This window comes from Streptomyces sp. NBC_01233, from assembly GCF_035989305.1.
GTDB lineage: Bacteria > Actinomycetota > Actinomycetes > Streptomycetales > Streptomycetaceae > Streptomyces.
The window spans coordinates 3,821,219-3,877,659 of sequence record NZ_CP108514.1 but is presented as its reverse complement, the minus strand read 5'-3'; the positions used below and the strand labels follow the sequence as shown (position 1 = coordinate 3,877,659).

55 protein-coding genes and 2 pseudogenes (2 of these 57 running past the window's edge) are annotated in these 56,441 nt (G+C 72.1%); 32 read left to right on the top strand and 25 right to left on the bottom strand.

What is annotated here, in order from left to right; genetic code table 11:
* Nucleotides 1-16: the 3' end of a hypothetical protein gene (locus OG332_RS18085; protein ID WP_327414448.1), read on the top strand. Its footprint begins 3,578 nt before the window's first position; 16 of the gene's 3,594 nt are visible here — the last part of the coding sequence; its start codon lies beyond the left edge, outside the window; the stop codon is at nt 14-16.
* Nucleotides 7-252 (top strand): hypothetical protein, encoded by a 246-nt coding sequence (locus tag OG332_RS18080; RefSeq protein ID WP_327414447.1) that lies wholly within the window; start codon nt 7-9, stop codon nt 250-252. The genes OG332_RS18085 and OG332_RS18080 overlap by 10 nt, the downstream gene beginning before the upstream one ends.
* Nucleotides 253-319: 67 nt before the next feature.
* Here OG332_RS18080 and OG332_RS18075 read toward each other — a convergent pair.
* Nucleotides 320-583 (bottom strand): annotated as a pseudogene (locus OG332_RS18075) (aldo/keto reductase); the annotation flags it as partial.
* Between the two features lie 4 nt (nt 584-587).
* Here OG332_RS18075 and OG332_RS18070 point away from each other — a divergent pair.
* A pseudogene (locus tag OG332_RS18070) lies at nt 588-773 on the top strand (CoA transferase); the annotation flags it as partial.
* Nucleotides 774-933: 160 nt separating this feature from the next.
* Here OG332_RS18070 and OG332_RS18065 read toward each other — a convergent pair.
* Entirely contained in the window at nt 934-1,425 is a 492-nt protein-coding gene (locus OG332_RS18065) for a GNAT family N-acetyltransferase (RefSeq protein ID WP_327414446.1), read from the bottom strand.
* 117 nt (nt 1,426-1,542) lie between these two features.
* On the opposite strand from OG332_RS18065, the gene OG332_RS18060 reads away from it, so the two are divergent.
* On the top strand, nt 1,543-2,346 hold the full coding sequence (locus OG332_RS18060; protein WP_327414445.1) for an exodeoxyribonuclease III: 804 nt from the start codon (nt 1,543-1,545) through the stop codon (nt 2,344-2,346).
* On the opposite strand, the gene OG332_RS18055 is transcribed toward OG332_RS18060, so the two are convergent.
* Nucleotides 2,328-3,035: a MerR family transcriptional regulator gene (locus tag OG332_RS18055; protein ID WP_327414444.1), complete on the bottom strand. Its 708-nt coding sequence runs from the start codon at nt 3,033-3,035 to the stop codon at nt 2,328-2,330. The two genes, OG332_RS18060 and OG332_RS18055, sit on opposite strands and share 19 nt — an antisense overlap.
* Before the next feature lie 126 nt (nt 3,036-3,161).
* On the opposite strand from OG332_RS18055, the gene OG332_RS18050 reads away from it, so the two are divergent.
* From OG332_RS18050 to OG332_RS18035, 4 genes are all read left to right on the top strand, one after another.
* Nucleotides 3,162-4,835 (top strand): flavin-containing monooxygenase, encoded by a 1,674-nt coding sequence (locus OG332_RS18050; protein WP_327419280.1) that lies wholly within the window; start codon nt 3,162-3,164, stop codon nt 4,833-4,835.
* Entirely contained in the window at nt 4,832-5,758 is a 927-nt protein-coding gene (locus OG332_RS18045) for an alpha/beta fold hydrolase (RefSeq protein ID WP_327414443.1), read from the top strand. The genes OG332_RS18050 and OG332_RS18045 overlap by 4 nt, the downstream gene beginning before the upstream one ends.
* Nucleotides 5,755-6,639, top strand: coding sequence for an SDR family oxidoreductase (locus OG332_RS18040; RefSeq protein ID WP_327414442.1), 885 nt, complete (start codon nt 5,755-5,757; stop codon nt 6,637-6,639). The genes OG332_RS18045 and OG332_RS18040 overlap by 4 nt, the downstream gene beginning before the upstream one ends.
* A gap of 76 nt (nt 6,640-6,715) precedes the next feature.
* Nucleotides 6,716-6,889 (top strand): hypothetical protein, encoded by a 174-nt coding sequence (locus OG332_RS18035; RefSeq protein WP_327414441.1) that lies wholly within the window; start codon nt 6,716-6,718, stop codon nt 6,887-6,889.
* A gap of 115 nt (nt 6,890-7,004) precedes the next feature.
* Here the strand turns inward: OG332_RS18035 and OG332_RS18030 are convergent, their stop codons facing one another.
* The gene (locus OG332_RS18030) at nt 7,005-10,268 is read right to left on the bottom strand and encodes a S41 family peptidase (protein ID WP_327414440.1); all 3,264 of its coding nucleotides are present in this window, start codon (nt 10,266-10,268) and stop codon (nt 7,005-7,007) included.
* A 151-nt stretch (nt 10,269-10,419) separates the two neighbouring features.
* Here OG332_RS18030 and OG332_RS18025 point away from each other — a divergent pair, with 151 nt between their 5' ends.
* The 3 genes from OG332_RS18025 to OG332_RS18015 all read left to right on the top strand — a co-directional run bounded on the left by OG332_RS18025 (nt 10,420) and on the right by OG332_RS18015 (nt 14,818).
* A complete protein-coding gene (locus tag OG332_RS18025; RefSeq protein ID WP_327414439.1) occupies nt 10,420-11,010 on the top strand; it encodes a TetR/AcrR family transcriptional regulator in 591 nt (196 codons plus the stop codon).
* Between the two features lie 128 nt (nt 11,011-11,138).
* Nucleotides 11,139-13,352 (top strand): MMPL family transporter, encoded by a 2,214-nt coding sequence (locus tag OG332_RS18020; protein WP_327414438.1) that lies wholly within the window; start codon nt 11,139-11,141, stop codon nt 13,350-13,352.
* A 239-nt stretch (nt 13,353-13,591) separates the two neighbouring features.
* Entirely contained in the window at nt 13,592-14,818 is a 1,227-nt protein-coding gene (locus OG332_RS18015; protein ID WP_327419279.1) for an IS110 family transposase, read from the top strand.
* A gap of 112 nt (nt 14,819-14,930) precedes the next feature.
* Here the strand turns inward: OG332_RS18015 and OG332_RS18010 are convergent, their stop codons facing one another.
* On the bottom strand, nt 14,931-15,377 hold the full coding sequence (locus OG332_RS18010; RefSeq protein ID WP_327414437.1) for an SsgA family sporulation/cell division regulator: 447 nt from the start codon (nt 15,375-15,377) through the stop codon (nt 14,931-14,933).
* A 177-nt stretch (nt 15,378-15,554) separates the two neighbouring features.
* Here OG332_RS18010 and OG332_RS18005 point away from each other — a divergent pair, with 177 nt between their 5' ends.
* The 4 genes from OG332_RS18005 (at nt 15,555) to OG332_RS17990 (ending at nt 19,482) form a co-directional block, all read left to right on the top strand.
* Nucleotides 15,555-16,601, top strand: coding sequence for an energy-coupling factor ABC transporter permease (locus OG332_RS18005; protein WP_327414436.1), 1,047 nt, complete (start codon nt 15,555-15,557; stop codon nt 16,599-16,601).
* A 1-nt stretch (nt 16,602) separates the two neighbouring features.
* Nucleotides 16,603-17,364, top strand: a complete 762-nt coding sequence (cbiQ, locus tag OG332_RS18000; RefSeq protein WP_327414435.1) for a cobalt ECF transporter T component CbiQ — start codon at nt 16,603-16,605, stop codon at nt 17,362-17,364.
* Nucleotides 17,340-18,125 (top strand): energy-coupling factor ABC transporter ATP-binding protein, encoded by a 786-nt coding sequence (locus OG332_RS17995; protein ID WP_327414434.1) that lies wholly within the window; start codon nt 17,340-17,342, stop codon nt 18,123-18,125. The genes cbiQ and OG332_RS17995 overlap by 25 nt, the downstream gene beginning before the upstream one ends.
* A gap of 199 nt (nt 18,126-18,324) precedes the next feature.
* Nucleotides 18,325-19,482 (top strand): serine hydrolase domain-containing protein, encoded by a 1,158-nt coding sequence (locus tag OG332_RS17990; RefSeq protein ID WP_327419278.1) that lies wholly within the window; start codon nt 18,325-18,327, stop codon nt 19,480-19,482.
* Here the strand turns inward: OG332_RS17990 and OG332_RS17985 are convergent.
* Together OG332_RS17985 and OG332_RS17980 are read right to left on the bottom strand one after the other, a co-directional pair.
* Nucleotides 19,471-19,965, bottom strand: coding sequence for a YbaK/EbsC family protein (locus OG332_RS17985; protein ID WP_327414433.1), 495 nt, complete (start codon nt 19,963-19,965; stop codon nt 19,471-19,473). The two genes, OG332_RS17990 and OG332_RS17985, sit on opposite strands and share 12 nt — an antisense overlap.
* A 129-nt stretch (nt 19,966-20,094) precedes the next feature.
* Nucleotides 20,095-21,720 (bottom strand): penicillin-binding transpeptidase domain-containing protein, encoded by a 1,626-nt coding sequence (locus OG332_RS17980; RefSeq protein ID WP_327414432.1) that lies wholly within the window; start codon nt 21,718-21,720, stop codon nt 20,095-20,097.
* A gap of 141 nt (nt 21,721-21,861) precedes the next feature.
* Here OG332_RS17980 and OG332_RS17975 point away from each other — a divergent pair, with 141 nt between their 5' ends.
* Together OG332_RS17975 and OG332_RS17970 are read left to right on the top strand one after the other, a co-directional pair.
* The gene (locus OG332_RS17975) at nt 21,862-22,557 is read left to right on the top strand and encodes a histone deacetylase (protein WP_327414431.1); all 696 of its coding nucleotides are present in this window, start codon (nt 21,862-21,864) and stop codon (nt 22,555-22,557) included.
* A 198-nt stretch (nt 22,558-22,755) separates the two neighbouring features.
* A complete protein-coding gene (locus tag OG332_RS17970; protein ID WP_327414430.1) occupies nt 22,756-23,025 on the top strand; it encodes a hypothetical protein in 270 nt (89 codons plus the stop codon).
* A gap of 204 nt (nt 23,026-23,229) precedes the next feature.
* Here OG332_RS17970 and OG332_RS17965 read toward each other — a convergent pair whose 3' ends face one another.
* The 14 genes from OG332_RS17965 to OG332_RS17900 form a co-directional block, all read right to left on the bottom strand.
* Nucleotides 23,230-24,489, bottom strand: a complete 1,260-nt coding sequence (locus tag OG332_RS17965; RefSeq protein ID WP_327414429.1) for a tyrosine-type recombinase/integrase — start codon at nt 24,487-24,489, stop codon at nt 23,230-23,232.
* 72 nt (nt 24,490-24,561) lie between these two features.
* Complete coding sequence (locus OG332_RS17960) at nt 24,562-24,798, bottom strand: helix-turn-helix domain-containing protein (RefSeq protein ID WP_327414428.1); 237 nt, start codon at nt 24,796-24,798, stop codon at nt 24,562-24,564.
* Nucleotides 24,799-24,956: 158 nt separating this feature from the next.
* On the bottom strand, nt 24,957-26,216 hold the full coding sequence (locus tag OG332_RS17955; RefSeq protein WP_327414427.1) for a DUF3631 domain-containing protein: 1,260 nt from the start codon (nt 26,214-26,216) through the stop codon (nt 24,957-24,959).
* Nucleotides 26,213-26,575, bottom strand: a complete 363-nt coding sequence (locus OG332_RS17950; protein ID WP_327414426.1) for a hypothetical protein — start codon at nt 26,573-26,575, stop codon at nt 26,213-26,215. Before OG332_RS17950 ends, OG332_RS17955 begins: the two co-directional genes overlap by 4 nt.
* A complete protein-coding gene (locus OG332_RS17945) occupies nt 26,572-27,492 on the bottom strand; it encodes a bifunctional DNA primase/polymerase (RefSeq protein WP_327414425.1) in 921 nt (306 codons plus the stop codon). The genes OG332_RS17950 and OG332_RS17945 overlap by 4 nt, the downstream gene beginning before the upstream one ends.
* Before the next feature lie 81 nt (nt 27,493-27,573).
* Nucleotides 27,574-27,753 (bottom strand): hypothetical protein, encoded by a 180-nt coding sequence (locus OG332_RS17940; RefSeq protein ID WP_327414424.1) that lies wholly within the window; start codon nt 27,751-27,753, stop codon nt 27,574-27,576.
* Nucleotides 27,754-27,764: 11 nt separating this feature from the next.
* On the bottom strand, nt 27,765-28,244 hold the full coding sequence (locus tag OG332_RS17935) for a hypothetical protein (RefSeq protein WP_442816168.1): 480 nt from the start codon (nt 28,242-28,244) through the stop codon (nt 27,765-27,767).
* A 222-nt stretch (nt 28,245-28,466) separates the two neighbouring features.
* Nucleotides 28,467-30,593 carry a hypothetical protein gene (locus OG332_RS17930; protein WP_327414423.1) on the bottom strand — a complete coding sequence of 709 codons (2,127 nt, stop codon included), beginning with the start codon at nt 30,591-30,593 and terminating at the stop codon, nt 28,467-28,469.
* Between the two features lies 1 nt (nt 30,594).
* Nucleotides 30,595-32,238, bottom strand: a complete 1,644-nt coding sequence (locus tag OG332_RS17925) for a hypothetical protein (protein ID WP_327414422.1) — start codon at nt 32,236-32,238, stop codon at nt 30,595-30,597.
* Nucleotides 32,239-32,319: 81 nt separating this feature from the next.
* Nucleotides 32,320-32,562 carry a hypothetical protein gene (locus tag OG332_RS17920; protein WP_327414421.1) on the bottom strand — a complete coding sequence of 81 codons (243 nt, stop codon included), beginning with the start codon at nt 32,560-32,562 and terminating at the stop codon, nt 32,320-32,322.
* Between the two features lie 26 nt (nt 32,563-32,588).
* Nucleotides 32,589-32,927 carry an RRQRL motif-containing zinc-binding protein gene (locus OG332_RS17915; protein ID WP_327414420.1) on the bottom strand — a complete coding sequence of 113 codons (339 nt, stop codon included), beginning with the start codon at nt 32,925-32,927 and terminating at the stop codon, nt 32,589-32,591.
* On the bottom strand, nt 32,927-33,805 hold the full coding sequence (locus tag OG332_RS17910) for a DUF2637 domain-containing protein (protein WP_327414419.1): 879 nt from the start codon (nt 33,803-33,805) through the stop codon (nt 32,927-32,929). Before OG332_RS17910 ends, OG332_RS17915 begins: the two co-directional genes overlap by 1 nt.
* Nucleotides 33,802-34,077: a DUF6303 family protein gene (locus OG332_RS17905; protein WP_327414418.1), complete on the bottom strand. Its 276-nt coding sequence runs from the start codon at nt 34,075-34,077 to the stop codon at nt 33,802-33,804. Before OG332_RS17905 ends, OG332_RS17910 begins: the two co-directional genes overlap by 4 nt.
* Nucleotides 34,074-34,346: a DUF6284 family protein gene (locus tag OG332_RS17900; protein ID WP_327414417.1), complete on the bottom strand. Its 273-nt coding sequence runs from the start codon at nt 34,344-34,346 to the stop codon at nt 34,074-34,076. Before OG332_RS17900 ends, OG332_RS17905 begins: the two co-directional genes overlap by 4 nt.
* Nucleotides 34,347-35,291: 945 nt before the next feature.
* On the opposite strand from OG332_RS17900, the gene OG332_RS17895 reads away from it, so the two are divergent.
* The gene (locus OG332_RS17895) at nt 35,292-36,032 is read left to right on the top strand and encodes an XRE family transcriptional regulator (RefSeq protein WP_327414416.1); all 741 of its coding nucleotides are present in this window, start codon (nt 35,292-35,294) and stop codon (nt 36,030-36,032) included.
* 2 nt (nt 36,033-36,034) lie between these two features.
* A complete protein-coding gene (locus tag OG332_RS17890; protein ID WP_327414415.1) occupies nt 36,035-36,508 on the top strand; it encodes an NUDIX domain-containing protein in 474 nt (157 codons plus the stop codon).
* Here OG332_RS17890 and OG332_RS17885 read toward each other — a convergent pair.
* The 3 genes from OG332_RS17885 to OG332_RS17875 all read right to left on the bottom strand — a co-directional run bounded on the left by OG332_RS17885 (nt 36,501) and on the right by OG332_RS17875 (nt 39,501).
* Nucleotides 36,501-37,064, bottom strand: a complete 564-nt coding sequence (locus OG332_RS17885; RefSeq protein WP_327414414.1) for an HD domain-containing protein — start codon at nt 37,062-37,064, stop codon at nt 36,501-36,503. The two genes, OG332_RS17890 and OG332_RS17885, sit on opposite strands and share 8 nt — an antisense overlap.
* Before the next feature lie 25 nt (nt 37,065-37,089).
* A complete protein-coding gene (locus OG332_RS17880; protein ID WP_327414413.1) occupies nt 37,090-37,527 on the bottom strand; it encodes a GntR family transcriptional regulator in 438 nt (145 codons plus the stop codon).
* A gap of 204 nt (nt 37,528-37,731) precedes the next feature.
* Nucleotides 37,732-39,501, bottom strand: a complete 1,770-nt coding sequence (locus OG332_RS17875; protein ID WP_442816167.1) for a dolichyl-phosphate-mannose--protein mannosyltransferase — start codon at nt 39,499-39,501, stop codon at nt 37,732-37,734.
* Nucleotides 39,502-39,590: 89 nt separating this feature from the next.
* Here OG332_RS17875 and rsmI point away from each other — a divergent pair, with 89 nt between their 5' ends.
* The 13 genes from rsmI to OG332_RS17810 all read left to right on the top strand — a co-directional run bounded on the left by rsmI (nt 39,591) and on the right by OG332_RS17810 (nt 56,064).
* Nucleotides 39,591-40,508 (top strand): 16S rRNA (cytidine(1402)-2'-O)-methyltransferase, encoded by a 918-nt coding sequence (gene rsmI / locus OG332_RS17870; RefSeq protein WP_327414412.1) that lies wholly within the window; start codon nt 39,591-39,593, stop codon nt 40,506-40,508.
* A 161-nt stretch (nt 40,509-40,669) separates the two neighbouring features.
* Nucleotides 40,670-41,170 (top strand): hypothetical protein, encoded by a 501-nt coding sequence (locus OG332_RS17865; protein WP_442816166.1) that lies wholly within the window; start codon nt 40,670-40,672, stop codon nt 41,168-41,170.
* A 10-nt stretch (nt 41,171-41,180) separates the two neighbouring features.
* Nucleotides 41,181-42,062, top strand: a complete 882-nt coding sequence (locus OG332_RS17860; protein WP_327414411.1) for a TatD family hydrolase — start codon at nt 41,181-41,183, stop codon at nt 42,060-42,062.
* A 148-nt stretch (nt 42,063-42,210) separates the two neighbouring features.
* Nucleotides 42,211-43,803 carry a ubiquitin-like domain-containing protein gene (locus OG332_RS17855; RefSeq protein ID WP_327414410.1) on the top strand — a complete coding sequence of 531 codons (1,593 nt, stop codon included), beginning with the start codon at nt 42,211-42,213 and terminating at the stop codon, nt 43,801-43,803.
* Between the two features lie 78 nt (nt 43,804-43,881).
* On the top strand, nt 43,882-44,802 hold the full coding sequence (gene rsmA / locus OG332_RS17850) for a 16S rRNA (adenine(1518)-N(6)/adenine(1519)-N(6))-dimethyltransferase RsmA (RefSeq protein WP_327414409.1): 921 nt from the start codon (nt 43,882-43,884) through the stop codon (nt 44,800-44,802).
* Nucleotides 44,799-45,710 (top strand): 4-(cytidine 5'-diphospho)-2-C-methyl-D-erythritol kinase, encoded by a 912-nt coding sequence (locus tag OG332_RS17845; RefSeq protein WP_327414408.1) that lies wholly within the window; start codon nt 44,799-44,801, stop codon nt 45,708-45,710. Before rsmA ends, OG332_RS17845 begins: the two co-directional genes overlap by 4 nt.
* A 354-nt stretch (nt 45,711-46,064) precedes the next feature.
* Nucleotides 46,065-47,393: an acyltransferase family protein gene (locus OG332_RS17840; RefSeq protein ID WP_327414407.1), complete on the top strand. Its 1,329-nt coding sequence runs from the start codon at nt 46,065-46,067 to the stop codon at nt 47,391-47,393.
* A 53-nt stretch (nt 47,394-47,446) separates the two neighbouring features.
* Nucleotides 47,447-49,255, top strand: coding sequence for an ABC-F family ATP-binding cassette domain-containing protein (locus tag OG332_RS17835; protein ID WP_327414406.1), 1,809 nt, complete (start codon nt 47,447-47,449; stop codon nt 49,253-49,255).
* A gap of 155 nt (nt 49,256-49,410) precedes the next feature.
* Nucleotides 49,411-51,048, top strand: coding sequence for an outer membrane protein assembly factor BamB family protein (locus OG332_RS17830; protein WP_327414405.1), 1,638 nt, complete (start codon nt 49,411-49,413; stop codon nt 51,046-51,048).
* Nucleotides 51,049-51,091: 43 nt separating this feature from the next.
* Nucleotides 51,092-52,840, top strand: a complete 1,749-nt coding sequence (locus OG332_RS17825; protein WP_327414404.1) for an outer membrane protein assembly factor BamB family protein — start codon at nt 51,092-51,094, stop codon at nt 52,838-52,840.
* A 127-nt stretch (nt 52,841-52,967) separates the two neighbouring features.
* Nucleotides 52,968-53,660: a response regulator transcription factor gene (locus OG332_RS17820; protein ID WP_327419274.1), complete on the top strand. Its 693-nt coding sequence runs from the start codon at nt 52,968-52,970 to the stop codon at nt 53,658-53,660.
* Between the two features lie 196 nt (nt 53,661-53,856).
* Nucleotides 53,857-54,816, top strand: a complete 960-nt coding sequence (gene galE, locus OG332_RS17815; protein ID WP_327414403.1) for a UDP-glucose 4-epimerase GalE — start codon at nt 53,857-53,859, stop codon at nt 54,814-54,816.
* Nucleotides 54,817-55,296: 480 nt separating this feature from the next.
* Nucleotides 55,297-56,064, top strand: a complete 768-nt coding sequence (locus tag OG332_RS17810; protein WP_327414402.1) for a response regulator transcription factor — start codon at nt 55,297-55,299, stop codon at nt 56,062-56,064.
* Here the strand turns inward: OG332_RS17810 and OG332_RS17805 are convergent.
* Nucleotides 56,023-56,441: the 3' portion of a MarR family winged helix-turn-helix transcriptional regulator gene (locus tag OG332_RS17805; RefSeq protein WP_327414401.1), read on the bottom strand. It continues 79 nt past the right edge of the window; only the last 419 of its 498 coding nucleotides appear in the window; its start codon lies off the right edge, out of view — the gene reads right to left on this strand; it ends in the stop codon at nt 56,023-56,025. The two genes, OG332_RS17810 and OG332_RS17805, sit on opposite strands and share 42 nt — an antisense overlap.

Genomic DNA, 56,441 nt, shown 5'->3' with positions numbered 1-56,441 from the left:
GAGGGCGTGCCGCTGACCGGGGTCACCGCGGTGGTCCTCAACGTCACCGTCACCGGCCCGACGCAGGACGGCCACCTGATCGTCCAGCCGCACGGGGTGCCGCGTCCCAACGTGTCGAACCTCAACTTCACGGCCGGACAGACGGTCTCCAACCTGGTCGTCGTCCCGGTCGTGGACGGCCGGGTGACCTTCTACAACAACACCGGTTCCGCCGATGTGATCGCCGATCTGAACGGCTACTTCACCTCCTGACGGACCCGCGGAACGACGAGGGGCCCGTCCGATCCCACGATCGGGCGGGCCCCTCTGCGTGTCCGGATCAGTTCACCGAGTCGAGTCGGGCGCGCTGTTCCGGGGTGAGGTCGAGGTCCACCGCGCCCAGGTTCTCCTCCAGTCGGGCCACCGAGGAGGCGCCGATCAGGGGGAGGATCGGGATGTCGCCGCCCATCAGCCAGGACAGCACGACCTGGTTGACGGTAGCGCCCGTCTCGGCGGCCACCTCGCGGACCGCACGGAGGCGGGGGCCGGTGCCCGCGTGGTCGAAGCCGGGGCCCAGCGGCTTGTCGGTGGGGACGTGGGCGCCGGCGGTCTTCGAGGGACTGCCGGCCGAGGCCGACGTGGTGGTGACGGGGTACCGGCCCGGGGCGCTGCGGCGCTTCGGGCTCGACCCGGCGGATCTGCTGGAGCGGCGGCCGGGGCCGGTCGTGGCCGAGCTGTGCGCGTGGGGGTGGCGCGGGCCGTGGGCTGCGCGGCGGGGGACGGACGCTGCCGTCTGGCTCCCGCGGTAGCCCGGCTGCGCGCCGGCTGCCGGGGCCCCGCCCCGGGCCCCGCGCCTCAAACGCCGGCGGGGCTGGAAGATCGGGGCTCCGCCCTGGGCCCCGCGCCTCAAACGCCGGCGGGGCTGGATGTGCTGGGTTGTGCGGTCGGGCCGGGCTACTGCAGCGGCTTCGTCATGCAGCGGCTGGAGTCGTGGAAGCGGTAGTGGCCGAATTTCCGGGACATGGCGTAGCCCGAGGAGAGGTAGAGGGCTATCGCCTCCGGCTGCTGGTCGCCCGTTTCGAGGACCATGCGGAGGCGGCCCGCCGCGCGGGCATCGGCTTCCAGGGTGGCCAGGATGCGGCGGGCCAGGCCCAGGCCGCGGGCCTCCGGGACCACGTACATGCGCTTGAGTTCGGCGTCGCCGTCCGAGTAGCCCTGGTCGTTCTCGTCCTGGATGCGCCAGCCGCCGCTCGCCACCGGGGCGCCCGCGGCGTCGTACGCGAGGAGGTACAGGCCGCGCGGCGGGGCGAACATCGCCGGGTCCAGGAAGGTCGCGTCGCCCTCACCGTCGTACCGCACCCGGTATTCGAGCTGGACCTGGTCGTTGAGTTCGACCGCGTCCGGGTGGTCGTACGGCACGGTGCAGAGCTGTATCCGGTGAGGCATCTGAATATCGTACGGAACCGCCCCGCCGGGCCCGCGTGCCCGCCGTGAGACGGGAACGCCCGGCCGGGGGCCCGGCGGGTAGGCTGCTCCCGTTTTGTGCGATGTGGGGAGCTTGTTTTGATCACTGTGACGTCCGTGAATGTGAATGGGATCCGCGCCGCCGCCAAGAAGGGCTTCGGGGCGTGGCTCGAGGGATCCGATGCCGACGTGGTCTGCCTGCAGGAGGTGCGGGCCGAGGAAGCGCAGATTCCGGACGAGGTCCGGACTCCCGCCGGCTGGCACACCGTGTTCGCGCCGGCCGCCGCCAAGGGGCGGGCCGGTGTCGCTCTCTACACGCGGCGGGCGCCCGAGCGGGTGCAGGTCGGGTTCGGCAGTGAGGAATTCGACACGGCCGGGCGGTACCTGGAGATCGACCTTCCCGGTGTGACCGTGGCCAGCCTCTACCTGCCCTCGGGCGAGGCCGGGACGGAGAAGCAGGACGAGAAGTACCGGTTCATGGGCGAGTTCCTGACCTACCTCGCCGCGCTGAAGGTGCGGGCCGCCGCCGACGGGCGCGAGGTCGTGGTCTGCGGTGACTGGAACATCTGCCACCGGGAAGCCGACCTCAAGAACTGGAAGACGAACCGGAAGAACGCCGGCTTCCTGCCCGAGGAGCGGGAGTGGCTCGGGAAGGTGTACGCCGAGGCCGGGTACGTGGACGTGGTGCGCGAGCTGCACCCGGACACCGAGGGCCCGTACTCCTGGTGGTCGTACCGGGGCCGCGCCTTCGACAACGACGCCGGCTGGCGGATCGACCTCCAGGTGGCGACGCCCGGGCTGGCCGCGAAGGCCGTCAAGGCGTTCGTGGAGCGGGCCGAGACGCACCCCGAGCGCTGGTCCGACCATGCGCCCGTGACCGTGGTCTACGAGCTCGGTTCCTGACCGGCGGCGGAGGCCAGCAGGCGGTCCATCGCCATCGTCAGCTCGGCCTCGACCACGCTCTTCGCCAGCGGACGCAGCCGCGTGAGCGCGTCCGGCGACGGCGAGATGTGGGTCGACATCAGCTCGGTGAACAGGAGCGCCATCGCGTCCGCGTGCTCGCGGACGCGGCGCCCGGTCTCCAGGACCGCCGCCAGCGGGACGCCCTCGCGGACCAGCGCCGAGGAGACGTCCAGCAGCCGCCGGCTGACGTGCACGATCGCGTCGCCGTCCACGGCGAGGTAGCCCAGGTCGAGGGAGGCCGCCAGGTTCTCCGGGGTGACCTCGCCCTCGAAGTAGTCGGCCAGGGCCTCCGGGGTCAGCCGGACCGGGGTCTCCTCCGACCAGCCGATGCCGAGCAGCTCGCCGAGCTGGCTCACGTCGCGGCCGCTCTCGAAGGCGGCCGTCAGCTCGGCGATGCCGCCGAGGGTGTGCCCGCGCTCCAGCAGGGCCGCGATGGTGCGCAGCCGGGCCAGGTGGTGGTCGTCGTACCAGGCGATCCGCCCCTCGCGGCGCGGCGGTGGGAGCAGTTTGCGCTCGCGGTAGAAGCGCAGGGTGCGGACCGGGATGCCGGCCGCTTCGGCCAGCTCCTCCGTGCGGTACTCGCGCACCGTCTTCGCTTCCGTCTTCGCTTCCGTCTCATCCTTCGCCACAGGCGCACCTTATGGCGTACCGACAGTAACTTTCCCGGCGTGACCCCTACCCATGAGTACGGGGCTGCTCTACCCTCCCGATTGTGCCAGTGATTGCTGGCAGTGTTCCGATGGTATCTGCGGATGATGCGGAAGGCGGCGGGCATGGGCGGCAAGGACGGGCGCGGACGTGAGCACGTACGGGTGGCGGTGATCGGGTCGGGCTTCGGCGGACTCGGCGCGGCCGTACGCCTGCGGCGCGAGGGGATCACGGACTTCGTCGTCCTGGAACGGGCCGACTCCGTCGGCGGCACCTGGCGCGACAACAGCTACCCGGGCTGCGCGTGCGACGTCCCCTCGCACCTGTACTCCTTCTCCTTCGCGCCCAACCCGGACTGGCCGCGCACCTTCTCCGGCCAGCCGGCCATCCGCTCCTACCTGGAGCACGTCGCCGACACCTTCGGGCTGCGCCGGCACATCCGGCTGAACTCCGAGGTCCGGATGATGCGCTGGGACCCCGACGAGCTGCGCTGGGAGATCGAGACCTCCGCCGGGCACCTCACCGCCGACGTCGTCGTCTCGGCGACCGGGCCGCTCTCCGACCCGAAGATGCCGGAGATCCCCGGGCTCGCCGAGTTCCCCGGCAAGGTCTTCCACTCCGCCCGCTGGGACCACGACTACGACCTGCGAGGCAAGCGCGTCGCCATGATCGGCACCGGCGCCTCCGCCATCCAGATCGTGCCCGCCATCGCCCCCGAGGTGGAACGCCTCACCCTCTTCCAGCGGACCCCGCCGTGGGTCATGCCCCGCACCGACCGGGCCATCACCGCCGTCGAGCGCTGGCTCCACCGCCAGCTGCCCTTCACCCGGGCGGCCCGCCGCGGGCTGCTGTGGGGGATCCGGGAGCTCCAGGTCAGCGCCTTCACCAAGCGGCCGAACCAGCTCGGGCTGATCGAGTCGCTGGCCAAGGCCAACATGGCCCGCTCGATCAAGGACCCGGCGCTGCGCGCCAAGCTGACGCCGTCCTACCGGATCGGCTGCAAGCGGATCCTGCTCTCCAGCGAGTACTACCCGGCCCTGGCCCGGCCCGATGTGGACCTGGTCGCCTCCGGGCTGAAGGAGATCCGCGGCTCGGTGCTGGTCGCCGCCGACGGGACCGAGACCGAGGTCGACGCGATCATCTTCGGCACCGGCTTCCACGTCACCGACATGCCGATCGCCGACCGGGTGGTCGGCGCGGACGGCCAGACCCTCGCGGACGCCTGGAAGGACGGGATGCAGGCGCTGCGCGGGGCCACCGCGGCAGGCTTCCCCAACTGGATGACGATCATCGGCCCGAACACCGGGCTCGGGAACAGCTCGATGATCCTGATGATCGAGTCGCAGCTCAACTACATGGGCGATTACCTGCGGCAGCTCGGCATGCTGGGCGGGAAGGTCGCGCTCGCGGCGCGGCCGTCGGCGGTGAACACGTGGAACCGGCAGGTGCAGACCCGGATGGAGCGGACGGTGTGGAACACCGGCGGCTGCACCAGCTGGTACCTGGACGCGCAGGGGCGGAACACCACGGTGTGGCCGGGCACGACCGGCGAGTTCCGCCGGGAGACGCGGAGCGTCGACCTGGCCGAGTACGAGGTCGTACGGGTACGGGAGCGCGAGCCGGTCCCGGCCGCCGTTGCGGCTGCCGCCGAGCCGAAGCCGCGTCGCTCCCGCGGGGGCGCCGTGGGGGCCGGTGCCGCGCCGCTGCCGGGGGCTCTGCCCCCGGACCCCCGCGCCTCAAACGCCGGCGGGGCTGGACTTGAGGCGGAGGGGAGCGCGTGAGCAGGTTGACGCACGTCGTCTCCGGGCCCTACTCCCCGCCCACCGCGCGGCGCGAGCTCGTCGCCGACTCCGCCGACGGGGCCCGCCTGCACGTCGAGGTGCACGGGGACGAGGGGGCGCCGGCCGTGGTGCTGGCGCACGGATGGACCTGTTCCACCGCGTTCTGGGCCGCGCAGGTACGGGCCCTGGCCGCCACCCACCGGGTCATCGCCTACGACCAGCGGGGGCACGGCCGCAGCCCCGCCGCCCGGGCGCACAGCACCACCGCGCTCGCCGACGACCTCGTGGCGGTGCTCGGCGCCACCCTCGCCCCCGGGGAGCGGGCGGTCGTCGCCGGGCACTCCATGGGCGGCATGACGATCATGGCGGCGGCCGGCCGGCCCGAGTTCGCCGAGCACGCCGCAGCCGCCCTGCTGTGCAGCACCGGCAGCTCCCGGCTGGTCGCGCAGGCGCAGGTGCTGCCGGTGCGCGCCGGGCGCGCCCGGACCCGTATCACCGGCGCGGTCCTGGGGTCCCGCGCTCCCCTCGGGCCGGTCACGCCCGTCGCCAGGAAGATCCTGAAGTACGCCACGATGGGCCCCGGCTCCGCGCCCGACAAGGTCGAGGCGTGCGCCCGTATCGTCCACGCCTGTCCCACCGGAGTGCGCCACGCCTGGTCCCAGGTGCTGGCCGGGCTGGACCTCGACGCCGAGGTGGCCCGGCTCTCCGTGCCCACCGCCGTCATCGGCGGCACCGCGGACCGGCTCACCCCGATCGTGCACGCCCGCGGGCTCGCCGCCGCGCTGCCGAACTGCGTGGGCCTCACCGAGCTCACCGGCATGGGGCACATGACCCCGGTCGAGGCGCCCGAGGCCGTCACCCGGGCCGTGCGGGAGCTGGCCGAGCTGTATCTCGACACCACCGAGAAGGAGAAGACGCCGTGAGTGCTCGCAGGAGTCTGGAAGGCCAGGTCGCCGTCGTCACCGGCGCCGCCCGCGGGGTCGGCGAGCTGCTCGCCCGCAAGCTCTCCGCCCGCGGTGCGCGGATCGCCCTCGTCGGCCTGGAGCCGGAGGCCCTCAAGGAGGTCTCCGAGCGGCTGCACACCGACAGCGACCACTGGTACGCCGACGTCACCGACCACGAGGCCATGGCCCGTGTCGCCCAGGAGGTCAAGCAGCGCTTCGGCAAGGTCGACATCGTCGTCGCCAACGCGGGCGTGGCCGCCGGCGGGCCGTTCGCCGACTCGGACCCCGACGCCTGGCGGCGGGTGATCGAGGTCAACCTCATCGGAGGGGCCGTCACCGCCCGCGCCTTCCTCCCCGTACTGACGGAGAGCCGCGGCTACTTCCTGCAGATCGCCTCGCTTGCCGCGATCACCCCGGCGCCCATGATGACCGCCTACTGCGCGTCCAAGTCGGGCGTCGAGGCCTTCGCCCACTGCCTGCGCGCCGAGGTCGGCCACAAGGGCGTCAAGGTCGGCGTCGGCTACCTCTCCTGGACCGACACCGACATGGTGCGCGGAGCCGACCAGGACGAGGTCATGCGGGAGCTGCGCCAGCGGCTGCCCTGGCCGTCGAACCGCACGTACCCGCTCGGCCCCGCCGTCGACCGGATCGTCGCGGGCATCGAGCGGCGCTCCCCGCACGTGTACGCCCAGTGGTGGCTGCGCGGGATGCAGGGGATGCGCGGCTACCTGCCCGGGCTCATCGCCACGGTCGGACAGCGCGAGATGAAGCGCTTCGAGCCGCGGTTGTCCGGTGTTTCCAAGGGACTTGTGGGCGCCGGCGGGGCCGCGGACGAGCAGGAGCGCACACAGAGTCACTGATCGAAATGCGAGCTTTGTTCGCCCGTGCAAGTCTGGTCGAGGCCCCACCACCAACACCCCTCATGGAGTGAACAGCATGGGTATCAAGGACCAGTTCCAGGACAAGGCCGACGAGCTCAGGAACAGGGCGCAGACCGGCGCCAAGGGTGCGAAGGACGGGGCGACCGAGCGCACCGCCAAGCTCCAGGAGAAGTCGAAGCGCAGGCCGCAGCAGCAAGCGGACCCGGTGCGCAGCGAGTTCGACGCCTGACCGGACTGCCGTAGGACCTGCGAAGGGGCGCGATCCCCGATGGTGTGGATCGCGCCCCTTCCGCATGCTCCTCTCCCGGGGCTTCCGGGGCTTCCGGGGCTCCCGGGGAGAGGAGCTACTCCCGGGGCGGGAGCTTCGGACGGCGCCGGTCCGGTACGTCCGTGTAACCGGGCGGCACCGCGGCCGGGTCCTGCTCCAGCAGCTCCAGCGCCAGGTGCACGGCATCGTCCAGACCCGGGTACCGCCCCTCCGCCCAGTCGAGCGGGGTGCGCAGGACCGGGAAGTCCGGTTCCACGCCGTGGTTCTCCACCGACCAGCCGTACTCCGGGAACCAGGCGGCGTTCATCGGCACCGTGATCACCGTGCCGTCGCCGAGGGTGTGCCGGCCGGTCATGCCGACCACGCCGCCCCAGGTGCGCTGGCCCACCACCGGGCCCAGCCCCAGCAGTTTGAAGGCCGCGGTGATCATGTCCCCGTCGGAGGAGGTCGCCTCGTCGGCCAGCGCCACGATCGGACCGCGGGGCGCGTTGGAGGCGTACGACACCGGCTGGGCGTCGCGCGTCAGGTCCCAGCCGAGGATGGAGCGGGTCAGCTTCTCCACCACCAGCTCGCTGATGTGGCCGCCCGCGTTGCCGCGTACGTCCACGATCAGCGCGGGGCGGGACATCTCCATCCGCAGGTCGCGGTTGAACTGCGCCCAGCCCGAGCCGCCCATGTCGGGGATGTGGAGGTAGCCGCACCGGCCGCCGCTGATCTCCCGGACCACCTCGCGCCGTTTGGACACCCAGTCCTGGTAGCGCAGCGGCCGCTCGTCGATCAGCGGCACGATGGCGACCCGCCGGGCGCGGCCCTCGCCCTCCGCGGGCTGGAAGGTCAGCTCGACCGTGGTCCCGCCCGCCGCCGACAGCAGCGGATAGGGGCCGGTCACCGGGTCCACGGGCCGTCCGTCCACATGGGTGAGCACGGCGCCCTCCCGGATGCCGGTGCCGGCCAGCGGGGAGCGGGCCTTGGAGTCCGAGGACTCGCCGGGCAGGATCCGGGCGATCACCCAGGTCCCGTCCTTGGGGTAGAGATTGGCGCCGAGCAGGCCGATCGCCCGCTGGTAGTGCGGGGGGCCTTCGTTGCGGCGTGCGGGGGAGACGTAGGCGTGCGAGGTGCCGAGCTCGCCGAGGACCTCGCGCAGCAGGTCGGCGAACTCGTCGGGGGAGGCGACCCGTTCGACCAGGGGGCGGTACTGGCGCAGCACCCCGTCCCAGTCGATGCCGCACATCCTCGGCTCCCAGAAGTAGGCGCGGATGATCCGCCCGGCCTCCTCGAAGGCCTGGCGCCACTCGGCCGCCGGGTCCACCTCGTGCAGGATGCGCCGCAGGTCCAGGTAGACGGTCGAGTCGCTGTCGCCCGACTCGGTCGCCGGGACCGCGCGCAGGTCCCCGTCGTCGTTGATGACCAGCCGGGTGCCGTCGCCGCTGACCGCGAACCAGTCGAGTCCCGAGGCCAGTTCGGTCTTGCGGGCCTTGGTGAGGTCGAAGTGCTCCAGCGTGGGCTTGCCGCTGATGTCGTTGGGGTTGGCGAAGGTCTCGCCGAGCGCGCCCGAGATCGGCCAGCGCAGCCACACCAGCCCGCCGCCGTGCACCGGGTACAGGGCCGAGTACTTGGACGCGGACACCGGGAAGGGGGTGACCCGGCTCTCCAGCCCCTCCACCTCCACGGTCACGGAGCCGTCGCCGTCGGACGAGTCCCCTTCGACGGGGTCCAGTCCCCCCGCCGCGGGCCGGCCCTCGGCGGAGAGCGCGAAGGGGGAGGGGGTCGCGGAGGACAGCGGCACCAGGTACGGGCGGCAGCCCAGCGGGAACGACAGGTCGCCGGTGTGCACGTCGTAGACCGGGTCGAAGCCGCGCCAGGACAGGAAGGCCAGGTAGCGCCCGTCCCGGGTGAAGACCGGATTCTCGTCCTCGAAGCGGCCGTTGGTGACGTCGATGATGACGCGCCCGCCCGATCCCGAGATGTGGGCCATCTTGATCTGCCGCAGCGAACGGCCGATGCCCGGATGCGACCAGGTCAGCCAGCCCCCGTCGGGGGAGAAGGCCAGGTCGGTGACGGGTCCGTTGATGGACCGGATCAGCTCGGTGACCTCTCCGTCGGACTCCTCCGTCGCGTTGACGAGCAGCAGCCGTCCGTCGTTGGAGGCGATGGCGAGTCGCTCCCCGTCCGGGTCCGAGAGCAGTTCGGTGACGCGCCCCAGCTCGCCCGAGGCCAGCCGGCGCGGCTCGCGCTCCCCGGAGGCCCGGGGCAGGTAGGCGATCTCGATCGCGTCCTCGCCCTCGGCGTCGGTGACGTAGGCGACCTGCCCGCCGCTGCCGAGCATCTCCGGCAGCCGCACGCGCACGCCCGGGGTGTCGGCGATGGTCCGGGCGGGCCCGTCGCGGTGGGTCAGCCAGTACAGGCTGCCGCGCACCACGACCGCGCTGGCCCGGCCGGTGGTGTCCACGGAGAGCGAGTCGACGTTGCTGGCGGCCGACGCCTGGTAGGTGCGCCGGCCCGCGCGGGGGCCGCCGAGGCGGACCTGGAGCCTGCGCGGCACGGCGTCGGGGGCGAGGGACTCGACGAGCCAGAGTTCCCCGGCGCACTGGTAGACGATCCGGGAGCCGTCGCTGGAGGCGTGCCGGGCGTAGAACTCGTCGTGGTCGGTGTGGCGGCGCAGGCCGGTGCCGTCGGGCAGGACGGAGTACAGGTTGCCGATGCCCTCGTGGTCGGAGAGGAAGGCGATCCGGCCGCCCACGAACATCGGCGCGTCGAGGTGCCCCTCGACGTCCTCCAGCAGCTGCCGGCCGTGCAGCCACAGCCGGCCGGTGGCGCCGCCGCGGTAGCGCTTCCAGGCGGCGGGCTCGTGCGGGGGCTTGCCGGTGAGCAGCAGGGTGCGGTGCTCGCCGTCGGTGTCGGCGACTTGGATGTCGGACACGGGCCCCCAGGGGAGGCGTCCGCCGGGGCTGCCGTCGGTGGGCAGTTTGTAGGCCCAGGAGTAGTAGGAGAACGGCTGTCCCCGTGAGGAGACCGCCAGGATGTTGCCCTCGGGGTCCCAGCCGCAGACCCGGGTGTCGATGGCGCCCCAGTGGCTCAACTGGCGGGCCGGGCCGCCGTCGACGGGGGCGAGGTGGATCTCGGGGTCGAGGGTGCGCCAGGTGGCGAAGGCGATGTGCTTGCCGTCGGGGGAGAACCGCGGGTGGTTGACCCGGGTCCGGTCGATGGTGATCCGCCAGGCCCGCCCGGGCGTCTGCCCGTCGGGGACCAGCGGCGCGACCCAGAGGTCGTCCTCGCTGACGAAGCACAGGAGGTCGTCGTGCAGGTGCGGGAACCGGAGGTACGCGACGTCGTGACTCACCCCCCAATGCTTTCCGCGGTGGGGGGCCCTGGCAACTCGTACACGTGATCCATGACACTCCGCCAAGCGAAACGGAACGGTTTCGTTTCGCTTGGGGTCGGGGTATCGTCTTAAACGTACGGAAGAGTTTCGTTCGGACGGAGGGGCGGAGATGACCGAGGCGATGGCGGCCCGGCGCAGCCGGATCACCCCCGAACGTCAGGCCGAACTGCACGAGGCGGTCCTCGACCTCCTGCGTGACGTCGGCTACGAGGCGCTGACCATGGACGCGGTCGCCGCCCGTACGAAGTCCAGCAAGGCCACCCTCTACCGCCAGTGGGGGAGCAAGCCGGAACTGGTCGCCAAGGCCCTGCGATGCACGCAGCCCGTTTCGCTGCGGGAGATCGACACGGGCACCCTGCGCGGGGACTTCGCGCTCATGGTGGAGCACTCCGACGACGCGCAGATGGCCAAGGACACCGCGCTGATGCGGGGTCTGGCCCATGCCGTCCACGAGAGCCCGGAGCTCCACAAGGCCCTGCGCGACCTGCTGGTCGACCCGGAGATCAACGGTCTCCAGGCGATGCTCCAGCGCGCGGTGGACCGGGGCGAGATCCGACCGGAGTGTCCGGCCCTGGATTTCGTACCGCACATGCTCATCGGGGCGTTCATCGCGCTCCCGCTGATCGAGGACCGTCCCGTGGACCGGGCCTTCCTCGGTGAGTTCATCGATGCCGTGGTCTTCCCCGCCCTCGGCGTCTGATCCACCCCGTCCCCTTCGGCTCCACCGCTTCCTGCTGCTCCTGACACGCCGCTCTCGTCGTCGGGCCGGCTCTCCACGCCCTGATCCATCCGGATCCATCCCACGACCTGAACGGGAGAACCACCGACGTGGCTACCTTCCTCTACCGGCTCGGCAGGGGCGCCTTCCGGCGCCGCGGCCTGGTCGCCCTCATCTGGGTGGCGCTGCTGTTCGCCGCCGGCTTCGGCGCGGCCTCGGCCGGCGCCCCCACCTCCGGCTCGTTCTCGATACCCGGCACGGAGGCCCAGAAGGCCTTCGACCTGCTGGACAAGAAGTTCCCGGGCATGGCCGCCGACGGCGCCACCGCCCGCATCGTCATCAAGGCCCCCGAGGGCGCCAAGGTCACCGACCCCGGCCCCAAGGCGGAGGTCCAGAAGATCGTCGCCGGCCTGAAGTCGGGACCGGGCGCGGAGCAGATCTCCTCGGTCGCCGACCCGTACGAGGCCCAGGCCGTGAGCCAGGACGGTTCCACCGCCTACGTCAGCGCCAAGTACGACGTCAGCGGCATGGAGCTGAAGGACGAGACCCGCGAGGCGCTGAAGGACTCCGGCACCGCGGCGAAGGCCACCGGCCTGAACGTCCAGATCGGCGGTGACGCGCTGATGGCGGCCCCCGAGACCGGCTCCGGCGAGATCATCGGCATCATGGTCGCCGCGATCGTCCTCGTGATCACCTTCGGCTCGCTGATCGCGGCCGGGCTGCCGCTGCTGACCGCCCTGATCGGCGTCGGCATCGGCGTCTCCTCCATCACCGCGCTCGCCAACGTGCTGGACCTCGGCTCCACCACCTCCACCCTCGCGATGATGATCGGCCTCGCGGTCGGCATCGACTACGCCCTCTTCATCGTCTCCCGCTACCGCGCGGAGCTCGCCGAGGGCCGCGAGCGGGACGAGGCCGCCGGCCGGGCCGCCGGAACCGCCGGCTCCGCCGTCGTGTTCGCCGGTCTGACCGTGGTCATCGCGCTCGTGGGCCTGGCCGTCGTCAACATCCCGATGCTGACCAAGATGGGCGTTGCGGCCGCCGGCACGGTGGTCATCGCGGTCCTGGTCGCCCTGACCCTGGTCCCGGCCATCCTCGGCTTCGCGGGCAAGAAGGTCCTGCCCGCCGGCGAGAAGAGCAGGCTGTTCGGCAAGGGCGCGCGTAGCAATTCCTCTGGGGCCGACGAGAAGAAGGCCAACGGCGGCACCCGCTGGGCCCGCTTCGTCCTGCGCCGCCCGGTCATGGTGCTGCTGGCCGGTGTGATCGGCCTCGGCGTCATCGCCATCCCGGCGAGCAAGCTGGAGATGGGCCTGCCGGACGACGGCGCCCAGCCGGTCTCCACCACCCAGCGCCAGGCGTACGACCTGCTGTCCGAGGGCTTCGGACCGGGCTTCAACGGCCCGCTGATGGTCGTCGTGGACGGGGACAAGGCCCTCGCCGACTCCACCGTCGACCGGATCAAGGGCCTGGAGGGCGTCGTCGCGGTCACCCCGCCGACCTCCAACGAGAGCGGCGACGCCTCGGTCATCACCGTCATCCCGAAGGACCGTCCGTCCTCCGTGCAGACGGAGGACCTGGTCCACGAGATCCGCGACGGCAGCGGCGACGACGTCCTCGTCACCGGCGCCACCGCGATGAACATCGATTTCTCGCAGAAGATGAACGACGCGCTGCTGCCCTACCTGGCGCTCGTCGTCGGCCTCGCCTTCCTGCTGCTGATGCTGGTGTTCCGCTCGATCCTGGTCCCGCTCAAGGCGGCCCTCGGCTTCCTGCTCTCGGTCGTCGCCGCCCTCGGCGCGGTCGTCGCGGTCTTCCAGTGGGGCTGGCTCGGCTCGCTCTTCGGCGTGGAGCAGACCGGCCCGATCATGTCGATGATGCCGATCTTCATGGTGGGCGTCGTCTTCGGTCTGGCCATGGACTACGAGGTCTTCCTCGTCACCCGCATGCGTGAGGCGTACGTCCACGGCGAGCGCCCGGGCCAGGCCGTGGTGACCGGCTTCCAGTACAGCGCGCGGGTCGTCGTGGCCGCCGCCGTCATCATGATCGCGGTGTTCGCGGGCTTCATCGGAGCCAGCGAGCAGATGGTCAAGATGATCGGCTTCGGTCTGGCCGTCGCCGTCTTCTTCGACGCCTTCGTGGTCCGCATGGCCATCGTTCCGGCGGTGCTCGCACTGCTCGGGCACAAGGCCTGGTGGCTGCCGAAGTGGCTGGACCGGCTGCTGCCGAACGTGGACGTGGAGGGCGAGAGCCTGCGCAAGCACCTCGAGCGGTCCCCGCAGTCGCCCGAGGGCCCGGACAAGGACCGCGAGCTGGTCAACGCCTAATGGGAGCTACGGAACCGGGGAATGCTCGGTTCCGTAGCCGCCAGCTGGTGAGCACTTTCGACGCCGGAGCCTTCGAGCTCTGAGGTCAGACCGTGCCCTTGCTGGTCGGCCGGGAGGCCAGACCGCTGATGGGGTGGCGTGCCCGCCCCACGGGGCGTGAGCACTGGATCCATTAGGCCGCGTGCCGTGCCTTCCGCAGGCTGCACCGCTGGGTGAAGTACGTGACCGGGGAGGGTCTGTTGCTGCTGATCGGTGATGACTGGGCCGAGGACCACCATGATGTCGAGGTCCAGGACGAGACCGGCCGGAAACTGGCCGCCGCGAACCTGCCCGAAGGAGTGGCGGGCATCGCGAAACTGCACGAACTCGTCGCCCGCCACGGCGGTGAGGACCTGGACCCGGCCGGCGTCGTGGTCGCAATCGAGACCGACCGCGGCTCTTGGGTGCAGGCCCTGATCGCCTCCGGCTACCAGGTGTTCGCGGTCAACCCCCGGCAGGTCAACCGCTTCAAGGAACGGTATGGCTCCTCCGGAGCCAAGAGCGACAAGGGCGACGCGCACGCGCTCGCCGACATGGTCCGCATCGACCGGGCCCAGCTGCGGCCGGTGGCCGGCGACAGCGAGGCGGCCCAGGCCGTCAAGGTCGTCGCCCGCGCCCACCAGACCCTCATCTGGGAACGCACCCGCACCTTCCAGCGGCTGCGCACCACACTGCGCGAGTACTTCCCCGCCGCCCTGAACGCCTACTCGGACCTGACCCTGACCAGCACCGACGCGCTGGAACTGCTGATCAAGGCACCCACCCCGGCCACGGCGGCGAAGCTGACCCGCACCCAGATCACCGCCGTCCTGACCCGCCACCGCCGCCACAACCGGGACGCGAAAGCGGCCACCGTCCAGAGCGCGCTGCGTGAGCGGCAGCTCGGCCTGCCCGAGCCGGTCACCGCCGCCTACGCGGCCGCCGCCACCGCTCACGCCCGTCTGATCATCGCGTTGAACGAGCAGATCGCCGTGATGGAAGAGCAGGTGAGGGCACATTTTCTGGCGCACCCGGACGCTGAGATCTACCTCTCGATGCCCGGCATCGGTGAGATCGTCGGCGCCCGGGTGCTCGCCGAGTTCGGAGACGACCCCACCCGATACACGTCCGCGAAGGCCCGCAAGAACTACGCCGGCACGAGCCCCATCACCAGGGCCTCCGGCAAGAGCCACACCGTCCAGGCCCGCTACGTCCGCAACAACCGGCTCGCCGACGCGCTTCAGACCCAGGCGTTCTCCGCTCTGCGGTCCTCACCCGGCGCCCGCGGCTACTACGACAAGCAACGCGCCCGTGAGGCCGGCTACAACCCCGCCCTCCGCCAGCTCGGGAACCGGCTCGTCGGCATCCTCCACGGCTGCCTCAAAACCCGCACCCGCTACGACGAAGCGACCGCTTGGTCCCACCACACCCACCCCCATGCCGCTTGACACCAAACGACATGGGGTGTCTGACCTCGCAGCGTCCGGCCGACAGGACGGCCCGGCCCCGCACCGCCTGCTCACCAGGCGGTGCGGGGCCGGGCCGTTTCGCGCCCGGGCCCTACGCCTTACGGGTGGCGGCGCCGGCCGGGGCGTACGTACGGCGCAGGAAGCGGCGCAGCGCGGCGATGTCGAACTGGATCACGGCGACGCCCTCGGGGGAGTGGAACTCGACCACCGCCTGGACCCGGCCGCAGGGCCAGATGCGTACGTCCCCGGTCCCGGTCGGCGCCTGGAGGCCGGCCTCCAGCAGGGCGCGGGGGAAGACCCACTCGTTGTCGGTGCCCTCGGGTGACAGATCGGCCGGGAAGACGATCCGCACGGCCAGCGGCTCGGCGGGCGCGAAGCGCAGGGCGACCGGGATGGTCCGGTAGAGGGGATCGTCCGTGATCACCCGGGCGCGGACCCGCTCCTCGACCGGGGTCGTGGTCGTGGATGTGGCGGCGGTCATGGTGGCGGTCGCGCCGGCGGTCGCGGTGGCTGGTGGATTCTCGGCGTTGGCTGACATCGACCAGTCTCCTCGAAATCGGAACATATGCGTCCGTTTGTCCTCCAGCCTCGCACATTCCGACGAAACCGCACGGGTGTTTTTGTGACGGACCCGCTCTTGCCAACGGTTTGCAACTAGGCACTATTCTTGAGCGGTTAAAGAGTGCGTTAAGGCGTAAGGAAGCGGAGCCACTCCATGCATGTGCCCGACGGTTTCATCAACGCACCCGTCTCGGTGGCCGCCGGAGTGGCGGCCGGCGTCGCGGTGGCCGTCAGCCTCCGCGGCGCCCGACGCGAACTCGACGAGCGCACCGCGCCGCTCGCCGGCCTCGTCGCCGCCTTCATCTTCGCCGTGCAGATGCTGAACTTCCCGGTCGCCGCCGGCACCAGCGGCCACCTGCTGGGCGGGGCCCTCGCCGCGATACTCGTCGGCCCCTACACCGGTGTGCTGTGCGTGTCCGTCGTCCTGCTCATGCAGGGCATCCTCTTCGCCGACGGCGGGCTGACCGCCCTCGGCGTGAACGTCACCGTCATGGGCGTCGTCACCGTCGTCGTCGCCTACGCGATCTTCCGTGGGCTGCTCGGGATCCTGCCGCCCACCCGCCGCTCCGTGACCGTGGCCGCCTTCGCGGGAGCCCTGCTCTCGGTGCCCGCCGCCGCCGCGGCCTTCACCGCCGTCTACGCGATCGGCGGCACCACCGACGTGGCCATCGGCAAGGTGCTCACCGCCATGGTCGGCGTGCACGTGCTCATCGGCATCGGCGAGGCCGCCATCACCGCCGCGACCGTGGGCGCCGTGATCGCCGTACGGCCCGACCTGGTGCACGGCGCCCGCGGGCTGACCGCGCCGCTCAAGCTGCGCGTCGGCGGCGAGCTCGTCGACGCCCCCGCGGCCGCCGCCACTCCGGCGGCCGCCCGCTCCACCCGGAAGGTGTGGGCGACCGGCCTGGTCACCGCGCTCGTCCTCGCCGGGTTCGTCTCCTACTACGCCTCCGCCAGCCCCGACGGCCTGGAGAAGGTCGCCGCCGACAAGGGCATCGACGAGAAGGTCGAGGACCACGCGGCCGCCGACTCCCCGCTCGCCGACTACGGCGTCAAGAACGTCGACGACGCCCGGCTGTCCGGCGGCCTCGCCGGGGTCATCGGCGTCGGCGTGACCGTCGCCGCCGGCACCGGGATCTTCTGGGCCGTGCGCCGGCGCCGCACGGAAGAGCTGACCGCCACCTCCGTCTCGGCGGGCTGACATGGGAGCCGGCCACGCCCACAAGCTCTACCGGCACGGGCACACGCCGGTCCACGGCCTGCCCCCGCACTGCAAGCTCGCCGCGACCTTCGCCTTCGTCGTGGTCGTCGTGTCCACGCCGCGCGAGGCGGTGTGGGCCTTCGGCCTGTACGCCGTCCTGATCGCCGCGGCCGCGGCCGTGGCCCGGATCCCGGCCGGCTTCCTGCTGCGGAGGCTGCTGATCGAGGTCCCGTTCGTCGCCTTCGCCGTGCTCATGCCCTTCGTCGCCGAGGGAGAGCGGGTGGAGGTCCTCGGCATGTCCCTCAGCGTCTCCGGCCTGTGGGGCGCCTGGAACGTCCTCGCCAAGGGCACGCTCGGCGTGGCCGCATCCGTCCTCCTGGCCTCCACGACCGAGCTGCGGGCCCTGCTGCTGGGACTGCAGCGGCTGAAGCTGCCGCCGCTGCTCGTCCAGATCGCCTCCTTCATGATCCGCTACGGCGACGTGATCAGCGACGAGCTGCGCCGGATGTCCATCGCCCGCCGCTCGCGCGGGTTCGAAGCCCGCGGGATCCGGCACTGGGGGGTGCTGGCCAAGACCGCCGGCGCGCTGTTCATCCGCTCCTACGAGCGCGGCGAGCGGGTCTACCTCGCCATGGTCAGCCGCGGCTACGCCGACTCGATGCCGGTGATCGACGAGGTCGTGGCCACGCGCACCCAGTGGGCGTACGCGGCCGTACTCCCGGTGACGGCCCTCGCCGTATGTCTGATGGGATGGACGCTGTGAACCTCACCCCTTCGCTGGAAGTCTCCGGCCTCGCCTACGCCTACCCCGACGGACACCAGGCCCTCTTCGGCGTGGACCTGACCGTCGGGCGCGGCGAGCGGGTCGCCCTGCTCGGTCCCAACGGCGCCGGCAAGACCACGCTGGTGCTGCACCTCAACGGCATCCTGGGCGGCGGGGTCGGCGCGGTGACCGTGGCCGGGCTGCCCGTGGAGAAGCGGAACCTCGCCGAGATCCGGCGCCGGGTCGGGATCGTCTTCCAGGACCCCGACGACCAGCTGTTCATGCCGACCGTGCGGGAGGACGTGGCCTTCGGGCCGGCCGCGGCCGGAATGCGGGGCCCGGAGCTGGAGGAGCGGGTCCGGGCCGCCCTGGACCAGGTCGGCATGGCGGACTTCGCCGGCCGGCCGCCGCACCACCTGTCCTTCGGGCAGCGCCGCCGGGTCGCGGTGGCGACCGTCCTGGCCATGCGGCCCGAGATCCTGGTCCTGGACGAGCCCTCGTCCAATCTGGACCCGGCCTCGCGCCGCGAGCTCGCGGACATCCTGCGCTCGCTCGACGTGACCGTGCTGATGGTGACGCACGACCTGCCGTACGCACTGGAGCTGTGCCCGCGCTCGGTGGTCCTCAGCGAGGGGGTCATCGCGGCGGACGGCCGCACGCAGGACCTGCTGTGCGACGAGAAGCTGATGCGGGCCCACCGGCTGGAGCTCCCGTTCGGCTTCGACCCGCGCACGCCCCTCTTGACGCGCCCCTCGCACTGATCGGCGCCGGGGCGCCTTGCGGCCACGCCCGCGGAGCGGCTCATGTCACGGCGGGCCGCTGCGCCGGACCCCGCCCGCCGGGTACCGGGCCCGGTGGGCCGCTTCGGGGGACCCGGGAAGCAGGGTCGTCCGGCGGGCGTTGCATGGTGACGTAGGCGTGGGCGCCATCGGGGCGTCGCGGCAGGTGCTGGGAGTAGACGTGGATGTCCACGGGACGGTGGCGGAGGGCTTCGAGCCCGTCCGGGACGCGTTCGCGCGCAATTTCGAGGTGCTCGGGGACCGCGGCGCGGCCGTGGCCGTCTACCGCGACGGCCGCAAGGTCGTCGACCTGTGGGGCGGCACCGAGGACGCCGACGGCACGGATCCCTGGACGGAGGACACCGCGCAGATCGTCCGCTCCGCGACCAAGGGCGTGGCCGCCGCCGTGCCCCTGCTGCTGCACCAGCGCGGGCTGCTCGACCTGGACGCACCGGTGGGCTCGTACTGGCCGGAGTTCAAGACGGGCGGCAAGGAGCGGATCCTGGTCCGCGACCTGCTCGCGCACCGGGCCGGCGTCCCGGTGCTGGACCGCGGGCTGACCGCCGCCGAGGCCGCGGACGGGGTCTCCGGAGCGCACGCCGTCGCCGCGCAGCAGCCCTTCTGGGAGCCGGGCGCCGAGCACGGCTACCACGCGCAGACCTACAGCTGGCTGCTGTCCGAGCTGGTGCTGCGGGTGACCGGCCGCACGCTGGGCACCGTACTGGCGGAGGAGATGACCGAGCCGCTGGGCGTCGACTTCTGGATAGGACTGCCGGAGACCGAGGCGCACCGGGTGGGCCGGGTGGCCCCGGTCGACCCGCCGTCGGGCGCGGGCATGCTCAGGACCCGGCCGCGGCGCAACGTCTCCGAGGCCTACGCCGACCCGGACTCCCTCACCCGCCGCGCCTTCACGGCCATCGACCCGCTGCCCGACGAGAACGCCCCCGCCTACCGGGCCGCCGAACTCCCCGCCTCGAACGGCATCGGCACGGCGCGCGGACTGGCCCGCTTCTACGGGGCCACGATCGGCGTGGTCGAGGACGGCGCGCGGATCTTCACCCCGGCCACCACCGCACTCGCCGGCCGCGAACTCTCCTCGGGCCCGGACCGGGTGCTCGTCGTGAACACCCGCTTCGGCCCCGGCTACATGCTGCACGGCCCGGCCTCGCCGCTGCTTTCCCCGACCTCCTTCGGCCACCCCGGCCGCGGTGGATCCCTGGCCTTCGCGGACCCGGAGGCGGGCATCGGCTTCGGCTACGTCACCAACGCCCTGGCCAAGTCGGTCACCGCCGACCCGCGCGCCCAAGCCCTGGTCCGCGCCCTGCGGTCATCCCTCTGACGGCTCGGACGGCTGCTCGCGCACGTCGGCCACGGTGGCCCCGGCATACCTGACGAGCTCGCCGGGAGCCATCGGGAACACCGTGTGCGGGGTCCCGGCCGCCGCCCAGACCGTGTCGTGGACCAGCAGCGACCGGTCGGCGAGCACCCGGGTGCGCGTACGGTGCCCGAAGGGCGGCACCCCGCCGATGGCGTAGCCCGTGGTCTCCCGGACCACGGCCGCGTCCGCCCGGGTCACCCGGGCCGCGCCCAGCTCGCGGCCGACCGCCGCGACGTCCACGCGGGAGGCACCGTCCATCAGGACCAGGACGGGTACGCCGTCCGCCGCGAAGACCAGCGACTTGACGATCCGGCCGAGCTCGCAGCCGATCGTGGCCGCGGCCTCGGCGGCGGTCCGCGTGGCCTCCGGGAAGGCCCGTACCTCGGCGTCGATGCCGAGGGCGGTCAGTGCCTCGGCGAAACGGGGGTGCGCTGTGGTCGTCATGCCCGGACGCCAACGCCTTCCGCGAGGAGGCGTCGTCCCGCTTTCCGCCCGCGGGCGACGATCGGCGGGCCGCTGGGCCGGACTCCGTCCGTCGGCCGGGGGTGCCGGCCGGCGGCGGGGCGGGGGTGGTCAGCCGGCTTTGAGGACCTCGGCGACGATCGGCCCCGCGGTGTCCCCGCCGTGGCCGCCGGCCTCGACCATCGCGGCCGCGGCCACGTCGCCGCTGTAGCCCGTGAACCAGCTGTCCGGGCTGCCGGCGCCGTCGACCTCCGCCGAGCCCGTCTTCGCGCCCTTGTCGCCGCCCACCGACCGCATCACCTTCTCGGCGGTGCCGGAGGTCGCCGTCAGCCGCATCATCGAGATCAGCTGCTGCTGCACCGAGGACTTCATCTTCCGCTGCGCCGTCGCGATCTTCCGGCCGTCGAGCTCCGGCGACACCAGGAGCGGCTGGTGGAAGGTGCCGCTGCGCGCGGTCGCGGTGACGGACGCGATGTTCAGCGGGTTCATGGTGATCTTGCCCTGCCCGATGTACCCGGCGGCCTCCTCCGCGCCCGTCGCCGTCGGGACCTTGCCGTCGACGGACTGGATGCCGGTCTTCCAGTCCAGGCCGATGCCGAAGACCTCCTTGGCCTCCTTGGAGAGCGCGGCGTCGTCGTGCATCACGCCGACCGGCTTGATGAAGGCGGTGTTGCAGGACTTGGCGAAGCTCGCCGCGAAGTTCGCGCCCGGAAGATCGAAGTTGTCCAGGTTGTGGAAGGTGCGCCCGCCCCACTGCACCTCCTTCGTGCACTGCGCCGGCTTGTCGGCCGCGACCAGACCCCGGTCGATCAGCATGGCCGCCGTCACGATCTTCATCGTGGAGCCGGGGGCCCTGGCACCCCTCATGGCCGCGTTGAAGCCGTCGGTGCGGTGGTTGGCGACGGCCAGGATGTGTCCGTTGCTCGGCTGGACGGCGACCACCGAGGCCTCGGGGTACTTGGCGACGGCCTGCTCGGCCGCCGCCTGCACCGTGGCGTCCAGGTACGTCTTGAGCGTGCTCGGCTCGCCCTCGACCAGGGTCAGCAGGGTCCGCTTGGGGGCCTCCTTGAGGGCCGGCTCGATCCACACCTCGGCGCCGGGCCTGCCGCCCGACTTGCTGCCGTAGTTCTGGCGCAGTTCGTCGAGGATCGGCCGCAGCGAGGGGTACTTCTCCGGGGTCAGCTCCTCGCCGTTGCGGTCGACGGCCTTGACCGGCGGGCTCGATGCGGCGCCCGCGCGCAGCTTCTCGTCCTTCTGGAGCTGCGGGTGGATCACCGAGGGCTGCCAGTCGACCAGCGGCTTCCCGCTGGTCACCCCGCGCACGACGGTCAGCCGGGAGTCGTAGGCCAGCGGCTTGGTGGTGCCCTCGTACGTGATCTCGGCCTCGACCTTGAAGGGGACGGCGGTCCCGTTCGGCGGGCCGGGGGTGATCACGGCCTTGGACACGTACGCCCTGGTCCGGAAGTCGCCTACGGCGGCCTGCGCGGCCGCGGCGTTGTTCGTCAGATCGGCGGCCACCCGCTCGTCCCCGGCGGCCCATGCGGCCAGGAAGGCCTTTGCGGTCGCGGCGGCCTCCTTCGCACCGACCGGGCCGCTGCCCTTCTCCGCTTGGACGGAGGTTTCGCCGTCCTTGCTGTCGCCGCTGTCCCCGACCAGGGCGTACACCCCGTATCCGGTGCCGCCGAGCATCGCGAGAAACACCCCGCCGACGATGGCGCCCTTCGCTGCCCCGTTCACTGCGTCCCCTCCCCAGGAGTCAGCGGTTCCCTGAACGCGTTCAAAGAACCCTTGGTGTGGACCTTACGTGACGGAGCGTGTCGTTCCGGCCGTTGTTACCGGACCGGAACATCGCGACTGCGAAGGCCGTTGTAGGAATTGATGACGACGACGAGGCTCTCGGCAGTGGAAGCGCTCGGCAGCGGCGGACCGCTGCCCGAGCGGATCTGGTACACCTCCTACGGCTCGAACATGCACCGGGGCCGGCTCGCCTGCTACCTCGCCGGAGGCACCCCGGCGTACCTGGCCGGAGGCACCCCGGCGGGCGCCGTCCGCGGCTATCCCGGGTGCCGCGACCCCCGCGCGCCGGCCCGCTCGGTGCCCGTCGAACTGCCCGGCCGCCTGTACTTCGCCACGGAGTCCGTCGTGTGGACGGGCGGCCGCGCCTTCTACGACCCGTCGGCGCGGGGCCGCCTGCGCGCGCGGGCCCACCTGGTGACCGTCCAGCAGTTCTCCGACATCGCCGCCCAGGAGATGTGCCGGGAGCCCGGGGCCGACATCGACCTCACCCGGGTCCTGCGCACGGGACGCGACGAGCTGGGGCCGGGCCGGTACGAGACGCTGGTCTGTTCCGGCGCCCTGGACGGCATCCCCGTGCTGACCTTCACCGCGCCCTGGGGCATGCACCAGGTGGAATGGGCCAGCCCGGCCGCCGCCTACGTGACGCACCTGGCGGCCGGGCTGCTGGAGTCCGGGGCCTGGCACGCACGGTCCGTCGCCGACTACCTCGCCCGGTGCCCCGGCGCGGCCGGCCACTGGAACGCGGACCGGATCGCAGCCCTCCTGACCGCCCCCTGACCGTCCCCCGACCCGCCCCTGACCTGCCCTCGACCCTCTCGGCCTGAAGTGCGTGCACCGGGGCCGTGCTCTAGCGTCGAAAGGGCGAGGGTGAACGCAGTGTCGAGCCGGTCGCCCCTCCGAGTGCCCGCTCCGCGCCGCCCCCGCCCGTGGTCCGGCGCACCCGCCGATCGCGTGACCGACCGAGAGAGCAGGTGCATGCGCATGCGTCCGTCGGCCCGTATCCCCGGCATCCTCGCCGGCCTCGCCCTCGCCGTCGGCGGCGCCGTCTTCACCGCCCCGGCCGCCCACGCGGACATGAAGGCCTGCGAGCAGTACGTCGCGCAGCACGACGCGAAGGTCACGAGCGGCGTCGCGGAGGCCTGCTACCAGGGGCAGATCGGCAACCAGACCAGCTGCACCAGCAGCCTCACCACGGCCGGCGCCTCCAAGGACGTCGCGGAACAGGCCTGCGAGGCGTCCCGATAGAGACGACGGGGGCCCGGCGCCGTCCGGCACCGGGGCCCTCGTTTGCGCTGCTAGACCCAGGTGTCCAGCCACATGCGGCCGCGCCAGGAGTCCATCGGGAGGGTCTGGCCCGTGTAGATGGGCCAGAAGTAGATGAAGTCCCGTGGTTTTTCGCGCCAAAGGCCCCGACCAGCCAAAACGCAGCTGGCCGGGGTCGCCATGGGGTTACGGGGCCGTCTCTGGGCCGTGATCATGGTCCGGAGCGGCCTTGAACAGCCCGTCTACCGCCTTCCGGGTCCGTCCCTCGCTGCTAGGCATCAGGTGGGTATACGTGCGCAAGGTGAAGCCTGGGTCGGCATGCCCGAGGTACTGGCTCAGGGCCCGGATGTTCTCTCCGGCGTCCAGAAGGACGGATGCGTAGAAGTGCCGCAGGGCGTGCATCCCGTGCTGAGGCGCGGAGGCGTACCGCTCGCCCTCCTTAAGCGGCGGGATGATCCCCGCGACCGCAAGAGCGGGCTTCCACATGTGGTCGTTGAAGTGGCTGACCCGGACGAAACTTCGACCCAAGCCGGGGAAGACGAGCGACTTCGTCACGAGCGGTCCGTCCGGCGTCCGCCAGGGCAGCGTGACTTTGACCGGCGGGCGCAGCTTCGAGTGCGCGCGAAGAGCTGCTGCAACAGAGTGCGGGAGCGGAACGGAACGTGTCTTCCCGCCCTTGGGGAGAGCGAACACGTACTTCCCGCGGATCCGCTTCAGCTGGTGCTGCACGCGGACCCACTCACCGTCGTAGTCCAGCTCCTCTTCGTCGAGCCCGAACACCTCGCCCTGCCTGAGGCCGCATCCACTTGCGATGTCCACGGCGGTCCGCAGGTGCGCTGGCAGGGCCGCGCGTACCGCGAGTACCTGTGTGGTGGTCCACGGAGTGACGCGCGGCTGTGCGGGCTTGGGAACCTGAACGGACCGGGCCCGGCAGGGATTCTTAGAGATCAGTCCGTCATCAACGGCGGCGGCGAACGCGGCTGAGACCGTCCCGAAGATGATCCGGCGGTGCGAAGAGGCGGGAACGTTCTGCTCCAACTCGCCCAGCCATGTACGGATGTGCCCAGGCTGGAACGACGGCATCGGGCGAGTCCCGATGTACGGGTAGGCGTGCAGCCGCAACCGCCGCTCCGCCGCCTCACGGCTGTTGATCTCGGTGGTGTGGGTGGCCACCCATTTCTCGGAGAACTGCTGGAAGGTGATGCGGCCGGCGCGCGGGTCGATGTACTGCCCGCGCGCCATGTCAGCGGCCGTCTCGTTGAGCCACTGCTCGGCGAGCCTCTTCTGCTTGTCAGGGAAGGACTTGGACTTCTCGGTGCCGTCGGGGCCGACGTACCGGGCGCGGTAACGCATGCCGATGCCGTGCCGGTCGCTCTTGACCCGGACGGCCTTGCCGTCGGCGGTGGACTCGCTCTTGTACCAGCGGTCTTGGATGTGGCCTGCCACGTGAAGGGGCCCTTCTGGGGAAGCGCCGAGGGCGGGCCCTGGCGGGCCCGCCCTCGGTTGATGGGTGGTAGGTCAGGCGGCTTGGCTGATGTCTGCCTGCATCTGTTCGGCGATCCAGCTGTGCACGGCGTCGGGGTCGTAGCGGACGTGCTTGCCGACGCGGAATCCGGGCGGGCCGGTGCGCTTCTTGCGCCACTGGTAGACGGTCTCCAGCGGTACGTGGAAGAGGTCAGCGATGTCGTCGGGTGTGAGGTACCGGTCGGGGAGCCCGCGCCGGAGAGTGGCGCGAGGATCGGAGACGGCGGGCATGTGCTCTCTCTCCTCCTGGTCCAGCCTTCTGGGAGTGCCGCAACATCCGCCACGCCGCAACACCACAGGTCAGCGGCTTGGATTTGTGGCGGATCGCGGTTGTGTTGCGGATAGGTGCCGCCACGCGGTTGGTGGCGGCGCCCTGTGAGTCCGGTCGGCTATCCGGCGACGGGGAAGAGCGGTGTGGCGGTTTCTGCGGGCGTGTGGCGGATGGCTGTGGCGGTATCCGCCACAGATTCACCCCGGCTGACCTGCGGTGTGGCGGACGTTGCGGATGTTGCGGACCTGAGAGGGGGCGGGGGGCAGTAGCGGGTCCAGGCGTCCGTGAGGTCTTCGGCGTAGTAGCCCTTGGGGGTACCAGAGGCGGTGCGGATGCCGCGCGGCTTGATCGGCTTGTTGGCGGGGGTGACGTACTGGCCGAGGAGCTTGGAGAGGGTGCGGGCGTTCAGCGGCTTGTCGTCCAGGTCCGCCCAAGGGGCGTCGTCCATGCGGAGCAGGCATTCGAGGATGACGGCCGTGGACATGCGGTCGGCTCCGCAGAACACGCTGTCGCGGAGGTCGGTAAGCAGCCGGACGCCGAGAGAGGACTCGTCGTTGTCCCGCGCGGCCGCGACGAGTTCGAGGCAGGCGGCGCGGGCGCGGTCGGGCCAGTGCCCGCCGGCCGCGTCGGCAACGGCGAGCAGCGGTTCCCACACGTCTGCGGGCCTGTCGCTGACGCCTTCGGGCATGGCGGGCCAGGCACCCGCGATCCGGTCGCGCACCGTGTCGGCCCAGGCGGCGAGTCGGTCGCGGAGCTTGTGGCCTTCCTGCTCGTTGATGCGCTCGCGGTAGGGCTCGACCGTCTCGTTCGGGGCGCGCTTGCGCATGCGGATGATGACGGACCGGGTCAGGATCGTGTCCGGGAGGGAGCCGAGTCCAGCCATGGCCACGGCGCAGTAGGAGGGAAAGCCCTGGACGGTCTGGTTGGAGCCGTCTCCAACGCACCGGTACATGAGCCGCCCGCGTCGGTGCCCGGCGTTCAGGAAGCCCCGGAGCTGCTCATTTTCTCCGGCCTTCGGGCCGAAGACGGTGTCGATCTCATCGAAGAGGATCGTGGGGCGCTGTCCGTCGATGCCGGAGACAGCACGGAAGAGCGCGGACGGCGAGGCGTCCACAGCGGCCATCCGGTTCGGCACCAGGGTCTCTACGATCTCCAGCGCACGGGACTTGCCGGACCCCGGTTCGGGCGACAAGAAGGCGATGCGCGGGGTGGAGTCGAAGGAGTCGAGAAGGTGCGCGTGGGCGTCCCACAGGACGACCGCCACGTAGGCGGCCTCGCGCGGGAAGATGTTGAACCGGCGGTGGAACGCTTCCACCTCGTCCAACAGCGCCGCCCCGTCGATCGACTGCGGGGTGCTCGTGGTGTCGGGCCCGCTCATGCGGCGGCCCTCCCTTCGTGAGTGGTGGTGAGCCGCGGGCATGCGGTGCGGTGGTCGTCGTGGGCCTGGACGAGCTGAAGGACGGCGGGGCGGCCGATCGCGGTCCGCTCGTACCCGCACGAGCACCACGAGCTGGCCCGCACCGGGGCACTGAACGAGGGCGGGGCCACGATGTGCAACCAGCCCACCGGCCGGCGCCCGTCGTCACCGCGCGGGTCAGGGCGAAGAGATGAAAGGACGCCTTCGGCGACGACTTTCAGCGCGCCACTGCCGTCGGCGGCCGGGGCCGGTTCGGCGGAGCTGGGGCCGGTGGGTGTCTGGGTGGGGCCTTCCAAGCGGGGATGGGGTTGGGTGCTCATGCCGTCTCCCGGGCCCGGGCCGTGCGGGCGGAGCTATCCAGGGCGCTGCGGATCGTTGAGCGGCACTCGGCGGTGGTGAGTCCCCGCTCCTCCCCTGCCGCTTGGAAGGCCTCCTCCACCTCGTCGCGGGGGATGTCGCCCCACGCGACGAAGCGCCCCACCTTGAAGGCGCACCGGTTGAGCGTGTTGTTGCGCCCCTTGTCCGGGGCGTTGCGGACCACGGCGCACTCGGCGTCCAGCGCCGCGCGGGCCGCGCTGCCGCCGCTGACGGCCGGGGCCGCCAGCCTCCGCGTCCGGACCGGGGCGGGTGGCTGGAGCATGGGCAGCAGCCAGCCGGGGAGTTCCGCGACCGGGGCCTGGTGGGTCACCTCGTAGGCCCCGGCGGGGGTGGTGCTGCCGGGGGCGACGACGTATCCGCCGACGGCGCGGGTGTCCACGAGCGGCCCGAGCTTGCCCGCCGTGTTCCCCAACCGGATTCCGGCCGGGGCGGTGAAGTACAGGTGGGACCCGCCGGAGGGGGTCCGGGTGCGGTAGGTGGCGGGTACGGGCTGCCCGGCGCGCTCGCAGAGCGCCGTGAAGGTCTCCGCGCCGTCAGGCGCGTCCTGACTGCTGTTGGGCTTGGGGGTGTCGAGGTCGATGACGACCAGTCCGGCGGGGCCGGTGGCCAGGCCGATGTTGTAGGGCTTGTGGGTCCAGCAGCGGACGATGACCGTCTGGTCGGTGGTCGCGCGCTGCTCCCACTTCAGGTGCCCGTCGATGCAGCTTTCGGTGCGGGGGCAGCGCTCTTCGCTGTGGAGCGCGGGGATCTTCGATCCGGGCCGGAGCGGGAAGACGGGCCAGCCGCGGGCGGCGAGGCTGAGTGCCTCGGCTAGAAGCCGCGGCCGGTGGTCTCGCCGGATGTCGGCGGGTTGGGTCATGCTGGGTGTCTCCAGTTCTCGTGAGGGCTGGTGGACGAGGGCGGCCCCGCTTCATTGGCGTGAGGGGGCCGCCCTCGGCGTTCAGTGGCGGGCGTGGTCGGTGGCCAGGTCGATCAGCTGCTTCGCCTCGTCGGGGGTGACGGCGCGGTAGCGGACGTTGACGCGGCATCCGGGGTGCGGGCAGCGGACGGTCTGCTTGCCGGTGAGGAGGGCGACCGCGTCGGAGAGCAGCTCCGACAGCGGCGGCGGGGTCTGGTTCACGGGTTGGCCTTTCAGCGGTTGTTGAGGGTGCCGGTGGCGCGGCCGAACATGCCGGGCGCGGTGATGTTCTGGGTGATGTGCTGGACCGGCGCGGCGCCCCGTCCGGTCCGGCGTGTAGTCCGCAGGAGGGCGGGGGCGATGACGCCGGCGGCGATGAGGGCGATGGCGGCCCAGAGGGCTTCGGTCATGGCGATCAGTCCCGGGGCGGCGTAGGAGATCCCGAATCCGGCGGCGGCCACGCCACCGCCGACGGTCGGGGCGAGGAGTGCGGTGGTCTTGGCCCAGGCCGGGATCGGCTGCGGCGCGGCCGGTTCGGGGGAGGCGGGCTGGGTGTAGGCGAGGGTGCGGTAGCCGCCGGGGAGGGTGACGAGCTGGATGCCGGGCGGGAGTTCGGTGGGCAGCATGACGGGCTGCTGGATGGCGGTGGGGTAGTGGACCGGGTCGCCGTAGCGGGTCGTGGGGGTGGTGCTCGTGCGGGTGGGCTCATGCACCACGGGGCTCCTTCAACAGCACGGGCAGCACCCCGGGAAGGCCGGGGTGCTGCCCGTGGCGGCTTGTCGTCTCGCTTGTCGCGTTACTTGTCGTCCGCTTGTCGTGTGCCTTGTCGCTTGTCTTGTCTTGTCGCTTGTCGCCTCCCAGGTCACAAGCCGTTTCCAAGCCCGTTGGAGGGTCGGCGAGGGCTTCTGTCAGGGGGGTTGGCGACAAGCGACAACTCAGTCCTCGGAGGGTGTCTCCGGGGCGTGCTGGCGGTGGACGTAGCGGGTCTTGGTGCCGGTCCCGATCCGTACGGCTTCGCCTTCCTCGGTCCAGGTCTTGAGCCATCCGGCGACGGTCTGGCGGGTGGTGCCGTAGCGGTCGAGCTGGCGGGCGATGGCGGAGGCGCCGGTGCCTTCGGGACCGGCGGCCAGGAGGAGGGTGAGGGCGGTTTGCTGGGCGGCGTTGTCCTCGGCGCGGTGCGCGGACAGGTTCAGCCCCGGCTGGGTCGGCCGTTCGGCCGGGGGCTGGCCGGGGTCGGTGGTGGTGGCGAACTGGGCGTCGATCTGCCGCATGAACTCCGCCGCCAGTGCGTCCTCGTCCGCGACGGCCGGCGCGGATGGTGCGGTGGCGGTGTTGCGGTGGGCGGAGAGGTTCAGGCCCCCGGCGAGGTTCCCGGCGGCCGGGGCCGGGGTGGTGCTGGCGGCCGGTTCGGTGTCGGGGTCGGTGTGCTGGTGTTCGGTGATCCATGCGGTGCGGGCGTGGTCCCAGCGGCGGGCGTAGTCGGCGCCCGCGGCTTTCGCGGAGACGTCGTCCAGGCGGGGGTGCCGGTCGGACGTGGCCAGCACGATGTCGCGGATCTGGTTGGGCAGGATCCGCCAGGTCCCGAAGAGGGCGACGGGGGATTCGGGGGTGCCTGCGAAGCCGGTGCCTTTGTGTGGTGCCTGCTCGACCCGAAGGCCGCGTGCGCCGGGGAACAGCTTGGAGAGGTCCATGCCCTCGGTTTCGCCTCCGGTGAGGGCCACCCTGGTTTTGGCCTCACGCCGGATCATGAGGTTGCCGAGGACGGCGCCGGTCGCGCCGAGCGCGGTCAGGACGGTGCGAAGGCCCATGGCCCGGAGCATCCGGATCACTTCGAGGATCTTCTTGGCGAGCTTGCGTTTCTCGGGCTCGTTGCTGGTCAGGATCTCGGCGCCCTCGTCGATCACGATCATGATCTGCGGGATCTGCCCGCTGACCGGCAGGAGGTCGGTGTTGGCCTTGGCCATGAGGTCCTGGTAGGCGCGCTTGCGGTAGAGGCCGATCCGCAGGGCCGCGTCGAGCAGCAGGTTGGCTTCCTCGTGGGTGGAGGCGAGCCAGTCGATGCCGGGACGGACCGGCTCGCCGTGGCCGCCTTCCATGGCGGGGCGGATCCACGGGAGGCCGGCGGATCCGGCGTTGAGGTCGATGACCCAGGTCAGGATGTCGGTGGCGCGGGCGAACCCGGCCAGGATGACGTGGACCATGTTCGTCTTGCCGGATCCGGTCGGCCCGACCACCAGCGCGCACTGCTCGCGCAGGTAGGTGAGGATCTCGTCCGCGTTGGTGCGGTAGCCCCACGGGATCCCGGTGTGGATCGACAGGGCGCCGTACTCGGACGGGTACTGGACCTCGGTGGCGAGGACGTTGACGGTGGTGACGTCGATCAGGACGCGGCCTTGGTCGATGCCGGGGGAGGCGGCGGCGCTGCACCCGTGGGGCAGGCGGGCGTCGGCGCTGAGGCGCGCGTTCTCCTGGGCGATTTTCGTGTAGGTGGTGCCGCCGGGCGGGAGTTCGGCGTCGATGGTGAACCCGGTGTTGGTGGGCCACATCTCCACCGCCAGGATCCGCACGGTGATCCCGCAGACCCGCTGGATCCGGTCGACCCACTCGGCGGCGACGGCCCGGCGTTCCGCCGAGAGTTCGCGGGCGACGTGCCGTTCAGCAGCTGCGAGAGCCTCCAGCTCGCGGGCCTCTTCGTAGAGGCCGGTGGCGCGGGCGGAGGCGCCGATCGCGACGCCCAGGGTGGCCAGCGAACCGAGGGCGGCCCAGGTCAGGGGCCCGGTGGCCAGGGCCCAGGTGGTCCAGCCGGATCCGAGAAGCCAGGACGCGGCGCGGGCGCCGATGGTACGGGCGGCCAGGCGCTGGCGCAGGCCGGTTGCGGAGTGGCCGATCGCGCCGGCGGCGCCGACCGCCAGGGCCCAGCTCGGGGGCATGTGGGTGAGGGTGCCGATGGTGGCGACGGCGAACGCTCCGGTGGTCGCGGACAGGGCGCCGGTCACGGGTCCGTGACCGGCGGCCCAGTCCAGCGCCAGCCCGTTGTGTGTGACGGTCTGGTTGCTGGTCATGTCAGACGTTCCAGCCCTTCTCAGCGTCCAGGCCGTTGCGGGGGTCCTCGTGGCGGGCGATGTCCGCCTCGTGGGCCTGGCGGAAGGTCGGGCCCAGCTCCTCGGAGAAGGACACCGAGTTGGCGAACACGGAGTAGAGGTCGGAGAGGATGTCGGCGACGACCTTTTCCAGGGGGAACTCGTTGTCGGAGCGCTCGGCGAGGATCCGCAGGATGTTCGCGATGGCCTGCAGGGCCTCGGGGAGGCCTTCGAGCATGGCGAGGATCTCCATGCAGTTCTCCGGCTCGTACTGCTGGGCGGCCTGCTCCATCTCGGCGGCCAGTTCCTCGAACCTGAACCCGGAAACGTTGCTCACGTCGTGTGCTCCTTGACTGGTGGGCGGTGCGGGAACGTACGTGGCGGGCCGCTCGACGCGGGCCCCGACCTGCTCGTCGTCCTGGTCCTGCTCGGCCGCCACCTGCTCTTCGGCGGCCTCCTCGTCGTCTTCGAGCTGGTTGTGGATGGCCTCATCCCGGGCCTCGCGCTCGGCGCGCGCCCGGCCGACCAGGAACCGGTAGAGGCGCCGGCCGGGATGCATCAGCCAGCCCCAGCCCAGCCACCGGCCGAGCGGCGTGGTGACCAGCCCGAGGAGTCCGACGCCCGCGCCGAGAACCCCGGCGAGGGCCTTGCGGGCGTGGAAGCGGGCGGCCGACCGCAGCAGGGCCTTACGGGCCGCCTTCTGCGCGGGCGCCTTCACCTGGGCGAGGCGCTTGCGGTACGCGGCCGTCTGAACCTGCGCGCGGCCCTTGCCCACCGCGCGACCCGCGCTGCGGTCCCGGGCAGTGCGGGCAGCTCCGACGGCCTTGTCGCGAACGGCAGCGGCCTTGCCCATGCCCTTCGCGAGGGTCCGCGCTGCCAGGCCCCGGGGCTTGGCAGCGGTCGCGGCCGCGCGCTCGGCCGCCTTCGCGGCCCGGCGGGTGTCCGCGACCTGACGGCGCGCCTGAACGGCAGCCGTGCGGGCGGCCATCCGGGTCGGTGTCTGCGTACGGGACTGGGCCCGCAGCGCCTGCACCTGCCCGGCACGGCCCCCACCCAGCCCGGCGACCGCCCGCCCGGCACGCTGACGGGCTGACGAATCACCAGCCTTGCCCGTGCTCGGGCTGGTACTGCCCGACCGGGGCGAGGTGCCCCCACGGTGGCGGGCCTGGCCACCGGTGGCGTTCCCGCGGGCCGCCGTTGCAGGCCCACCACTACGAGCGGTGGTCCGGGGCTGGGCGGGGATCCGGCCCAGGAGGCCACGGCCCGCGTTCGCGGACCGGGCGCCGCTCTGGCCGGAGCCCGTGGTGGTGGCCTTCGAAGCGGCCCTGCCCTTGGTGGACTTGGCCCCCTTGGACGCTTTGGCGTGCTGGTGGGCGGCGACGGTACCCAGGACGGCGGCGCCGGTCATCGCGATCACGGCGGCGACCGGACCACCGGCCAGGGCGGCCGTGGCCAGCAGCCCGGCCGTCGCGTTCGTCCCAGACAAGGACAGCGGCACCACCGGGAATCCGCCAGGGGTGTGCTCGACCTGCTTGGCGCCGGTCTTGGTCTCGCTGGTCTCCGGCGTGGCCAGGGCGGGGGTGGTTTCTTCGGGAGGAGCTACCGGTTCGGTGAGGATCTCGGTCATGCTGAACGGGCCCCCTTCGGGGAGGAGAAGGGCCCGGCCGACGCTGTAGGAGGTGGGTGGCCGGGCCCTTGCTGATGCAGGTCAGAGCTGGTTGGGCTCCAGCGCGAAGAACATGACGTTGGCGGTCGCCAGCTCGGGGCGCTGCTCACCGATCTCGCGCTTGATGGCCATGAACACGTCGTGCCGGGTCCAGCCGACGGGCGGGGTGTAGGTGCCGTACTGCGTGCTGACCGCCCGGCCGGGGAGCTCCAGCGTGAGGACCCAGTGGTGCGATCCCTGCACGGCGGGGGCGGGGCTGCTGGTGTGCGAGGTCTGCGTGGACACGTGATCTCCTGAAGGTGTCGGGGTGGTCAGGCGACGCGCTGTTCGGTGAGGTCGTGGCAGGGGGTGCACATGCCGAGCGAGGACGGGATGACGTACCCGGCGTCGCGGCGGCAGGAGGGGCACCAGCGGCGGGCGGCGTTCGCCTTGGCAAGAGCCGCGGCCCGCCGGACGGTCATCGGCCGGACCGGCTTGGCGAGGTCGAGCCGGTACAGGTAGGCCACCAGCGGCCCGCGCCGACGGCGCGGCCGCTCCAACTGGGCGACGACATCCTGACCGCCCGGCCGAAGCCCAGCGGCACGAAGCTGACGACGCGTGGCCAGCCCATCCGGCGCCAGACACCACCGGTACACAGGCAGCGTGCCCATCACCCAGTCCCGGCGGGTACAGCGGTCAGGCGGGGGCGGTCGCTGTCGTCGCGGGCGGCGAGGATCTGCTTACGTCCCCAGGACTCGCTCATGCCGTACGCCTCACCCAGCGCGCGGGCGGACAGGGGGCGTGCGGCCTGTACGGATTCGGCGTACGTGCGGCGGGCCTCCTGCCGCAGCCGCTCCAGTTCAGCCTCCTCGAACACGTCCTCCTGCCCCGCTGTTTCGTCGGCGTGTGCGGGCTGTGCGGTGACGGCGTGCGGGGTGTGCGGACTCTCCGCACGCTCGCCATCCGCATACGCGGTGAGCTGTGGCAATGCCTGCCGAACCAGCACGTGCGGGGTATCGGGAGCAGGAACGGGTTCGCGGTCGACCTCGACCGTGTCCAGGGTGTGCGGCTGCTGTGCGGGGCCGTCCGCACGCTCCCCGCACGGCCCGGCGTCGACGGGTTCCGGGCGGTGGTGGAGGACCTTGGCCACGAGGTCGGAGCCGAAGTAGATGGACCCGACCGGCAGCGACGTGGCCAGCAGTACGAGCGCCCAGTTCGCCGGATCCCATTCGGCCAGCCGCATCCACTCGATCTGTTTCGAGTGCAGGGCCGGAACGAGGCCGTGGACGTAGTTCAGGACCAGCGAGGCGGCCGTGTAGGCGGCCAGGACCCGCAGGGCGAACCGGCGGGCATCCCCGGTGAGGACGAGCGCGGCGACTAGGGCCAGCGCCATCAGGCCGTCCACGACGAACGGGTACAGCGTCGCCGCCGTTCCGTCCGCGCCGATGGCCTTCGCCACGTCCCGCAGCGCGTTCCACGACACCCGGAACGCCATACCGACCACGGCGACCAGGGCCAGCACCAGCAGTGCCTTGCCCCGCCGGTTCACCGGCTGTCCTCGATCGGGCGGACGTCGAGCGCAGCGAGTAGGCGGACCCGGTCCGTGGCGTCGCCGTGGAATTCCTGCCACTCCCACTCCGCCCCGTCCGCGCCCTCGTAGCCGAGACCGGCCAGAGCGGCAGCGCGCTCAGCGAGGGTGGGGACGGGAGTGGAACGGCCGAAGTCGTGCTCCGGCCAGTCCTGCGAGGGGGTGCCGTTCGTAACGACGTAGACCTCCCACTCCCCGGAGTAGCCGTTCGCGAGGCGGGCACTGGGCATCATGCGGCACCACCCGGCATGCTCACCGCAGCGGCGGCCCGGTTGGTCAACGCCCGCCGTACGGCCAGCACCTTGCGACGGGCCCGGCGGATCCGCCGCTCGTCCAGCTCGGTGGCCGGCCGGTCCAGTACGGCGATCCGCGCGTCGACCAGTTCGACCTCCGCCAGGATCAGCGGCATCTCCCACTCGATCGCGTCCAGCTCCGCGTCCGACGGCTCCAAGCCGTCCGACCACGGGGTAACGAGGTTGTGAAGTGCAGCGATGTGCTTCATGAGTCGTGTTCTCCCTAGCAGGTGGACGGCTCGAAGCGGCCCCGGTGTTCGAGCACCGGGGCCGTACGCCGTTGGGGCGGAAGGTCAGGCCGGTCGCGGGTAGTGGCTGACGCTCGGCTGGGTGTGGAACGGCTGGTCCTGGCAGTCCTCGGCCCAGCTCTAGTGGGTCCAGCAGGTCTTGCGGTCGTCGCCGTGCATTCCGGCGTCCTCCAGCTCGTTGTCACGCTGGATGGCCGAGGCGAGCTTCTTGTTCATCTCGAACCCCTTCCGGGGCCGGTCTCTCCGGCTCCCCTCAACCCCGTCCGTACGACGCTGAGGCGCCGGACGGACGGAGGAGGCAACCGGCCGCGGCCCCGATAAGGGCTGCGGGCACGAGCCGCCACCGGCTATCCCGGTGTGATCGGCGGCTCAAGGGGCGACACGAAGGGCGTATCCACTCGCACCGGTCCAGCGCGAATGGGCCCAAAGTCTTAAGCGGATCACTGCGTCCTCCTAGGTCGTTCCAGTCGTGGTGTTGCACTGCAAGGGGGACCAAGTCCCCACTCTCCGGCCGTTGCTCGCGGTCGCCGGGCCACCTCGCCAGTTGGGCCGAAGCCCTTTGCGTCCTACCTGGCCTATAGCGGGATTGCAGCGTCCCCGCCCTCTGCTGTGGACCCGCTCTGTCCGGGGGCCCTTGCCTTGCGTACACAGCTCGTTCCAGGCATCCATGCAGGTCAGCGCGGAGTAGCCGCACTCGAAGCATGAGATACATGCTTGAACGTGTATCTCACATTGGCGGTTTTGGATGAGGCTGTCAAGCTCTGCGCCTCAGCCGGTCCGTCTTGTGGTGTGACATCAGAGTGCCGTCGAAGGGCGGGACGAAGTCACCGCGTCCCTGGACGACTTGGGACGTCCTCGATAGCGTTCTGAGGGGCGACTACGTCCCTGGACGTCCCTGGGGGTGGGATGGCGAACGAGCGGTTAAGGTCCGCGATGCTGACGCAAGGCGTCGCCGTGGATGCCCTGGCGGAGCACCTTGGGGTCGACCCCAAGACGGTGGAACGCTGGATCACCAAAGGGAGGGCGCCGTACCGGCGGCACCGCCTTGCCATCTCGGCCTTCCTTCGGGAGGACGAGGGCTATCTGTGGCCCGATGGCCTGCCGGATGGGCAGCGTAAGGACGCTGCGGATGCCGAGGTGTTGAAGGTCTACCCGCATCGTTCCTACGTGCCGGCGGACCTATGGCTCCAGCTGTTCGGGCGGGCGGAACGGGAGATCGGCGTGCTGGTGCACGCGGGTGTCTTCCTCGCTGAGAATCCGCGCTGGCCGCAGCTGCTCAGGTTGAAAGCGGCAGGCGGTGTCCGGGCCCGCATCCTGCTTGGAGACCCGGACAGCCCAGAGATCCGGCGCCGAGGGGATGAAGAGGAAATCGGCGAAGGCGTGGCCTACAAGGTTCGCGAGGTGATGAAGCTCTATCGCCCCCTTTACTCGGTTTCGGGGATCGAATTCCGGCTTCACAGGTCGACTCTGCATAACTCGCTCTACCGGTCGGATGACGAGTGGCTGGTGAACACGCAGGTGTACGGGGTGAGCGCGCCCCTGACGCCGGTCCTCCATCTGCGCAAGGTCGCCGGTGCTGAGCTGGTCTCCACATATCAGCAGAGCTTCGAGAAAGTCTGGTCCGAAGCTGTCCCCATTGAAAGGTGAGCATGAGTCGCCGTACTGACTACTTCAACGATCCCAACGCGCCGAAAGCCAACAGCATCGTGCCTGCGGTGACGGCATTCGTCGTCAACGATGCGGGTGATGTGCTGATGGAGCGGCGATCGGACAACGGCCGGTGGGGCATGCCGGGGGGCGTCCAGGAGATCGGGGAGAACATCGCGGGGACGGTCGTCCGGGAGGTCCTGGAGGAAACCGGGATCCAGGTCGAGGTGGTCGGCCTGGTAGGTATCTTTACCGACCCCGGCCATGTCATCGCGTTCGCGGACGGCGAGGTTCGTCAGGAGTTCTCGCTCTGCTTCCGGGCCCGACCGGTCAGTGGCGAGATCAGGGTGAGTTCGGAATCCCTGGAGGTGCGGTGGATTCCCCGCGCAGAAATCGAGTCTCTTGACGTATCGCCCACCACGCGCCGGCGGCTGGAGGAAGGCTTCCGCGACTCGTCCGTCCCCCGGATCAGCTGAGCTTGGACTGCTCCGTCTCGAAGCTGCGCTGACGCACCCGGGCGACCCGGGCTAGCAGCTCGGGCCGAGCCGCGGATACGGCCCGGAACACGACGTGTTCCGGGCCGTACCGGTCGAGAACCTCCGTCAGCCGCTCCGCCGGATCCACGAGCGCGCCCACGGGGCTGCTGGTCAAGTCGCAGTAGGTGATCGCGTCCACCAGCACGGGCTCTGCGGGGCCGAACTCCGCCAGCATCTCGCTCAGCCCCAGCTCGGAGGCCTCCCAGGGGGAAGACGTGTGGAAGGCCACGATGCTGCACAGCCGGGGGTCGGCACCCACCACGTCGCGCAGATAGCGCGCTCCGTCGATCATGTGCTGCCCCGTGTCCACCGCCGCGCGGGCGTATCCGACGTCGTGCGCGATGGCCGCGGCGGCCAGCAGCTCCGCATCCTCGCCAAGTGCCGGGGCCAGCGTCAGGGCCTGGAAGTAGACGCGCTGTGAATGGGCCCACCGGGTCGGCAGGCTTTCGGCAAGCAGGGACTCCGCGAGATCGTGAGCCCACTTGGCCAACTGCATGTGAGTGCCCCCAAGCTGTCGATAATCAGGACGCCGGGCCCACGAACCGCCCGACTCCGTGCTGAGCGTGAACGTGCCCGGCGCCTTCGAGTTCGTGCACGGCGCGGCGGACGGTGCCCCGCGCGACTCCGTAGGTCTCGGAGAGTTCGGACTCGCTCGGAAGCCGAGCGCCGGCGGGCAGTTCACCCGTCCGAATGCGGTCCAGAAGGTCCGCCATGATCCGACGGTACGGCGCCACCTGTGACCCGCCGCCGACCTGGCGGCCGACCCCGGCGACGGTGGTCACGTCACCTGCTTCCTCCAGGGCGCGGAGCGCGCGGCGGACGGTAGTACGGGCCACGCCGAAGTCCCGCCCGATCTCCGCTTCGGACGGAAGGCCATCGGGGTAGGCCCCCTCGGCGATCCTTGCCCGCAGAGCCTCAGAGATCGTCAAGTACGTCCCACGAGGGCTGGGGTTCGTCACGCATTCCTCCTTCTTCCGCCGCATGCGCGGTGGTGCCTGTCGGCGCCGCGCGATCCAGCTTCGCACGTCGCTGCCCTGGCGAAAGAGGGCCGACCGTGGGGCCGTCTGGGGGCCGTCCAGAGGCGGCCCGCGATCACTTTCGACCACCAACAACGACCAAGGAGGGGACCGTGCGAAAGCGCGGGGCGCACACTGAATCTGCTGCTACACCCAGGTGTCCAGCCACATGCGGCCGCGCCAGGAGTCCATCGGGAGGGTCTGGCCCGTGTAGATGGGCCAGAAGTAGATGAAGTTCCACACGATCAGCAGGACCAGTGCCCCTGCCCCGATCGCGCCCAGCGCGCGCCGTCGTTCGGACGAGCCCGCCGGGCCCAGCAGGGCGCCGATCATCATCGCCACCGCCAGGCACAGGTACGGGACGAAGACCACCGCGTAGAAGTAGAAGATCGTCCGCTCCTGGTAGTTGAACCAGGGCAGCAGACCCGCGGCCACCGCGCACGCGATCGCGCCCGCCCGCCAGTCGCGGCGGAAGAACCACCGCCACAGCACGTACAGCAGCGCGAAGCAGCCTGCCCACCACAGCAGCGGGGTGCCCAGCGCCAGCACCTCGCGGGCGCACTTGCCCGCCTCGGTCGCCGGGCAGCCGTCGGTGCCCGGCTCGGGGGACTCGTAGAAATAGGAGACGGGCCGGCCGAGGACCAGCCAGCTCCACGGGTTCGACTCGTAGGTGTGCCCCGAGGTCAGCCCGACGTGGAACTTGTAGACCTCGGTCTCGTAGTGCCACAGGCTGCGCAGCCATTCCGGCAGGAACGACAGCGCGCTGTTCTGGTCGTTCTTGGCCGCCCAGTCGCGCAGGTAGCCGCCCTTGCCGTTGTCCGGGCTGAAGATCCAGCCCGACCACGAGGCCACGTACGTCACGATCGCGACCGGCACCGTGGACACGAAGGCCGGCAGCGCGTCGCGGCGCAGCATGGCCGCGTACGGGGCTCCCGCGCCCGCGGTGCGGCGCGCGGCCGCGTCCCACAGCACGGTGAGGACCCCGAAGAAGGCCAGGACGACGAAGCCGTTCCACTTCGTGCCCGCGGCCAGCCCCAGGCAGACCCCGGCCAGGATCCGGTACGGCCGCCAGCCCAGCCGCAGCGACTCGGCGATCTTCGTGTCGGGCCGGGTCCGGCCCTCCTCGTCCACCGGCAGCGCGTCCGCGAGTCGGGCCCTGGCCCGGTCGCGGTCGATGAGCAGCGCCCCGAACGCGGCGAGCACGAAGAACATCAGCACCAGGTCCAGCAGCGCGGTGCGGCTCATCACCAGGTGCAGGCCGTCCACCGCGAGCAGCGCGCCCGCCAGACATCCCAGGAAGGTCGAGCGGAAGAGGCGGCGCCCGATCCGGCACAGCATCAGCACCGACAGGGTGCCGAGCACGGCGGTCATGAACCGCCAGCCGAAGGGGGTGAAGCCGAACATCCACTCGCCGAGCCCGATGACCCACTTCCCGACGGGCGGGTGCACCACGTAGCCCGGGTCCAGGGGGAGCGCGACCCCGTCCGGGTTGGCGAGGATCGACTTGTCGACGTCCTTGGGCCAGCTCGCCTCGTAGCCCTGCCGGACCGTGGCCCAGGCGTCCTTGGCGTAGTACGTCTCGTCGAATATCACCGCCTTCGGGCTGCCCAGGTGCACGAACCGCAGCACCCCGGCGACCAGCGCCACCAGGAGCGGCCCCGCCCACGAGAAGATGCGCTGCCAGATCCCCCACGTCTCGGGCGGCAGACCGAAGGTCAGCCACAGCTGCCGGGACGGCTTGGCGTACGGGGGCACCAGCCGGGTGCGGACGTCCGCGCGCGGCGACGCGGCGGCGGCCGGCGCGTAGCCGAAGCCGCGCAGCCGGCGCAGCCAGGTGGGCGGCTCTACTTCGCGCCCCGCCGGCGAGGCGGCAGGGGCCCCCGCGGGGCTGGGCGACGGCGTCGCGGTACTGGTCACCGGCACATCGTAGGGAAGAGATCTGTGTGCGCCCCAGTGGCGGGGGCCTCACGGGGGGCGGCGGGGCGCGGGACTGAGAGGATGGGCGGGTGACAACTGACCAGCCCCGCGGTACCCAGCCCACCTCCACCACCGCCGCGGCCGAAGGCCCGAAGGGCACGCTCGTCCTCGCCGGCACCCCCATCGGCGACCTCGCCGACGCCCCGCCGCGCCTCGCGGCCGAGCTGGAGCGGGCCGACGTGATCGCCGCCGAGGACACCCGGCGGCTGCGCCGGCTGACCCAGGGACTCGGCGTGCACACCACCGGGCGCGTCCTCTCGTACTTCGAGGGCAACGAGTCCGCGCGCACCCCCGAACTGGTCGAGGCCCTGGCCGGCGGCGCGCGCGTGCTGCTCGTGACCGACGCCGGCATGCCCTCGGTCTCCGACCCCGGCTACCGGCTGGTCGCCGCCGCCGTGGAGAAGGACATCAAGGTCACCGCCGTCCCCGGGCCGTCCGCCGTGCTCACCGCGCTGGCGATGTCCGGGCTGCCGGTGGACCGGTTCTGCTTCGAGGGGTTCCTGCCGCGCAAGGCGGGCGAGCGCCTCGGCCGGCTGCGCGAGGTCGAGGGCGAGCGGCGCACGCTCGTCTACTTCGAGGCCCCGCACCGGCTCGACGACACCCTCGCCGCGATGGCCGAGGTCTTCGGCGCCGAGCGGCGGGCCGCGGTCTGCCGCGAGCTGACGAAGACGTACGAGGAGGTCAAGCGCGGCGGGCTCGGCGAGCTCGCGGCCTGGGCCGCCGAAGGGGTGCGCGGGGAGATCACCGTCGTCGTGGAGGGCGCCCCCGCCGCCGGACCCGGCGACGTGGACGCCGAGGAGCTGGTGCGCCGGGTACAGGTGCGCGAGGAGGCGGGGGAGCGGCGCAAGGAGGCCATCGCGGCGGTCGCGGCCGAGGCCGGGGTACCCAAGCGCGAGGTGTTCGACGCCGTGGTCGCGGCAAAGAATGCGGCACAAAAGGTGCCGTGAGTCGGTAAAGAGCTAACCTGAAAAGCAAAGCTCAGACCGCGCACCGGGCGCTTTGGGCATGGACTCGCCCAAAGACCGTCCAACAGTAGACAGGGCCTGATGCGCTCCCGCCTGAAGAGGCGTCCACTGGCAATGGCACCAGTGGAACAAGAGGAGCTGGCATGAGTGAGATCGCTGACACCCCGGTACCCGTCCCCGTCGCGGTACCCGCCGCAGTCCCTGCCGCCGCCTCCAGCCCCGGCGTGCAGACCGTGTACGAGGCCTACTCCTTCGCGTGCATGAGGTGCGGGTACGCCTGGGAGCAGGGGTACGCCATCGAGCACCACGTCGACGGCCGGGGCGAGCCGTTCATCATGTACACGGTCAACGGCGAGCGGGTGCCCTCCCCGCTGTCCAACCCGACCTGCATGAACTGCGGCGGACACGTCGTACGGATCATGCGCGCGGGCCAGGTCTCCTCGGTGCTCGGCATGATCGACCACCTCTACCACCACCAGATCGCCCCCGGGATCGCCGGACCGGTGCCGGCCGGAGCGAACGTCCCCCGGACCCCGAAGCCCCGCAAGGGGACGCACGACTCCCCCGGGCCCGTCGCCGTCGACCAGCCCCTGGAGCGCCGGGGCCGGCTCTCCCGCCTGATGGGCGTCTTCCGCCGGTCATAAGATCGGCCGTATGAGCCCTTCCTCCGCCTCCAAGGACGCACTGCCTCCGCTGCCCGAACCCCTCCGGGTGGCGGTGGCGGACTCGCACACCCACCTCGACATGCAGGCGGGCACCGTCGAGGAGGGCCTCGCGAAGGCCGCCTCGGTCGGCGTGACCACCGTCGTCCAGGTGGGCTGCGACGTGAAGGGCTCCCGGTGGGCCGCCGAGACCGCCGCCGCGTACGAGAACGTCCATGCGGCCGTCGCCCTTCACCCGAACGAAGCCCCCCGCATCGTCTTGGGGGATCCCGACGGATGGTCGCGGCAGGGAGCCAGGGCCGGCGGCGGCGAGGGGGCGCTGGACGAGGCGCTCGCCGAGATCGAGGCGCTGGCCGCCCTCGACCACGTGAAGGCGGTCGGCGAGACCGGGCTGGACTACTTCCGTACCGGACCGGAGGGGATGGCCGCGCAGGAGCGGTCCTTCCGTGCCCACATCGAGATCGCCAAACGGCAGGGCAAGGCACTCGTCATCCACGACCGCGAAGCCCACGCGGACGTCCTGCGCGTCCTGCGCGAGGAGGGCGCCCCGGAGCGGACCGTCTTCCACTGCTACTCCGGGGACGCCGACATGGCCCGCGAGTGCGCCGCCGCCGGGTACTACATGTCCTTCGCCGGGACCGTCACCTTCAAGAACGCGGCGCCGCTGCGCGAGGCGCTGGCCGGGGCCCCGCTGGAGCTGGTGCTCGTCGAGACCGACGCGCCCTACCTGACCCCGGCGCCGTACCGCGGACGGCCCAACGCGCCGTACCTCATTCCGCTGACGGTACGGGCGATGGCCGCGGTCCGCGGCATCGACGAGGACGCGATGGCCACCGCGCTGGCGGCCAATACGGCGCGCGCCTTCGCCTACTGAATCCACCCGTCCACCGGTGATCCACCCGGCACCGCGCCGCCCTGCTCCGACACGCTGAGTGTCCGTCCGGCTTTGGAGCGTGACGGCTCCTCCGCTAGGGTGCCGTGCCCGAACCCGGGGGTGCCGGATCACCAGTGGAGCGAGCGTCGTGAGCGATACGCAGGGCAGTCACCGCCGTGCCGGTCCCGTCCCGGAGGCGTACGGGGCCGAGCCGCCGGCCCGGACGGCCGGTGCGGCGGATCCCGGGGCCACGCTCCGGGACCCGGATCCCGGGGTCCCCGCCCCGCGCCCCGGGAGCCGGCGGGCCGGCCGGCGCCGCCGGGTCGCGGACACCGCCACCGGTCCCGGCCGCCAGGGCGGCAGGACGCCCGCCGAACTCGCCGAGCTGGCCGCCGTGGCCGAGCTGGCCGAGCTGGCAGAACTGGCCCGGCTCTCCGAGGCCGACACGCTGGCCGCGCCCGGCTCCGGCCGCCGCAGGGCCGCGAGCCCGGCCGCAGCCGCCGTCGCACCCGCCCCCGCCGCCCCGGCGGTTCCCGGTACCGGCCGCCGCGCCCGCGGCCGCAGCGCCCCCGCCGACGCCCCGGCCGCGCCGCCCGGCACCGGCCGCCGCCGCGCCGCCCGCGGCCGCGCCGCCCCCGCCGAACCCCCCGGCGGGAACTGGCGGCGGATCGTGCCCCAGGCCCTGGTCGTCGCCTTCCTCGCGGGCGGCACGACGGCGTTCGTCGCCGCCGACAAGTCCGTACGGCTCACCGTGGACGGGGTCCCGCGGAACCTGCACACCTTCGCCGGCGACGTAGAGGAACTGCTCGCCGCCGAAGGCCTCGGCGTCGGCCCCCACGACCTCGTCGCCCCCGCCCCCGGCGAACGCCTCGCAGACGGCGAGGAGATCGTCGTCCGCTACGGCCGCCCCCTGCGCCTGACGCTCGACGGGCAGCAGCGCCAGGTGTGGACCACCGCCCGCACCGTCGAAGGCGCGCTGCGCCAGTTCGGCATCCGCGCCGAAGGCGCCTACCTCTCCGCCCCCCGCGCCGCGCCCGTCCCGCGCTCCGGCCTCGCCCTGAGCGTGCGCACCGAACGCAGCGTCACCTTCATGGCCGACGGCCGCGAACGCACCATCCGCACCAACGCCGCCACCGTCGAGGAGGCCCTCGACCAGGCCGGCATCACCCTGCAGGGCCAGGACACCACCTCCGTACCCCCCACCGCCTTCCCGCGCGACGGCCAGACCGTGACCGTGCTCCGCATCACCGGCACCCGCGAGGTCCGCGAGGAGCGCATCCCGTTCGAGACCGAGAAGATCAAGGACCCCGACCTCTTCGCCGGCACCGAGGTCGTCGAACGGGCCGGCCGGCCCGGGGCGCGCCGGGTCACCTACACCCTGCGCACCGTCAACGGGGTCCGCCAGACGCCCCGCGCCATCGCCGACGAGGTCGTCCGCGAGCCCGTCACCCAGCTCGTCAAGGTCGGCACCAAGTCGCTGCCCAGCTCGGTCGCCGGCGCCGAGGGCCTCAACTGGGCGGCCCTCGCCCAGTGCGAGTCCGGCGGGCGCCCCTCGGCCACCGACGCCTCGGGAACGTACGGCGGCCTCTACCAGTTCGACGTCCGCACCTGGCAGGACCTCGGCGGCAGCGGCCGCCCCCAGGACGCGTCGGGCCCGGAACAGACCTACCGGGCGAAGAAGCTCTACCTGCAGCGGGGAGCGAGCCCGTGGCCCCACTGCGGCCGCAGGCTCACGTCGTAGCGGGCACGCGGAACGCGTCCGCGAGCCGGACACCCGGTCCGGCTCGGGATCACCCGGCCGATCTGAGACGCTTTACCGGTGAGCACCGCAGAGCAGCAGCCCGAGAACCCCTCCTCCAGTACCCCCGCCGCGCCCGACGCCCTCCTCGGCCCGGCCGACATCCGGGAGCTGGCCGCCGCACTCGGCGTACGCCCGACGAAGCAGAAGGGGCAGAACTTCGTCATCGACGCCAACACGGTCCGCCGGATCGTGCGGACCGCCGAGGTCCGCCCGGACGACGTGGTCGTCGAGGTCGGCCCGGGCCTGGGCTCGCTGACGCTCGCGCTGCTGGAGGCCGCCGACCGGGTCGTCGCCGTCGAGATCGACGACATCCTGGCGGCCGCGCTGCCCGCCACCATCGAGGCCCGCATGCCCGCGAAGAAGGACCGCTTCGCGCTGGTCCACTCCGACGCGATGCTGGTGACGGAACTGCCCGGTCCGGCGCCGACCGCGCTCGTCGCGAACCTGCCGTACAACGTGGCCGTGCCCGTCCTGCTGACCATGCTCGACCGCTTCCCGACCATCGAGCGGACCCTGGTGATGGTGCAGGCGGAGGTCGCCGACCGGCTGGCCGCCGAGCCCGGCAACAAGGTCTACGGGGTCCCCTCGGTCAAGGCCAACTGGTACGCGCACGTCAAGCGCGCCGGGGCCATCGGCCGCAAGGTGTTCTGGCCCGCCCCGAACGTCGACTCCGGTCTCGTCTCGCTGGTGCGGCGCACCGAACCGATCAAGACCACCGCCTCCAAGGCCGAGGTCTTCGCGGTCGTGGACGCGGCGTTCGCACAGCGCCGCAAGACGCTGCGCGCCGCGCTGGCCGGCTGGGCCGGCTCGGCGGCGGGCGCCGAGTCGGCGCTGGTCGCCGCAGGCATCTCGCCGCAGGCACGCGGCGAGTCCCTGACGGTGGAGGAGTTCGCCGCGATCGCCGAGAACAAGCCGGCGGCGCAGAGGCCCGCACTGTGAGCGCGCGTACGACGGGTGTGACCGTACGGGTCCCCGCGAAGGTCAACGTGCAGCTGGCGGTGGGCGCGGCCCGGCCCGACGGCTTCCACGACCTCGCCAACGTCTTCCTCGCCGTGTCGCTGTTCGACGAGGTCACGGCGACCCCGGCCGACACGCTGACGGTGACCTGCGAGGGCCCGGACGCCGACCAGGTACCGCTGGACCGCACCAACCTCGCGGCGCGGGCCGCCGAGATCCTCGCGGCCCGCCACGGCATCGAGCCCGCCGTCCACCTCCACATCGCGAAGAACATCCCGGTGGCGGGAGGCATGGCGGGCGGCAGCGCGGACGGCGCGGGGGCCCTGCTGGCCTGCGACACCCTGTGGGGCCTGGACACCCCGCGCGCCGCACTCCTCGACATCTGCGCGGAGCTCGGCAGCGACGTCCCCTTCAGCCTCGTCGGCGGGGCCGCGCTCGGAACGGGCCGCGGCGAGCTGCTGACCCCGGTGGCCGCGGGGGCGTTCCACTGGGTGTTCGCGGTGGCCGACGGGGGGCTGTCCACCCCGGCGGTGTTCCGCGAGTTCGACCGGCTCACGGCCGAGGCGGAGGTACCGGAGCCGGAGGCCTCGCCGGCGCTGCTGGCGGCGCTGGCGTCGGGGGACGCGCAAGCGCTGGCCGCCGCGCTGACCAACGACCTGCAGGCGGCGGCCCTGTCGCTGCGGCCGTCCCTGGCGGACACGCTGTCGGCGGGCACCGGTGCCGGGGCGCTGGCCGCGCTGGTCTCGGGCTCGGGCCCCACGACGGCCTTCCTGGTCGCGGACCAGGAGTCGGCCGCCAAGGTCGCTGCCGCGCTGGACGCCTCGGGCACCTGCCGTGCCACCCGCGTGGCGACCTCCCCGGCGCCGGGCGCCACCGTCCTGCCGTCCTGACCCCGCGCACCGCTGTCGGGGGCCAGCCCCCAGACCCCGCGCCTCAAACGCCGGCGGGGCTGAAAGCACCGGGGCTCCGCCCCAGACCCCGCGCCTCAAACGCCGGCGGGGCTGGATCTGGCGCGCGTCAGCCGTCAAGTGTCCGCGGGGCTGGATTGCGCGGAGCGCAATTTCAGCCCCTCCGGCGTTTGAGGAGCGGGGTGCGGGGCGGAGCCCCGGTCTTGAAGCCCCGCCGGCGATTGAGGCGCGGGCGCGAAGCGCCGTAGGGGGGCCGGGGCGGAGCCCCGGTACCCAGGCGGGAGTTGAGTACCCGCACCCTGTCGGGAGACGGCCCGCGCAGGCGACCGTGGCTCCATGACAGCCAGCGCACGCGACCTCGCCCTCGCCACCCCACCCGGTCGGGACCGGTACGTCGACCTGCTGCGGGTCGCCTCGCTCGGCACCGTCATCGGCGGGCACTGGCTGATGGCCGCCGTCAGCAGCGACGGCATAGGGAACCTGCTCGCCCTCGTGCCCGCCCTCCAGGTGCTCACCTGGGGCCTGCAGGTCATGCCGGTGTTCTTCTTCGTCGGCGGGTTCTCGCACGCCCTGTCCTACCGCTCCCTCGCCCGCCGCAGCGAGACGTCCGTCTACGCCGCCTTCCTCCGGGCCCGGCTCCAGCGGCTGTTGCGCCCCACCCTCGTCTTCGTCCTGGTGTGGGCCGCCGCCGCGCTCGCGGTGCAGCTCGCCGGCCGCGGCGACGGCCGGCTGACCGGGGCCGCACTGCGGCTGGTCACCCAGCCGCTGTGGTTCATCGGGATCTACCTGGCGATGGTCGCCTTCACCCCGCCCCTGCTGAAGCTGCACGAGCGCCACGGCTGGGCCGCGTTCGCCGCGCTGGCCGGAGCGGCCGCGCTGGTCGACGTACTGCGCTTCGCGTTCGGCGTCCCCTACGTCGAGTTCCTGAACTTCGCCCTCGTCTGGCTCGCCGTCCACCAGCTCGGCTTCCTCCGCGCCGACGGCCGGATCCGCCGGCCCGCCGCCCTCGCCGCCGCGGGTCTCGCCGGGGCCGTCCTGCTGGTGGCGTGCGGCCCGTACCCGCTGTCCATGGTCGGGATGCCCGGCGAGAAGGTGTCCAACATGGCCCCGCCCACCCTCGCCCTGCTCGCGCACGGCATGTGGCTCGTCGGCGCCGTGCAGCTGCTCGCCCGGCCCGCCACCGCCTGGCTGGCCCGCCCCCGCGTCTGGCGCGGCGTGGTCGCCGCCAACGGCGTCGCCATGACCGCCTTCCTGTGGCACCTCACCGCCATGCTCGGCGTGTACGGGGCCCAGCTCGCCCTCGGCCTGGACCTTCCGGCCCCGGCCGGCGCCGCCTGGTGGGCGCAGGTCCCCGTACGGATCCTGGCGGCGACCGCCCTGACGGTCGTCTTCGTCACGCTGTTCCGCCGCTTCGAGGCCCCGGCCGCGCCGCGCACCGGCACGGCGGGCGGCGCCGGCGGCCTCGTCGCCGCCCTCGGCATCACCCTGTGCCTCCTCGGGATCCTCGGCCTGTCCATGACCGGACTCGGCGGTCTGCTCGACGGCCACAGCGCTACCCTCATCGCGTTCCCCGTCACCGCGCCGGTCGCCATCGGGATGGCCCTCGCGGGCGCCCTGCTCGTGGAACGGTCAGCCCCGGCCCGGAGCGTTAGGCTGGGGGGCTGATCCACACCCTCCCCCAGAGTCCGTCCGGGGGTACCCCACCTGGAGCGCGTCTGATGGCCGTCAATCTGGTCAATGTCGAGGCAGTCAGCAAGGTGTACGGCACACGTACCCTGCTGGACAGCATTTCCCTCGGCGTGTCCGAGGGGGACCGGATCGGCGTCGTCGGCCGCAACGGCGACGGCAAGACCACCCTCATCCGGATGCTCGCCAAGCTGGAGGAGCCCGACACCGGCCGGGTCACCCAGTCCGGCGGCCTGCGCATGGGCGTCCTCACCCAGCACGACTCCCTCGATCCCAAGGCGACCATCCGCCACGAGATCATCCGGGACATGGCCGACCACGAGTGGGCCGGCAACGCCAAGATCCGCGACGTGCTCACCGGACTCTTCGGCGGCCTCGACCTGCCCGGCTTCGACCAGGGCCTCGACACGGTCATCGGCCCGCTCTCCGGCGGCGAGCGCCGCCGCATCGCCCTCGCCAAGCTGCTCATCGCCGACCAGGACCTGCTGATCCTCGACGAGCCCACCAACCACCTCGACGTCGAGGGCATCTCCTGGCTGGCCAAGCACCTCCAGGAGCGCCGCTCCGCGCTCGTCTGCGTCACCCACGACCGCTGGTTCCTCGACCAGGTCTGCACCCGCATGTGGGACGTGCAGCGCGGTGACGTGCACGAGTACGAGGGCGGCTACAGCGACTACGTCTTCGCCCGCGCCGAGCGCGACCGCATCGCCGCCACCGAGGAGTCCAAGCGGCAGAACCTGATGCGCAAGGAGCTGGCCTGGCTGCGCCGCGGCGCCCCCGCCCGGACCTCCAAGCCCCGCTACCGCATCGAGGCCGCCAACGAGCTGATCGCCGACGTGCCGCCGCCGCGCGACACCAGCGAGCTGATGAAGTTCGCCAACGCCCGCCTCGGCAAGACGGTCTTCGACCTCGAGGACGTCAGCGTGCACGCCGGCCCGAAGGAACTGCTCAAGCACCTCACCTGGCACCTGGGCCCCGGCGACCGCGTCGGCCTCGTCGGCGTCAACGGCGCCGGCAAGACCTCCCTGCTGCGCGCCCTGGCCGAGGCCGCCCGCACCCAGGGCGACGTCCAGCCCGCCGCCGGCAAGATCACCGTCGGCAAGACCGTCAAGCTGGCCTACCTCTCGCAGGAGGTCGGCGAACTCGATCCGTCCCTGCGGGTCCTGGAAGCCGTCCAGCGCGTCCGTGACCGCGTCGACCTCGGCAAGGGCCGCGAGATGACGGCGGGCCAGCTGTGCGAGCAGTTCGGCTTCACCAAGGAGAAGCAGTGGACGCCGGTCGGCGACCTCTCCGGCGGTGAGCGGCGCCGGCTGCAGATCCTGCGCCTGCTGATGGACGAGCCCAACGTCCTCTTCCTCGACGAGCCCACCAACGACCTCGACATCGAGACCCTGACCCAGCTGGAGGACCTCCTCGACGGCTGGCCCGGCTCGATGATCGTGATCTCCCACGACCGGTTCTTCATCGAGCGCACCACCGACACGGTGATGGCGCTGCTCGGCGACGCGAGCCTGCGGATGCTGCCGCGCGGCCTGGACGAGTACCTGGAGCGCCGCCGGCGGATGATCGAGGCGGCCGCCCCGGCGCCCGTACCGGCCACCGCCGCCGCGGCGGCGAAGACCGCCGCCTCGGTGGACTCCCGCGCCGCGAAGAAGGAACTCCAGAAGATTGAGCGGCAGCTCAACAAGCTCTCCGACCGCGAGGGCAACCTGCACGCCCAGATCGCCGAGAACTCCACCGACTACGACAAGGTGGCCAAGCTCGACGCGGAGCTCCGCGAACTGCTCGCGGACCGCGACGATTTGGAGATGCGCTGGCTGGAGCTGGCCGAGGAGGCTTAGATTCCCTCACCCGGCCGGGCCAACTGGCGGGATAACGACGGCATCACGGGCCGGTCCTCCCTTGGGAACAGGGGGTGGACCGGACCGGTGTTCGAGGGCCGTCAGTGATAGAAAGGTCATCCTCCCCGACCCGCCGAAGCCGAAAGTGTGCGCTGATGACCGAGCCGCCCCAGCCGCCGAACCAGCCACCGACTCCTTCCGGTTACGGTCACCTGCCCGGCCCGCCGCAGCAGGGGTACGGATACCCGCAGGGCGAGAACCCGTACGCGCAGCAGGCCCCGTACGCGCAGCAGCCGCCCACCGTCCAGCAGCAGCCGCCGGGCTACGGTTACCCGCCGCCCGGTGCGCCCGGTGCGCCCGGCGCCCCCGGGATGCCGCCGAAGAAGAAGCGGACCGTGCTGATCGCCGCCTCGGCCGCCGCAGCCGTCCTCGCCGTCGCGGTCGTCGGCTACGTCGGCTTCTCCGGGTCCGACGAGGACCCGAAGCCGCCCGTGGCGCAGGAGTCCACCGACGCCAAGCCCTCCGGCTCCCCTTCCGTGGACAAGGGCGACGGCAACGGCAACGGCACCGGCGGCCAGCAGGCCGACCTCAACTCCGGCCGCAAGCAGGGCGAGGACAAGGTCCTCTGGTTCAAGACCGCCAAGGTCGACGGCCCCGGCATGGGAGTCGACTCCGCGGCCCAGTGGGTCGTCGGCGACACCGTCGTCAAGAGCGTCTGGAAGTCCCTCAACGGCTACGCGGTCACCGACGGCAAGGAGAAGTGGACGCTCGCCTTCCCTGCCGCGATCTGCTCCGTCGCCCGGGACACCACCGCCGACGGCAAGACGGTCGTCATGTACCGCGACGGCGAGGGGGAGAACGCCTCCTGCACCCAGATGCGCGTGGTCGACCTCAAGACCGGCAAGGAGGTCTGGTCGAAGGAGGTGCCCAAGGAAGGGCTCTTCGACATCTTCACCAGCCCCACCCTGGCCATGACCGGCGACACCGTCGCCGTCAGCCGCGGCGGCACCGCCAGCGCCTTCAAGATCAGCAACGGTGACAAGCTCTTCGGGAGCGCCATGGGCACCGGCTGCAAGCCCGACGGCTACGAAGCCGGCAACGGCAAGATGATCGCCATCGCCACGTGCAGCGACGCGGACGCCAGCGCAGAGGTCCACGGGGTCGACCCCGTCACCGGCCAGAAGGCCTGGGCCTTCCGGCTCCCCAAGAAGTTCAAGGTCACCAGCATCTACTCGGTGGACCCGATCGTCCTCGACATCGGCAACGAGGAGTCCAAGCAGCGCTCCATCGTGGTCCTGGGACCCGACGGGAAGCAGACCGCCACCCTCGCCGGAGAGGGCAGCTTCGCCGTCGGCTGCGGCGACACCGGAATCTTCCGGTCCCTGACGACCTGCCCCTCGGCCGTCGTCGACGCGGGCACCCTGTACCTGCCCACCGCGGCGGCCGCCGGCAAGGCCAACGAGATCGTCGCCTTCGACCTGGCCACCGGCAAGGACAAGTGGCGCACCCCGGCCGGCGACAAGCGCACCCTCACCCCGCTCAAGGCCGCCAACGGGCAGTTGATCGCCTACCGCAAGGCCGAGGAGGAGCAGGGCGGCGAGGTCATCTCCATCCCGGCCGGCGGCGGCACCCCCACCGCACTCCTGCGCCACCCGTCGGGCCCGGCCGCGCCGATCGAGAGCTCCTTCCGCACCCCGAAGCTCGACTACGCGGACGGACGGTTCTTCATCTCCACCTCCCGTCTGCAGGCCAAGGGCACGGACGAGAAGCTCCTGATGGTCTTCGGCAAGTGACAACGCGTCCAACGAGCAGCCCAGCGAGAGGCAAGAGCAGCCCATGAGTACCCCGCCGCCCCCCAGCCAGCCGCCGTCCGGCGGCTTCGGCGCGCCGCAGGATCCGCCCCCGGCCCCGGCCGGGGGGACCCCCGCCCCGGGCGGGTTCGGCGCGCCCGTGCCGCCGGCCGGACCCCCCACCCCGCCGGCCGGGCCGCCCGCGCCCCCGCAGCAGCCGCCCGCGCAGCCCGCGTACGGGTACCCGCAGACCGGGCCCGGCTACGGCTACCCGCAGCAGCCCGGCACCCCGCCGCCCTTCGGCGCTCCGGGTGCCGCGGCCCCCGCCGCCCAGCCCCCGGCCGGCGGCGGCAACGACAAGCGCACCCAGCTGATGATCGTCGGCGCGGCCCTGCTGGCCATCGTCCTCATCGTCGGCGGCGGCCTCTGGTACGTCTCCGGCGACGGCGACGGCGACGGCGAGGGCACGAAGGACACCGCGGACAGCGGCCCCGCCAAGCCCGGGGACGACAAGTCCCAGCCCGGCGCGGGCGGCAGCGAGAAGGTGCCCGCCAACACCAAGTCGAAGGTGCTGGTCAACCAGCCGAGCCCGACCCCGGACGAGATGGTCCAGGTCCCCGGTTCCTGGCTGACCGACTCCACCTACGTCAAGTCCGACGTGTACAAGATCGTCGGCTACAACACCGTCGACGGCGCCATGAAGTGGGAGATCCCCCTCCCCGGTGAGCTCTGCGGAGCCTCCCGGCACGTCTCCGACAACAAGACGGCGGTGGTCTTCCGGCCCACGAAGCCCACGCCGGAGGTCAAGTACCCGGCGTGCACCGAGGTCGGCGTCATCGACCTGAACGCCGGCAAGCTCCTCTGGACCGGCAACGCCAAGGGCGCCACCAGCGGTGACAAGCCCGTGTCCTACTACGAGGTCACCGTCAGCGGGCAGACGGTCGCCGCAGGCGGCCCCTCGGGCGGCGCCGCCTGGAGCCTCGCCGACGGCAAGTCCCTGTGGCTGCCCAAGGTCGACGGCGAAGGCTGCCGCGACGTCGGCTACGGCGGTGGCGAGGCCCTCGCCGTCATCCGCAGGTGCGGCCAGAGCTCCAACCCGACCGTGTACGCGCAGGCCCTCGACCCGACCACCGGCGCGCCGCAGTACTCGTACAAGCTCTCCGCGGGCATCGAGAGCGCCGGCATCGTCTCCACCAAGCCCCTGATCGTCTCCGCCGACGTCGGCAAGACCGCCAAGAACGCGAGCGGCGTCAGCGACCTCTTCGTCCTCGACGCCGCGGGCCAGCTGAAGGCGAAGATCTCGCTCTCCTCCGGCACCTTCGGCGGTGAGTGCCACACCGAGGTCGAGCGGTGCGCCGGCATGATCGTCGGCAACGGCAAGCTCTACCTGCCCTCCTACGAGCACCAGGGCAAGGACGCCTACGGCAAGACCAACGAGCTGCTCTCCTTCGACCTGGAGACCGGCAAGCAGACCACCGACCGCGCCGACGCGGGCGAGCGGTACAAGCTGTACCCGCTGCGCATGGACGGGTCGAACATCATCGCCTACAAGGAGCCCCCTTACGACAAGGGCGGCCAGATCGTCAGCATCGACGGCAAGACGATGAAGGAAACCGTCCTGATGGAGAACCCGTCGGACAAGACGACCCAGCGCATCGAGACGGGCTACTCGCCCGGCTACCACGAGTACCGCTACCACAACGGGAAGCTCTTCCTCGCCCGTACCGCGGTCAAGAAGCCGTACTCCGCGACGTCCGACCCGGAATACATCTTCACCTCCTTCACCGCGAGCTGATCCGTCCGCACGCCGCCGCAAGCCCCCGGAAGGTCCGCCTTCCGGGGGCTTCTGCGCGGTAACCCCCGCGCACCGTCGAACAAGCGTGTAGCTTGCCGGGTCAGAAGGGTGGGGGGTGGGTACCTCAATGGGCGTACGGGTCGTGGTGGTCGACGAGCACCGGCTGCTGGCCGAGGCGCTGGCCTCTGCCCTGAAACTGCGCGGCCACCGGGTCCTGGCGGCCGCCGCCCCGGCCGCGGGCGCCGCCGAGCTGGTCATCGGACGGGCCCCGGAGGTCTGCCTGTTCGGGACGGCCACCCCCGCCGAGACCGGGGTCTTCGAACCCGTCGTCCGCATCAAGCGGGAGCGCCCGCAGATCGCCGTCGTCGTCCTCGGCCCGGTGCCCAGCCCGCGCGGGATCGCGGCCGCCTTCGCCGCCGGCGCCTCCGGGTACGTACGCCAGGACGAGCGCATCGAGGGCGTGGAGCGGGCGCTGGCCAAGGCGCGGGCGGGCGAGGTGGCGATCGCCCCGCAGCTGCTGCAGGGCGCCTTCGCCGAGCTCCTGAACCCCGCCGTCCAGCCCGACGACGAGGGCAGCCGGCTGCTGCGCCTGCTCACCCCGCGCGAGGTGGAGGTGCTGGTGCGGGTCGCCGAGGGCGAGGACACCCGGCTGATCGCCGCGGGCATGGAGATCGCGCCGAGCACCGCCCGTACGCACGTGCAGCGGGTGCTGATGAAACTGGGCGTGGGATCGAGGCTGGAGGCGGCGGCGCTGGCCGCCCGTACCGGCCTGCTGGACCGGGCGCTGCCGGTGCGGCCCGCCGTCGCCGTGCGGGACTGACGGACCCGCGCCGGACCGACGGGCCCGCACGGGCCCGAAGCCGGCGGTGGCCGGGGCGGGTGCGGTCCCGGTGCGGGCCCGCCGCTGCCCGCCGCTCGCCCGCCGCCGATTTCCCCGCGGGCGTCGAATCGGGTAAGCCAGTGTCCTAGCACGCGCACGCTCCCGCGCGTGCTCCCCCGCGAGAGGCAGTAGGCGAGTGAGCAAGTACCTGGTAACCGGTGGCGCCGGATACGTCGGCAGCGTGGTCGCGGCCCACCTTCTGGAGGCCGGCCACGAGGTCACCGTCCTCGACGACCTCAGCACCGGTTTCCGCGTCGGCGTCCCGGCGGGCGCCGCCTTCATCGAGGGCCGCATCCAGGACGCCGCCCGCCACCTGGACTCCTCCTACGAAGCGGTGCTGCACTTCGCGGCCTCCTCGCAGGTCGGCGAGTCCGTGGTGAACCCGGGCAAGTACTGGGAGAACAACGTCGGAGGCACGCTCGCCCTGCTCGGCGCGATGCGCGAGGCGGGCGTGCGCAAGCTGGTGTTCTCCTCCACCGCGGCCACCTACGGGGAGCCGACGGAGGGCCTGCTCACCGAGGCCTCGGTGACCGCGCCGACCAACCCGTACGGCGCCTCGAAGCTGGCCGTCGACCACATGATCGCGGGGGAGTGCGTGGCGCACGGCCTGGCCGCGGTGTCCCTGCGCTACTTCAACGTGGCCGGGGCCTACGGGGAGTTCGGCGAGCGGCACACCCCCGAGACGCACCTGATCCCGCTGGTCCTCCAGGTCGCGTTGGGCGAGCGCGAGTCGATCTCGGTGTTCGGCGAGGACTACCCGACCCCGGACGGCACCTGCGTGCGCGACTACATCCACGTCGCCGACCTGGCGGAGGCCCACCTGGCCGCGCTGCGGGTCGCCGCCGGGGGCGAGCACCTGATCTGCAACCTGGGCAACGGCAGCGGGTTCTCGGTCCGCGAGGTCGTCGAGACGGTCCGCAAGGTCACCGGCCGGGAGATCCCCGAGGTCGTCGCCCCGCGCCGGGCCGGCGACCCCGCGATGCTGGTCGCCTCCGCGCGCACGGCCCACGAGCGCCTCGGCTGGACCCCGAGCCGCTCGGACCTGACCGGCATCATCACGGACGCGTGGAACTTCGCGCGCACGCACACCTCCTGACCCACGGGTAGCCCCCCGGAACACCGTTGCCCTGCGCGCCCCCCGCACCCTGCCCGGTGCAGGGGGCGCGTGTGTTCGGGCCGTGCGCTGCGGCCGGGCGCTGTGCGCGGGCGCCCGGCGTGCACACGCCGGGTGAATTGCCCCCCGTGCAACTGCCCGTGGCACGCGCCGGTGCAGAAGCCGCCCTCCGGACCTGTGGTACAGATGATTTCAAGCCACCACAACGGCAGTTCAGAACGGCTGCGCCGGAAAATCGCTGGGAAAACTTCTGCTATTCGGCCAACCGTGAGCGGCACCCGGCCCTACGCTGATGCGTGACGCCGGTGGGGGCCGGTGTTGATTCAGGGGTCGAGACAAGTCGGGTACGGCGTCCGGTCCGGGGTAGTGCAGAGGTGTCACGGCGGCGGCCGGGGCAGCTGCGGATCACCCGGTCCGGGCGCCGTACCCGCCGTCGTCCGTTCCCCTACCCTTGGGGGTTTTGTGGTTCGTATCCGGGTACTCGTCGTCGACGATCACCGCATCTTCGCCGAATCGCTCGCAGCCGCGCTCGCGGCCGAGCCGGACGTGGACGTGTCCGCGGCCGGCAGCGGCCCCGCCGCGCTGCGCTGCCTCGAACGCGCGGTGGCCGAGGGCCGCCGCTTCGACGTCCTGCTGGTCGACGCCGATCTCGGCGTGGTCGCCGGGGCCGTGCCCGCCCAGCGGGAGCCGGGCTCCGGTCCGCCGCCGCCCGGCTCGGACGGGATCGCGCTGGTCGCCGGGGTGCGGGTGACCCACCCCGGGGTCCGCACGGTCGTGCTCGCCGAGCGCGACGACCCCCGCCGGGCCGCGCATGCGCTGCAGGCCGGGGCCTCGGGCTGGGTGGCCAAGGACTGCTCGCTCTCGCGGCTGCTGGCCGTCATCCGCGGGGTCCTGCGGGAGGAGACCCACCTGCCGCCCGCGCTGCTGACCGGAGTGCTCCGGGAGCTGACCGCGGCGCGCAAGCACCGCACGGACAGCGAACGGCTCGTGGAATCGCTCACCCCGCGCGAACACGAGGTGCTGCGCTGCATGGTGGCGGGTCTCGGCCGCAAGGACGTGGCCGCACGCCTGTTCCTGTCCCCGCACACCGTCCGCACCCACATGCAGAACGTGCTGGGCAAGCTCGGTGTGCACTCCACGCTGGCGGCGGTGGCGCTGGCCCGGCGGGCCGGCGTACGACCGGCCGACCTAGCCGGGGATGTTGTCGAACGGAGCGGTCAACTGGCGTAGCAGCCCGGCGAGCTCACCGCGCTGGTTCTGTGAGAGCTGGGCCAGGATCGCCCGCTCCTGCGCCAGCAGCCCGGCGAGGGCCTGGTCCGCACGGTCCCGGCCCTCGGGGGTGAGCCGCACCAGGACCCCGCGGCGGTCGCTGGGGTCCGGGAGCCGCTCGACGAGGCCCTTCTTGGCGAGCCGGTCGATGCGGTTGGTCATGGTGCCGGAGGTGACCAGGGTCTGGGTCAACAGCTGGCCGGGGGAGAGCTGGTAGGGCGCGCCGGCCCGGCGCAGGGACGTCAGGACGTCGAACTCCCACGGCTCCAGGCCGTGCTCGGAGAAGGCCAGCCTGCGGGCGCGGTCGAGATGGCGCGCGAGCCTGCTGACGCGGCTCA

Coding starts and splice junctions, on each gene's coding strand:
- OG332_RS18065 (WP_327414446.1), bottom strand. CDS start 1,425: ATGCCTCACCGGATACAGCTCTGCACCGTGCCGTACGACCACCCGGAC.
- OG332_RS18050 (WP_327419280.1), top strand. CDS start 3,162: ATGCGGAAGGCGGCGGGCATGGGCGGCAAGGACGGGCGCGGACGTGAG.
- OG332_RS18035 (WP_327414441.1), top strand. CDS start 6,716: ATGGGTATCAAGGACCAGTTCCAGGACAAGGCCGACGAGCTCAGGAAC.
- OG332_RS18025 (WP_327414439.1), top strand. CDS start 10,420: ATGACCGAGGCGATGGCGGCCCGGCGCAGCCGGATCACCCCCGAACGT.
- OG332_RS18010 (WP_327414437.1), bottom strand. CDS start 15,377: ATGTCAGCCAACGCCGAGAATCCACCAGCCACCGCGACCGCCGGCGCG.
- OG332_RS18005 (WP_327414436.1), top strand. CDS start 15,555: ATGCATGTGCCCGACGGTTTCATCAACGCACCCGTCTCGGTGGCCGCC.
- cbiQ (WP_327414435.1), top strand. CDS start 16,603: ATGGGAGCCGGCCACGCCCACAAGCTCTACCGGCACGGGCACACGCCG.
- OG332_RS17995 (WP_327414434.1), top strand. CDS start 17,340: ATGTCTGATGGGATGGACGCTGTGAACCTCACCCCTTCGCTGGAAGTC.
- OG332_RS17985 (WP_327414433.1), bottom strand. CDS start 19,965: ATGACGACCACAGCGCACCCCCGTTTCGCCGAGGCACTGACCGCCCTC.
- OG332_RS17975 (WP_327414431.1), top strand. CDS start 21,862: ATGACGACGACGAGGCTCTCGGCAGTGGAAGCGCTCGGCAGCGGCGGA.
- OG332_RS17970 (WP_327414430.1), top strand. CDS start 22,756: ATGCGCATGCGTCCGTCGGCCCGTATCCCCGGCATCCTCGCCGGCCTC.
- OG332_RS17960 (WP_327414428.1), bottom strand. CDS start 24,798: ATGCCCGCCGTCTCCGATCCTCGCGCCACTCTCCGGCGCGGGCTCCCC.
- OG332_RS17955 (WP_327414427.1), bottom strand. CDS start 26,216: ATGAGCGGGCCCGACACCACGAGCACCCCGCAGTCGATCGACGGGGCG.
- OG332_RS17950 (WP_327414426.1), bottom strand. CDS start 26,575: ATGAGCACCCAACCCCATCCCCGCTTGGAAGGCCCCACCCAGACACCC.
- OG332_RS17945 (WP_327414425.1), bottom strand. CDS start 27,492: ATGACCCAACCCGCCGACATCCGGCGAGACCACCGGCCGCGGCTTCTA.
- OG332_RS17930 (WP_327414423.1), bottom strand. CDS start 30,593: ATGACCAGCAACCAGACCGTCACACACAACGGGCTGGCGCTGGACTGG.
- OG332_RS17925 (WP_327414422.1), bottom strand. CDS start 32,238: ATGACCGAGATCCTCACCGAACCGGTAGCTCCTCCCGAAGAAACCACC.
- OG332_RS17915 (WP_327414420.1), bottom strand. CDS start 32,927: ATGGGCACGCTGCCTGTGTACCGGTGGTGTCTGGCGCCGGATGGGCTG.
- OG332_RS17905 (WP_327414418.1), bottom strand. CDS start 34,077: ATGATGCCCAGTGCCCGCCTCGCGAACGGCTACTCCGGGGAGTGGGAG.
- OG332_RS17900 (WP_327414417.1), bottom strand. CDS start 34,346: ATGAAGCACATCGCTGCACTTCACAACCTCGTTACCCCGTGGTCGGAC.
- OG332_RS17895 (WP_327414416.1), top strand. CDS start 35,292: ATGGCGAACGAGCGGTTAAGGTCCGCGATGCTGACGCAAGGCGTCGCC.
- OG332_RS17890 (WP_327414415.1), top strand. CDS start 36,035: ATGAGTCGCCGTACTGACTACTTCAACGATCCCAACGCGCCGAAAGCC.
- OG332_RS17885 (WP_327414414.1), bottom strand. CDS start 37,064: ATGCAGTTGGCCAAGTGGGCTCACGATCTCGCGGAGTCCCTGCTTGCC.
- OG332_RS17865 (WP_442816166.1), top strand. CDS start 40,670: ATGAGTGAGATCGCTGACACCCCGGTACCCGTCCCCGTCGCGGTACCC.
- OG332_RS17860 (WP_327414411.1), top strand. CDS start 41,181: ATGAGCCCTTCCTCCGCCTCCAAGGACGCACTGCCTCCGCTGCCCGAA.
- OG332_RS17840 (WP_327414407.1), top strand. CDS start 46,065: ATGACAGCCAGCGCACGCGACCTCGCCCTCGCCACCCCACCCGGTCGG.
- OG332_RS17835 (WP_327414406.1), top strand. CDS start 47,447: ATGGCCGTCAATCTGGTCAATGTCGAGGCAGTCAGCAAGGTGTACGGC.
- OG332_RS17830 (WP_327414405.1), top strand. CDS start 49,411: ATGACCGAGCCGCCCCAGCCGCCGAACCAGCCACCGACTCCTTCCGGT.
- OG332_RS17825 (WP_327414404.1), top strand. CDS start 51,092: ATGAGTACCCCGCCGCCCCCCAGCCAGCCGCCGTCCGGCGGCTTCGGC.
- OG332_RS17820 (WP_327419274.1), top strand. CDS start 52,968: ATGGGCGTACGGGTCGTGGTGGTCGACGAGCACCGGCTGCTGGCCGAG.